This window comes from Limimaricola litoreus, from assembly GCF_024159025.1.
Classification (GTDB): domain Bacteria; phylum Pseudomonadota; class Alphaproteobacteria; order Rhodobacterales; family Rhodobacteraceae; genus Limimaricola; species Limimaricola litoreus.
The window spans coordinates 1-54,620 of the sequence record NZ_JAMYXC010000049.1; the positions used below are offsets into that span (position 1 = coordinate 1).

54 protein-coding genes, 2 tRNA genes, 6 pseudogenes and 1 riboswitch (1 of these 63 running past the window's edge) are annotated in these 54,620 nt (G+C 64.7%); of the genes and pseudogenes, 27 read left to right on the top strand and 35 right to left on the bottom strand.

What is annotated here, in order from left to right:
- Positions 1–248, bottom strand: a pseudogene (locus tag NHG85_RS03845) (ATP-binding protein); the annotation flags it as partial.
- A gap of 63 nt (positions 249–311) precedes the next feature.
- Here NHG85_RS03845 and NHG85_RS03850 point away from each other — a divergent pair.
- The 4 genes from NHG85_RS03850 (at position 312) to NHG85_RS19775 (ending at position 3,540) form a co-directional block, all read left to right on the top strand.
- Complete coding sequence (locus tag NHG85_RS03850) at positions 312–1,193, top strand: MBL fold metallo-hydrolase (RefSeq protein ID WP_253330000.1); 882 nt, start codon at positions 312–314, stop codon at positions 1,191–1,193.
- A 70-nt stretch (positions 1,194–1,263) separates the two neighbouring features.
- A tRNA-Asn gene (locus NHG85_RS03855) sits at positions 1,264–1,338 on the top strand.
- 117 nt (positions 1,339–1,455) lie between these two features.
- Positions 1,456–2,205, top strand: coding sequence for a hypothetical protein (locus NHG85_RS03860; RefSeq protein ID WP_253330002.1), 750 nt, complete (start codon positions 1,456–1,458; stop codon positions 2,203–2,205).
- A gap of 318 nt (positions 2,206–2,523) precedes the next feature.
- Complete coding sequence (locus NHG85_RS19775; RefSeq protein ID WP_253330004.1) at positions 2,524–3,540, top strand: site-specific integrase; 1,017 nt, start codon at positions 2,524–2,526, stop codon at positions 3,538–3,540.
- A 66-nt stretch (positions 3,541–3,606) separates the two neighbouring features.
- Here NHG85_RS19775 and NHG85_RS03870 read toward each other — a convergent pair whose 3' ends face one another.
- The 4 genes from NHG85_RS03870 to NHG85_RS03885 form a co-directional block, all read right to left on the bottom strand.
- Positions 3,607–3,966: a hypothetical protein gene (locus NHG85_RS03870; RefSeq protein WP_253330006.1), complete on the bottom strand. Its 360-nt coding sequence runs from the start codon at positions 3,964–3,966 to the stop codon at positions 3,607–3,609.
- 120 nt (positions 3,967–4,086) lie between these two features.
- Positions 4,087–4,446 (bottom strand): hypothetical protein, encoded by a 360-nt coding sequence (locus tag NHG85_RS03875; protein WP_253330007.1) that lies wholly within the window; start codon positions 4,444–4,446, stop codon positions 4,087–4,089.
- A gap of 108 nt (positions 4,447–4,554) precedes the next feature.
- Complete coding sequence (locus tag NHG85_RS03880; RefSeq protein WP_253330009.1) at positions 4,555–4,947, bottom strand: hypothetical protein; 393 nt, start codon at positions 4,945–4,947, stop codon at positions 4,555–4,557.
- A gap of 314 nt (positions 4,948–5,261) precedes the next feature.
- On the bottom strand, positions 5,262–6,167 hold the full coding sequence (locus NHG85_RS03885) for a hypothetical protein (protein WP_253330011.1): 906 nt from the start codon (positions 6,165–6,167) through the stop codon (positions 5,262–5,264).
- A 305-nt stretch (positions 6,168–6,472) separates the two neighbouring features.
- Here NHG85_RS03885 and NHG85_RS03890 point away from each other — a divergent pair.
- A pseudogene (locus NHG85_RS03890) lies at positions 6,473–6,592 on the top strand (IS5/IS1182 family transposase); the annotation flags it as partial.
- 22 nt (positions 6,593–6,614) lie between these two features.
- On the opposite strand, the gene NHG85_RS03895 reads toward NHG85_RS03890, so the two are convergent.
- Positions 6,615–7,819 (bottom strand): IS3 family transposase gene (locus NHG85_RS03895; protein ID WP_253330012.1). Its coding sequence is split into 2 segments (ribosomal slippage): positions 6,615–7,555 and positions 7,555–7,819, totalling 1,206 coding nucleotides; the frame shifts between segments, so codons are not numbered across the junction.
- A gap of 402 nt (positions 7,820–8,221) precedes the next feature.
- On the opposite strand from NHG85_RS03895, the gene NHG85_RS03900 reads away from it, so the two are divergent.
- Positions 8,222–8,794 carry a tyrosine-type recombinase/integrase gene (locus tag NHG85_RS03900; protein ID WP_253330135.1) on the top strand — a complete coding sequence of 191 codons (573 nt, stop codon included), beginning with the start codon at positions 8,222–8,224 and terminating at the stop codon, positions 8,792–8,794.
- Positions 8,795–8,891: 97 nt separating this feature from the next.
- On the opposite strand, the gene NHG85_RS03905 is transcribed toward NHG85_RS03900, so the two are convergent.
- Positions 8,892–9,692, bottom strand: a complete 801-nt coding sequence (locus NHG85_RS03905; protein WP_253330013.1) for a class I SAM-dependent methyltransferase — start codon at positions 9,690–9,692, stop codon at positions 8,892–8,894.
- Positions 9,693–9,814: 122 nt separating this feature from the next.
- On the opposite strand from NHG85_RS03905, the gene NHG85_RS03910 reads away from it, so the two are divergent.
- From NHG85_RS03910 to NHG85_RS03940, 7 genes are all read left to right on the top strand, one after another.
- A complete protein-coding gene (locus tag NHG85_RS03910; RefSeq protein WP_253330016.1) occupies positions 9,815–10,873 on the top strand; it encodes an AraC family transcriptional regulator in 1,059 nt (352 codons plus the stop codon).
- A 73-nt stretch (positions 10,874–10,946) separates the two neighbouring features.
- The gene (locus NHG85_RS03915; protein ID WP_370362966.1) at positions 10,947–11,507 is read left to right on the top strand and encodes a twin-arginine translocation pathway signal; all 561 of its coding nucleotides are present in this window, start codon (positions 10,947–10,949) and stop codon (positions 11,505–11,507) included.
- 446 nt (positions 11,508–11,953) lie between these two features.
- A complete protein-coding gene (locus tag NHG85_RS19780; RefSeq protein ID WP_370362967.1) occupies positions 11,954–12,115 on the top strand; it encodes a hypothetical protein in 162 nt (53 codons plus the stop codon).
- A 104-nt stretch (positions 12,116–12,219) separates the two neighbouring features.
- Positions 12,220–13,134 (top strand): YghX family hydrolase, encoded by a 915-nt coding sequence (gene yghX / locus NHG85_RS03925; protein WP_253330018.1) that lies wholly within the window; start codon positions 12,220–12,222, stop codon positions 13,132–13,134.
- A gap of 305 nt (positions 13,135–13,439) precedes the next feature.
- Positions 13,440–13,658: riboswitch (cobalamin riboswitch) on the top strand.
- Positions 13,659–14,042: 384 nt separating this feature from the next.
- The gene (locus tag NHG85_RS03930; RefSeq protein ID WP_253330020.1) at positions 14,043–14,837 is read left to right on the top strand and encodes an ABC transporter ATP-binding protein; all 795 of its coding nucleotides are present in this window, start codon (positions 14,043–14,045) and stop codon (positions 14,835–14,837) included.
- Positions 14,838–14,840: 3 nt separating this feature from the next.
- On the top strand, positions 14,841–15,788 hold the full coding sequence (locus NHG85_RS03935; protein WP_253330022.1) for an ABC transporter substrate-binding protein: 948 nt from the start codon (positions 14,841–14,843) through the stop codon (positions 15,786–15,788).
- Positions 15,785–16,840 carry a FecCD family ABC transporter permease gene (locus NHG85_RS03940; protein WP_253330023.1) on the top strand — a complete coding sequence of 352 codons (1,056 nt, stop codon included), beginning with the start codon at positions 15,785–15,787 and terminating at the stop codon, positions 16,838–16,840. The genes NHG85_RS03935 and NHG85_RS03940 overlap by 4 nt, the downstream gene beginning before the upstream one ends.
- Before the next feature lie 270 nt (positions 16,841–17,110).
- Here NHG85_RS03940 and NHG85_RS03945 read toward each other — a convergent pair whose 3' ends face one another.
- The 3 genes from NHG85_RS03945 to NHG85_RS03955 all read right to left on the bottom strand — a co-directional run bounded on the left by NHG85_RS03945 (position 17,111) and on the right by NHG85_RS03955 (position 20,136).
- On the bottom strand, positions 17,111–17,743 hold the full coding sequence (locus NHG85_RS03945) for a tyrosine-type recombinase/integrase (protein WP_253330139.1): 633 nt from the start codon (positions 17,741–17,743) through the stop codon (positions 17,111–17,113).
- 135 nt (positions 17,744–17,878) lie between these two features.
- Positions 17,879–18,760, bottom strand: a complete 882-nt coding sequence (locus NHG85_RS03950; RefSeq protein ID WP_253330025.1) for an alpha/beta fold hydrolase — start codon at positions 18,758–18,760, stop codon at positions 17,879–17,881.
- 488 nt (positions 18,761–19,248) lie between these two features.
- Positions 19,249–20,136 (bottom strand): LysR family transcriptional regulator, encoded by an 888-nt coding sequence (locus tag NHG85_RS03955; protein ID WP_253330027.1) that lies wholly within the window; start codon positions 20,134–20,136, stop codon positions 19,249–19,251.
- 100 nt (positions 20,137–20,236) lie between these two features.
- Here NHG85_RS03955 and NHG85_RS03960 point away from each other — a divergent pair.
- Positions 20,237–20,959, top strand: a pseudogene (locus NHG85_RS03960) (DUF4386 domain-containing protein).
- A gap of 24 nt (positions 20,960–20,983) precedes the next feature.
- Positions 20,984–21,694, top strand: coding sequence for an NAD(P)-dependent oxidoreductase (locus NHG85_RS03965; RefSeq protein WP_253330029.1), 711 nt, complete (start codon positions 20,984–20,986; stop codon positions 21,692–21,694).
- 8 nt (positions 21,695–21,702) lie between these two features.
- On the opposite strand, the gene NHG85_RS03970 is transcribed toward NHG85_RS03965, so the two are convergent.
- Positions 21,703–22,407, bottom strand: coding sequence for a helix-turn-helix transcriptional regulator (locus NHG85_RS03970; protein ID WP_253330031.1), 705 nt, complete (start codon positions 22,405–22,407; stop codon positions 21,703–21,705).
- Positions 22,408–22,471: 64 nt separating this feature from the next.
- On the opposite strand from NHG85_RS03970, the gene NHG85_RS03975 reads away from it, so the two are divergent.
- From NHG85_RS03975 to NHG85_RS04000, 6 genes are all read left to right on the top strand, one after another.
- Positions 22,472–23,080, top strand: coding sequence for a glutathione S-transferase family protein (locus NHG85_RS03975; protein ID WP_253330033.1), 609 nt, complete (start codon positions 22,472–22,474; stop codon positions 23,078–23,080).
- A 233-nt stretch (positions 23,081–23,313) separates the two neighbouring features.
- Complete coding sequence (locus NHG85_RS03980) at positions 23,314–24,366, top strand: AraC family transcriptional regulator (RefSeq protein WP_253330035.1); 1,053 nt, start codon at positions 23,314–23,316, stop codon at positions 24,364–24,366.
- A gap of 99 nt (positions 24,367–24,465) precedes the next feature.
- A complete protein-coding gene (locus NHG85_RS03985; RefSeq protein ID WP_253330037.1) occupies positions 24,466–24,831 on the top strand; it encodes a glycine zipper family protein in 366 nt (121 codons plus the stop codon).
- Positions 24,832–25,067: 236 nt separating this feature from the next.
- Complete coding sequence (locus NHG85_RS03990; protein ID WP_253330039.1) at positions 25,068–25,388, top strand: hypothetical protein; 321 nt, start codon at positions 25,068–25,070, stop codon at positions 25,386–25,388.
- 16 nt (positions 25,389–25,404) lie between these two features.
- Positions 25,405–25,539, top strand: coding sequence for an NAD-dependent epimerase/dehydratase family protein (locus NHG85_RS03995; RefSeq protein WP_253330041.1), 135 nt, complete (start codon positions 25,405–25,407; stop codon positions 25,537–25,539).
- A 9-nt stretch (positions 25,540–25,548) separates the two neighbouring features.
- Positions 25,549–26,481 carry an IS5 family transposase gene (locus tag NHG85_RS04000; protein WP_253330043.1) on the top strand — a complete coding sequence of 311 codons (933 nt, stop codon included), beginning with the start codon at positions 25,549–25,551 and terminating at the stop codon, positions 26,479–26,481.
- 137 nt (positions 26,482–26,618) lie between these two features.
- Here the strand turns inward: NHG85_RS04000 and NHG85_RS04005 are convergent, their stop codons facing one another.
- The 5 genes from NHG85_RS04005 to NHG85_RS04025 are packed head-to-tail and all read right to left on the bottom strand — an operon-like array spanning position 26,619 to position 31,296.
- Positions 26,619–27,170, bottom strand: coding sequence for a helix-turn-helix domain-containing protein (locus NHG85_RS04005; protein WP_253330045.1), 552 nt, complete (start codon positions 27,168–27,170; stop codon positions 26,619–26,621).
- Positions 27,116–28,447: a sigma-54-dependent transcriptional regulator family protein gene (locus NHG85_RS04010; RefSeq protein ID WP_253330047.1), complete on the bottom strand. Its 1,332-nt coding sequence runs from the start codon at positions 28,445–28,447 to the stop codon at positions 27,116–27,118. The genes NHG85_RS04005 and NHG85_RS04010 overlap by 55 nt, the downstream gene beginning before the upstream one ends.
- Before the next feature lie 49 nt (positions 28,448–28,496).
- Positions 28,497–29,297: an SDR family NAD(P)-dependent oxidoreductase gene (locus NHG85_RS04015; RefSeq protein WP_253330049.1), complete on the bottom strand. Its 801-nt coding sequence runs from the start codon at positions 29,295–29,297 to the stop codon at positions 28,497–28,499.
- Between the two features lie 10 nt (positions 29,298–29,307).
- On the bottom strand, positions 29,308–30,276 hold the full coding sequence (locus tag NHG85_RS04020) for an LLM class oxidoreductase (RefSeq protein WP_253330052.1): 969 nt from the start codon (positions 30,274–30,276) through the stop codon (positions 29,308–29,310).
- Positions 30,277–30,300: 24 nt separating this feature from the next.
- Positions 30,301–31,296, bottom strand: a complete 996-nt coding sequence (locus NHG85_RS04025) for a zinc-binding alcohol dehydrogenase family protein (RefSeq protein ID WP_253330054.1) — start codon at positions 31,294–31,296, stop codon at positions 30,301–30,303.
- A 111-nt stretch (positions 31,297–31,407) separates the two neighbouring features.
- Between NHG85_RS04025 and NHG85_RS04030 the strand changes: the two genes are divergently transcribed.
- The gene (locus NHG85_RS04030) at positions 31,408–32,313 is read left to right on the top strand and encodes a LysR family transcriptional regulator (RefSeq protein WP_253330056.1); all 906 of its coding nucleotides are present in this window, start codon (positions 31,408–31,410) and stop codon (positions 32,311–32,313) included.
- A 20-nt stretch (positions 32,314–32,333) separates the two neighbouring features.
- On the opposite strand, the gene NHG85_RS04035 is transcribed toward NHG85_RS04030, so the two are convergent.
- The 5 genes from NHG85_RS04035 to NHG85_RS04055 all read right to left on the bottom strand — a co-directional run bounded on the left by NHG85_RS04035 (position 32,334) and on the right by NHG85_RS04055 (position 39,207).
- On the bottom strand, positions 32,334–34,370 hold the full coding sequence (locus NHG85_RS04035; protein ID WP_253330058.1) for an NADH:flavin oxidoreductase: 2,037 nt from the start codon (positions 34,368–34,370) through the stop codon (positions 32,334–32,336).
- A 45-nt stretch (positions 34,371–34,415) separates the two neighbouring features.
- A complete protein-coding gene (locus tag NHG85_RS04040; protein WP_253330061.1) occupies positions 34,416–35,975 on the bottom strand; it encodes a trimethylamine methyltransferase family protein in 1,560 nt (519 codons plus the stop codon).
- A gap of 361 nt (positions 35,976–36,336) precedes the next feature.
- Positions 36,337–36,912: a zinc-binding dehydrogenase gene (locus NHG85_RS04045; protein ID WP_253330062.1), complete on the bottom strand. Its 576-nt coding sequence runs from the start codon at positions 36,910–36,912 to the stop codon at positions 36,337–36,339.
- Positions 36,913–37,172: 260 nt separating this feature from the next.
- Positions 37,173–38,294 carry an NAD(P)/FAD-dependent oxidoreductase gene (locus NHG85_RS04050; RefSeq protein WP_256500087.1) on the bottom strand — a complete coding sequence of 374 codons (1,122 nt, stop codon included), beginning with the start codon at positions 38,292–38,294 and terminating at the stop codon, positions 37,173–37,175.
- A gap of 31 nt (positions 38,295–38,325) precedes the next feature.
- On the bottom strand, positions 38,326–39,207 hold the full coding sequence (locus tag NHG85_RS04055) for a pirin family protein (RefSeq protein WP_253330064.1): 882 nt from the start codon (positions 39,205–39,207) through the stop codon (positions 38,326–38,328).
- Between the two features lie 105 nt (positions 39,208–39,312).
- Here NHG85_RS04055 and NHG85_RS04060 point away from each other — a divergent pair, with 105 nt between their 5' ends.
- Positions 39,313–40,197, top strand: a complete 885-nt coding sequence (locus NHG85_RS04060) for a LysR family transcriptional regulator (RefSeq protein ID WP_253330065.1) — start codon at positions 39,313–39,315, stop codon at positions 40,195–40,197.
- Positions 40,198–40,209: 12 nt separating this feature from the next.
- On the opposite strand, the gene NHG85_RS04065 is transcribed toward NHG85_RS04060, so the two are convergent.
- Positions 40,210–40,806, bottom strand: coding sequence for a TetR/AcrR family transcriptional regulator (locus NHG85_RS04065; RefSeq protein WP_253330066.1), 597 nt, complete (start codon positions 40,804–40,806; stop codon positions 40,210–40,212).
- Positions 40,807–40,921: 115 nt separating this feature from the next.
- On the opposite strand from NHG85_RS04065, the gene NHG85_RS04070 reads away from it, so the two are divergent.
- The gene (locus NHG85_RS04070) at positions 40,922–41,872 is read left to right on the top strand and encodes an SDR family oxidoreductase (RefSeq protein ID WP_253330068.1); all 951 of its coding nucleotides are present in this window, start codon (positions 40,922–40,924) and stop codon (positions 41,870–41,872) included.
- 104 nt (positions 41,873–41,976) lie between these two features.
- Positions 41,977–42,480 carry a hypothetical protein gene (locus NHG85_RS04075; RefSeq protein WP_253330069.1) on the top strand — a complete coding sequence of 168 codons (504 nt, stop codon included), beginning with the start codon at positions 41,977–41,979 and terminating at the stop codon, positions 42,478–42,480.
- Between the two features lie 515 nt (positions 42,481–42,995).
- On the opposite strand, the pseudogene NHG85_RS04080 reads toward NHG85_RS04075, so the two are convergent.
- Positions 42,996–44,225 (bottom strand): annotated as a pseudogene (locus tag NHG85_RS04080) (IS256 family transposase).
- 105 nt (positions 44,226–44,330) lie between these two features.
- On the opposite strand from NHG85_RS04080, the gene NHG85_RS04085 reads away from it, so the two are divergent.
- Positions 44,331–44,843, top strand: a complete 513-nt coding sequence (locus NHG85_RS04085; RefSeq protein WP_253330070.1) for a DUF6629 family protein — start codon at positions 44,331–44,333, stop codon at positions 44,841–44,843.
- Positions 44,844–45,255: 412 nt separating this feature from the next.
- A complete protein-coding gene (locus tag NHG85_RS04090; protein WP_253330071.1) occupies positions 45,256–46,224 on the top strand; it encodes an IS5 family transposase in 969 nt (322 codons plus the stop codon).
- Positions 46,225–46,273: 49 nt separating this feature from the next.
- Here the strand turns inward: NHG85_RS04090 and NHG85_RS04095 are convergent.
- The 12 genes and pseudogenes from NHG85_RS04095 to NHG85_RS04150 all read right to left on the bottom strand — a co-directional run.
- A pseudogene (locus NHG85_RS04095) lies at positions 46,274–46,514 on the bottom strand (transposase); the annotation flags it as partial.
- Between the two features lie 277 nt (positions 46,515–46,791).
- Positions 46,792–48,033, bottom strand: a complete 1,242-nt coding sequence (locus NHG85_RS04100) for a PQQ-dependent sugar dehydrogenase (RefSeq protein ID WP_253330072.1) — start codon at positions 48,031–48,033, stop codon at positions 46,792–46,794.
- A gap of 204 nt (positions 48,034–48,237) precedes the next feature.
- Complete coding sequence (locus tag NHG85_RS04105; RefSeq protein WP_253330073.1) at positions 48,238–48,705, bottom strand: c-type cytochrome; 468 nt, start codon at positions 48,703–48,705, stop codon at positions 48,238–48,240.
- A gap of 7 nt (positions 48,706–48,712) precedes the next feature.
- On the bottom strand, positions 48,713–48,907 hold the full coding sequence (locus tag NHG85_RS04110; protein WP_253330074.1) for a hypothetical protein: 195 nt from the start codon (positions 48,905–48,907) through the stop codon (positions 48,713–48,715).
- Positions 48,908–48,995: 88 nt separating this feature from the next.
- Positions 48,996–49,364, bottom strand: a pseudogene (locus tag NHG85_RS04115) (transposase); the annotation flags it as partial.
- A gap of 223 nt (positions 49,365–49,587) precedes the next feature.
- Positions 49,588–49,664, bottom strand: a tRNA-Arg gene (locus tag NHG85_RS04120).
- A 74-nt stretch (positions 49,665–49,738) separates the two neighbouring features.
- Positions 49,739–50,959, bottom strand: a complete 1,221-nt coding sequence (locus tag NHG85_RS04125) for a cysteine desulfurase (RefSeq protein WP_253330075.1) — start codon at positions 50,957–50,959, stop codon at positions 49,739–49,741.
- On the bottom strand, positions 50,952–51,545 hold the full coding sequence (locus NHG85_RS04130; protein WP_253330076.1) for a YIP1 family protein: 594 nt from the start codon (positions 51,543–51,545) through the stop codon (positions 50,952–50,954). The genes NHG85_RS04125 and NHG85_RS04130 overlap by 8 nt, the downstream gene beginning before the upstream one ends.
- Positions 51,546–51,549: 4 nt before the next feature.
- Positions 51,550–52,035, bottom strand: coding sequence for a hypothetical protein (locus tag NHG85_RS04135; RefSeq protein WP_253330078.1), 486 nt, complete (start codon positions 52,033–52,035; stop codon positions 51,550–51,552).
- A gap of 1 nt (position 52,036) precedes the next feature.
- The gene (gene sufD, locus NHG85_RS04140) at positions 52,037–53,320 is read right to left on the bottom strand and encodes a Fe-S cluster assembly protein SufD (protein ID WP_253330084.1); all 1,284 of its coding nucleotides are present in this window, start codon (positions 53,318–53,320) and stop codon (positions 52,037–52,039) included.
- Complete coding sequence (gene sufC / locus NHG85_RS04145) at positions 53,320–54,075, bottom strand: Fe-S cluster assembly ATPase SufC (protein ID WP_253330086.1); 756 nt, start codon at positions 54,073–54,075, stop codon at positions 53,320–53,322. The genes sufD and sufC overlap by 1 nt, the downstream gene beginning before the upstream one ends.
- A 17-nt stretch (positions 54,076–54,092) precedes the next feature.
- A protein-coding gene (locus tag NHG85_RS04150; RefSeq protein WP_253330088.1) for a hypothetical protein crosses the window boundary here: on the bottom strand, positions 54,093–54,620 show its 3' portion. Its footprint extends 66 nt past the window's final position; 528 of the gene's 594 nt are visible here — the last part of the coding sequence; the start codon falls outside the window, past its right edge; the stop codon is at positions 54,093–54,095.

Below are 54,620 nucleotides of genomic sequence, written 5' to 3' on the forward strand. Positions count from 1 at the left end.
GAGGCAAAGCGCGCCTCGAGCTCGAGCGGCTGCCCGAGCGCCCGCGCCCGCGCCTCGGCGGCGGCGCGATCGGGGGCCGCATCGACGGCCTGCGACAGGAAGCGCAGATCGATCAGCACGGATTTTGTCATCTGTCGCGTGACGCCTTCGAAATGGCGCTGTACGAAGCTGATCGAGATCACCAGCTGCAAGGTGACCACGGGCAGCAGCAGGATCAGCGCGGCCCGGCCCTGCAGGCCGCGCGGCATCCATCGTTTCAACCAATCAAACGCCATGGGGCAGGCTAGCCGCCCGGGCCGGAAAGGAAAAGCATGACCGACGCTCCGCTGGCAGAACTTGAACCGGGGCTGATGCGCCTGCGCGCGCCCAACCCCTCGCCGATGACCGGCCCGGGCACGAACAGCTATGTCGTGGGTCACGCGCGCCTCGCCATCATCGATCCGGGCCCCGACGATCCGGCGCATCTGCGGGCGCTCCTGTCGGTGATTGGCGGCCGGCCAGTCGAGGCGATCCTGGTCACCCACGCGCATCTCGATCATTCGGCCCTCGCCCCCGCTCTGGCGCGGGCCACGGGCGCGCCGGTCTGCGGATATGGCCCCGCCACCGCAGGGCGCAGCGCGGTAATGCGCCGGCTGGCCGATGCGGGAATCGGCGGCGGAGAGGGTCTCGATGACGCCTTCGCCCCCGACATGCGGCTGGGCGATGGCGCGCGCGTGACCCTCAGCCAGACACCGCTGACGGCGCTGCACCTGCCTGGCCACATGGCGGGGCACCTGTGCTTCGACTGGTGCGGCGCGGTGTTCTCGGGCGATCTCGTGATGGGCTGGTCGAGCACGCTGATCTCCCCGCCCGATGGCGATCTCGCCGCCTTCCGCCGCTCCTGCGACCGGCTGCGCGCCCACGCGCCCCGGCGGCTCTACCCCGGCCACGGTGACCCGATCGACGCGCCCGGCGAGAGGATCGACTGGCTGCTGGCCCACCGCGCCGCGCGCGAGGCGCAGATCCGCGCCGCGCTGCGGGACGGCCCGCTCAATCCTGCCGAGCTGACGCGGCGGCTCTATGCCGAATTGCCTGCCACGCTCCATCCTGCGGCCCGTCGCAACGTCCTCGCTCATCTCATTGATCTCATGGAGCGAAACCTTGTCACTCCGAGCGACGGCGACCTGGATGGCGCCCGCTTCACGCTGACGTGAGGGCAGGCAAAATTTTTGCGCCGCCCCCTCTGGACACTCCCGATCCGATAACTGTATATCGCCCACATGTTCCGGCGTAGCTCAGCGGTAGAGCAGTTGACTGTTAATCAATTGGTCGTAGGTTCGATCCCTACCGCCGGAGCCAACCTTCCCTAAAGCATTGAGAAGGTTGGCATATCTGCGATGAGAGTCGCAGACTGCCCCCATCGGCACGATTCCTGTCCCCCCGCCTGGCACAAACGCTGGCACAGGAGTCGAAGACATGCAGTCTCAGGTCTCGACACAGTCACACCTCGAATATCGGCCCTCGGGCTTCCATTGGCGTCGCCGCTGGCCGCGCCGGGTTCTGAAGACCTGCACCCCATCAAGAAAAGTGTCACTCGTCCTTTCCCTTCGTTCCCACGTCCTCCCCGACGCGAAGGCCCTCGCTCAGAAGCTCACGCTTTTGAGCGACATCGCCTTCGCCGGAGTGACGGAGAGAACGATGGCGATCGCGCCCGAAATCATGGAAAGGCTCCTCGTGGAGCTCTGTCGCTTTCTAATCGAAGCGGCTGATGCTGCGCGCGAGATGGCTCCAATGCGCACACCTGAAGTTGCGGCCTACGAGCTTGCCTGTGCGAATGCTGCCGTCGAGACGCTTCGACACGCGATCGCCATGCGCGACCGGGACGTTGCCCGCGATCCGCTTCGGGACGTCGCTGCGCGCCTTGGCATCACGCTCGATGAGGCTGATCCGGACTGGCAGCGACTGGCTTTCCGTGCGCTTCGCGTCATGCTCGACGCTCAGCAGGAGAACCTCCGTCGGGATCACGGTGCGTTCGAGGGGCCTTCCGCGCCCCTGCAAGCCGCGCGTTCCATAGTCGATGCGGCAGTGCCTGTTCCCACCCTGCCCGTCACGCACCGGGTGCCGACAATGAGCACGACGCCCTGCGATGCGGCCGCAGTGGCACCCACGATGAGGAATCAAATTACGATCTTGAAAGCTTCCCCCCCCCCCGTCTCGCAGTCCTAGGCGGAAACTGTATCGCAGCCCCGTGTTGCCGAAATCCCAGCAGCGACAGTAACGCCCTCGCCCGAAACCACGTGCACGCCGAGGTCCTGCCCCACCATTGAGAAGGGTTCAGAGGCCTATATTGAGGCGCGCAGCCAAGGCTACAGGACCTTCAAGGCTACCGAACAGGCGAATGAAAAGGCCGGAAAAAGCTGGGCACGGAACACCGGGCCGAACGTCCGTTCGACCGCCCGCCTTTTCTCCCGAATTCTTGGAGACAAACCCTTCGATCAGATCACCGATCAGGAACTGACGGCTGCGTGGGAGCTCGTCGCCCGCGTGCCGCATAACTACCAGGCCAAAACGAGCAAGAAGTCGCCGCAGGAAGCCGCCGACGACGCCGATGCAACCGAAAAGCATAACGCGGAAATCACTCGTGCTAAGCTGCAAAAGAAAGGGGCCAGCCCTGGCAAGATCGAATCCGAGATCCTGAAAGGGCGTATCAAGCGCCTGCGGACGGCGACGATCTATCGTCACATGCAGGGCTTCCAGCGCATGTGCGTCTTCCATGTAAAGAAGGGTCATCTCGCGAAGAACATCATGGAAGACCATATCTGGGAGAGTGCAGAGTGTGAGCGCCGGGAGATCCTTCAAGAAGATAACGAGCGCCTGACCTGGTGCGGCAAGCTCGACGGGCTGTTCCGCAGCCCGATCTTTCAGGACAAGCTCGAAGATGTGGGCGATCCGATGTATTGGGCTCCGCTAATCGCGGTCCATATGGGTTTGCGAAGCGAGGAGATTCTACAGCTCTACCTCAGCGACATCCAGGTGATCGACGACGTGCCCTGCATCGTGCTGAAGCAGGGCCCAGGCCAGAGCCTGAAGAGCAAGGCTTCGCGCCGCACTATCCCGATCCACGACAACCTGCTGAAGCTGGGCTTCATGCAGCTCGTTGCAATGCTCGAGCGTGCGGGCGAACCTCGCCTGTTCCCATGGCTCGAGCGGAGCGAAAATAAAAAGACCTACACGGAGACCTTCTCCAAGCGGTTCACAAGGTATCGTCAGGACCACAAGATCTACGATGCGCAGCGCGACTTTCATAGCTTCCGCACGACGTTCAACCACCTGCTGATCCAAGCTGAACGCCAGGACTCGCATCGGCGCGCGCTGATGGGGCACGTCGAGCACGACATCGGCATCACCAACTACAACCCGGGCGGCTTCTCGATGGCAACGCTCAGGGATTGCGTCAATTCCGTCGTGGTAAATATCTCGATGATCCGGTCGCCTTTCGCCTCCGTCGGCTCTGCACATATCACCGACCTTGCCGCGCATCGGGTCCTGTCCCATGCGTAGGAGTAACCCGCCCGCCGGGACCATGTGAGGGTTGTTGGCGCCCCAAAACGGGGCGCCAACACCTCTTCAGGCTGGCTCGAGGATGCCCAGGAGATCGGTCAGCCGGGCGCCGGCCCAGCGGATCGCGGCATGGGCGTCTCGCGGTCCAAGACCCGCGAACATCATGTGCTCGACGACCGCCAGAGGAATGCTGTCCAGGCCATTGAGAACCTGAATCAGTTCGTTACCCAGCCCTTCCAGGTCCTGCGTTTGTGCCGCAGCAAGCCGCGCCGCGTTGCGCACGGCATCGGCCGCTTCGAATTCACCGAGCGTCTCCAGTAGCTCGATGAGTGCTTCCTCCTCGCGCGCGAGGAAATCCCCGATCTCGGCAACTTTCGGGTTATTGGCATGCGCCTTGATGGCGATGTCGGAGGTAGTGTTTAGCATGGAGCACTCCTGTGTGCTGACAGCCGACGGCAATGGCCGTCCGTTGATCTGCTGTCGTCAAGATGGGCGGCATGACGCACGCCCCGGCCTGCTCATGGCGAGCCGATCGCCAGTTCCGGATCAGGAGGGAAACCGGCTCAGGATTTCAGATACCTGCCGGCCATACCAATTGACGGCACCGTGGAGGTTTTCCGCGGCTTGAGGGGGCCTGCCGGCTGTGTCGAGCGTTTCGCAAGACGTATTCGAAAGTCCGTCGAGCACCATGCTGAGAAGCGCCCCGATACGGTTTGCATCTCGGATGTTGCAGTTGCAGAGTTCGACAATCGCTGCCACGGCGGCAGCGGCCGAAGGCTGCCCGCAGAGTTCCAGGAGTTCGTAGAGCGCCGCACTCTCGATACTCATCATGCCAGAGAGTTCTCGGTATATCACTTCCGGATCGGCGGCGCCCCAGAGGTGAGCGGCATCAGCTGCGGTCTGCATCTCGGTGTCTCCCCTGACGGCAGTCCGCGACGTTGATCGCACATTGTCTTCTACCGTCGTCAATCGCTGCCGGCAGGAGCGGGCCGGCAGCGTGGGCGTGGCGCGGGATTACGCCGCTGCCCGGCGCGATGCAGGGCGGTGATCCGTAGTTGCCCTTTCGAGTGCATCACGCAATCCGTCCGTCAGCACGCAGATCTCTTCCACAATGGAATCGCACGGGTCGATTTCCGCGAAGCGCGCAGCTTCTTCCCGAGTCTCGTCGTGAACGTGCTCGAGCGAAAGTAGATCGAGCAGCGCCACGAAGTTGTTCTGGGTGCGCCGTGTGGGAACGATTTCAGGCGCAAGGCTATCGAGCGCATCGAGCGCCAGACGAGTTCCAGGGCGCCCGCCGAGACGCTCGGCAGCGTTGATCATGGCGTCCCGATGGGCATCGGCAAACTGCCGGAGGGGCGCGAAGAGATTAACGTTGGCGGATGTGTTGGGACTGATTTGGTCGAACATGATGTCCTCCAATTCGAGGGTCCGGCTCTCGGCCGGGTCAAGATCGTCCCGTGCTTCTTTCCTTTTCTATGCGCCTTTCAGGCCGCCTTACCGGTTCAGCTCTCACACTGAGGGGCTGAACCGAGAAGGTGGCCTTGGCGCGCTCGTCCAGACTGTTTTCGCTGCCTCACAAACTCGACCCTTGCACAAGCAAGCGAGACATCCCCGTCCCACTGCATGCAACAGCTGTGTCTACGCCTGGTCCGGGTCGAGCTTTCTCAGACTCTCCCACTTGGCGGCCTGCCTCATGGCCGCGAGCGCTTGGCGGCCAGCCTTTACAGCACGAGTTCGTCTATTTTTCTCATGATATTCCGAAGCCGTCCGCCCGCCGCCTCTCTGGCCGCAGAGGGCGAGAGCCATCTAGGTCCTATCGGTCTCGCTGTCGAAAGCCAGTTGATGCCACAGGGTGCGCACGATGTGCTCGCCGGTGCCGACATGCTCATACCAGCGTCCGATATCCATTCGGCTGTCAGAGCGGTCTTCCCTCCGTCGCGAGAGAAGAGCGGCGATCCCAACCGCGCATCGTAACCGCGCCAGAGGTTGCCACCGGGCGCCTCGAGCACAAGAAGCTCGTCGAGAAACTCCGACAGCTCAGGCCACAACTCGGAGCGCTCATAGTCGCCATTCGTCTTCTGGGTCACAAGGGCCATCGACCAGCCGGTCGCATCCCTTGTAATTTCGTGGCCGATGCGCAAACGCCAGAGATCGCTGATCCTGAGGGGGGCGGCAACTGCCAGTGCCAACGCTGCGGCATGCAGGGCAAGCAGATATCGCCGCGATGTGCCAGCCTTGTGCGCGCGGCTCTTGGCGAGAAGCTTCTCGGCGAGCGTCCAGACTTTACCAATATCGGTCGGATTGTTCAGCAGCCAGGTGTGCTTTCTCTTCCTCTTTAGCCGGCCGATGCGAGCATAGCGAGACGCTTGCTTGGTAAGCCGCTTGCGAAGGCACTTGTTTTCTTCCCGGTATGAGAGGAATTCGACGATCTTCCGCAGTTGCATGGACAACCCGGTCTCGGCCTGCCCTCGGCCCTCCTGCCGCTCGATCCACAGGCGGACGCTACCGGTATCCAGAGCCGGCTCACGGTTCTCGTCGCGGCAGACCTTGGCGATACAGCGCAGCACGTATTGGATGTCCTTGATTTGCGACGACGCCGGCGGGGAAGTGTCGCCAAGGTCAATCATGCCAGTGTCGATGTCTGTGCGTCGCCGATGCATTTCTGACAGAGTGGTCCGCCAATCTTGTGGGAGATCATGCGGCGGAACGGATAGCGTGCGCGCGATACTGCGCGTGCCCTTCGAGACCTTTGGCTTGTCGCGCAACCTTTTTTCGCGCTTCATCTCAGAGATTACCCGCACCAGGGGTCCGCACTGTTGAGGCGCGGCGTCCGAGAGGACATCCCGCAGCCTTTCGAGGCTCGAGAGGGGCATTGTTGCAGAACTCCCTGCCCGACGGTTTCCAGCGCGGATCGGCCGCATAGATGGGCGGCATGACGAAGCCCATGCCTGCCCGCCACCGCACGACGAACTGGTCCGCCTACAACGCGGCGCTGCGCAAGCGCGGCTCTCTGCTGATCTGGCTGGACCGGGAGATGACGTGGCCTGCCCCTATCGGGTGGTCCCGTTTCAGTCTTAGTGCATGACCGGCCTCGGAGCCACTCTTGGTGCGTTGGGCGGGGGTGATCCACCTTCGTTTGAGGGCCATTGAACGGCTGCTGGCACGGGTGGGCGGTATCCCAGAGACGAGTGGGGCCGCGCCGTATTGTAATGGACCCGCCATGCCTCGATCACGACGCGCGCCTCGGAGAGCGAGTAGAATATCTCGCCATCCAACAGCTCGTCGCGCAGCTTCGAATTGAAGCTCTCGCAGTAGCCGTTCTCCCATGGGCTGCCGGGCTCGATGAAAGCCGTTTTCGCACCGACGGCATCGATCCAGCCCCGGACGGCTTTGGCGATAAATTCCGGGCCATTATCTGATCGAACATGGCTTGGCACACCTCGCAGAATGAAGAGGTCGGTCAAGACGTCGATCACGGCGGTCGAGTTGAGCTTCCGGTCGATCCGGATCGCCAGGCATTCCCGGGTGAACTCGTCGACGACGTTGAGCATGCGGAACTTCCTTCCGTCATGGGTCCGGCTCTCGACGAAGTCGTAGGACCAGACACGGTTTGGCCGTTCTGGTCGCAAACGGATGCACGACCCGTCGCCGAGCCAAAGCCGACCTTTCTTCGGTTGCTTCTGCGGGACCTTCAGCCCCTCCCGCCGCCAGATCCGCTCGACCCGCTTCACGTTCACTGCCCATCCAGCCTCCCGGAGGAGCGCGGTGATGCGACGGTAGCCGTAGCGGCCAAACTGGCCGGCGAGCGCGATGATGTTCGCAGTCAGCGCATCTTCATCGGCCCGTCCGCGCGGCGTCTTCCGCTGTGTCGAGCGGTGCTGCCCAAGCACGCGACAGGCAAACCGCTCGCTCGCCATTGTCCTCGGACCGATAGCGGACCATGGCTCGCCACGGAGCTTTTGCCGGACGTGGTCGATACAGGCACGGCGGCGGGCGGGGCTCAGAAGTTTCCCGAGGCCGCCTCCTTCAGGATCAGCTTCTCAAGCGTCAGGTCGGAGACGGCTTTGCGCAGCCGCTCGTTCTCCTTCTCGAGCTCTTTCAAGCGCTTCACCTGGTTGGTCTTCAGGCCGCCGAACTCCTTGCGCCACCGGTAATACGTGAACTGCGTCACGCCGATGGTGCGCACGGCTTCAGACGCCGTCCGGCCTTGTGATACCAAGACGTCGACCTGCCGGAGCTTCACGACGATCTCTTCCGGCTTGTGCTTCTTATGGGGCATTCCTGCGTCCTCCAACTGGCTCGAAAGCCTACTTCAGGAAGGACCACTTTTCAGGGGGCAGGCCACGAAGCTTCTCGGCCGAGGACCAGCGCCGCCTGCGGCCGCCATCAGTGATGATCTCGTAGTCAGACATATGCACGTGCTTAGGCATTTGCCTAAGCCTCCATGGTTATGCCTGAGTGTCCGGACGAAATGGGGGCCAGTTCAATCGGTCATATTGGGCTCGAAGCGGACATGCGGCAGTGCGGCAGGCTCGGTTCGCCATGCACCGCAGATTTGCTATGCTCGACCGTCGGCATGGCGCCGAAGACGTGGTGGGCGCGGTGGATTGGAGGAACCGCCATGCCGACTACCTGCCTGCCAGCCATCCGCACCTGCCGTCCCGCTTAGAACAAGGGCCGCATCATCGGTCAGAAGCGGCCGCTCGAACCGAAACATGTATGGGCGATCCGGGTCCGCCTCGAAATCGCTCAGAGGGCCCGCGAGCTGGCGCTCTTCAATCTCGCCATCGACAGCAATTTGCGCGGATGCGACCTGGTAAAGTTGAAGGTCGCTGACGTCTATGCGGCCGGACAGGTCAAGGACCGCGCTTCGATCGTTCAAAGCAAAACCCGAAGACCGGTCAGTTTCGAGATCACCGAGGGGACGCGAAGAGCCATCACGACCTGGCTCGAGACTCCGCTGATGGTTGGATCGGAGCACCTTTGGCCGGGGCGCTTTCACGAACGCTGGCATATCTCGACAAGGCAATACGCCCGCCTCGTGCGGGACTGGGTGGCCTCGATCGGTCTCGAACCAAGCGCCTACGGCACCCACTCCATGCGGCGGACCAAGGTGGCACAGATACATCGCAAGACTGGCAACCTCCGCGCGGTGCAGCTCCTGCTCGGCCACACGAAGATGGATAGCACCGTGCGCTATCTCGGCGTCGAGCTCGATGATGCGCTCGCCATCGCGGAGGCGGTTGAGCTCTGAGAAACTGGGTCGGTTGGTAGCGGCCGGCCCAAACCGGCCATTCGCAAAACGTAGCGCGTGAGCACACGTTTGCTCCGAGCCCGCCCGAGCCAAGGCACTACCCCGGCGATTTCTGCGCCTTCACGATGAGCGCTGGCATGTCGAATTCGATCATTTCGCCATCGACAACAAAGGGCTTCATGGTGGTTCTGGCCTCGCGGAGGAGCCGATCGAACTGCTCGTCAGTCAACACACCGCCGAGCGTCCATACGCAGGCGCGCTCGGTCGACACCAAGCTATCGATCGACTTAAAGCGGACCTTTCCGGTTCGCCGGACAATATCCGCGTATCCAAGACCCGCTTCGTTACAGAGGTCATGCAACAAGTTGGCGTTGCCGAGGCGGAAGGGAGCGCGGAAGGCATCGCCGACCTCCCTGCCGAACAGCCGGTCGAGAAGCAGCGCAAAGGCACCGTAGCCGGGTGAATTCTCGACGGCGTCGCAGACAGCGACCGCCAGTCGGCCGCTCGGCTTCAGGACCCGCATCATCTCGACAAGCGCTTTCGGCTTGTTTTCGAAGAACATAAAGCCGAACTGGCTGACGACTGCATCGAAGCTGTTGTCCGCGAAGGGCAGCGCCTCGGCCATTCCTTCCCGCCACTCGATCTCCTTCGACTTGTGGCGCGCGACCACCAGCATGTCCGGGTTAGCATCCAACCCGTTGACCTGGCCTGACGAGCCGACAATCCCTGATACGGCCAGTGTCAGTGCCCCTGTGCCACAGGCCACGTCGAGAACCCGATCGCCCTCCTGCACACCGGCTTCGGCGGCAACCACTGGTCCCCATGGCGCGAAAAGGGCCGGCACGAATTGCTCATCGTAGACCTCAGCCGGATCGCGCGCTTTGCCCCGGACATCCATCGTCGCCTCCCTGCGTTGCTCGGTGAGGCAGAACGGCTGGCTCTGCCCCTCTGCTCAAGCTATCCTGAGCCATGGCGCAGACCCATCACCGGACATCCATATTCCTTGCCGGATCGTCCAGAATGCAGCTCGAACTGTCCGGAGATACGCGGCCGGGCACGACCGAGGTTCCATTTCTATGCCAGACCTCGGCCACCGATCCCCTGTCCGATGTCCTGAGGATGGTCAAACTCACCGGCGCGGTCTTCCACCTCGTGGAGGCGTCGTTTCCGTGGGGCGTGGCGGTGCCGCGAGCGCGCGATTACTCTTCCATCATCCTGCCGCGTGCGCAGCATCTAATCTCATATCACATCATTCTGAAAGGGTCGGGCTGGGTGGAGGTTCCGGAGATCGCCTCCACGCCGTTCGAAGCCGGCGACATCCTCGTTCTGTCCCATGGCGAGCCGTATTCGCTTCTCAGCGCACCAAGTCAGCGCCCGGAATACGACCAGGAGGCGACAGTCGCCTTCTTCCGCGATTGGATGGCCGGCAAGCTGCCGTTCGTCACCCGCGAGGGTGGAGGCAGGCCCGGAGGGGCTGAATACATTTGCGGTTTCCTTGGCTGTGACATGCTCCCCTTCAACCCACTGCTTGCCGCACTTCCCCGTCTGCTCCGGATAAGGCGCTCACGGACGACCAAGCAAGATCTGCTCGGAGGTCTGATCGACCTGACGCTGTCAGATGCCTGTCGACCCCAGATCGGGAGCGAATCCATTCGCCTCAGGTTGAGCGAGTTGATTTTCGTGGAGGTGGTCCGGCTATGCCTCGAAGCCTTGCCGGCGCACGAGACCGGCTGGCTGTCGGGTCTGAAGGACCCCTCGATCGGTAAGATTCTGACTTTGCTCCATGACGCTCCTGCGCGTCCTTGGACACTCAAGCAACTGGCCCGGGAGGCGGGCATGTCACGCTCGGCGCTTGCGGCACGTTTCTCGCACCTGATCGGTCAGTCACCAATGCAGTATCTCACGCTTTGGCGAATGCAGATTGCCACGCGCCTCTTGGCCGACAACTCCCTGAGAGTCGCCACTGTGGGAAAAGAGGTGGGATATGAATCCGAGGCGGCCTTCAGCCGGGCTTTCAAGAAGATCGTCGGCGCCTCTCCGGCGAAATGGCGTGACGAAGCCAATAGGGTCGCGGTCTGATGCCGACATCCTCTTTGCACGACCGAGAGCCAAGCTCACGTGGATGTTCTCGTCATACGCAATGGAAACGCTCATGACAGAACCATGGCGGACTCGTTTGCGGTATCGTGACAGCCAAGCATCGCTGAGGACGATCGACACGCCTTCATCCCAGTTCACGCGCCGCGGGCTGCTCGCCGTATCGGGTGCCATCTTCGCTTCGGGCCTCAATGGTCTCGTCCACCCGGGACATGCCGGAGGGCTCGCGCCGACGCCAACCATGCGCGGCGGGGCCAATAACTACCTGCCCGGCGCGCCGATCGTCGAGCGCATCGGCGGCGGTGGCGGCTTCTGGATGTCGGGCACCGTTCGCCGCGCGGGCGACGGGATGCCCTCGGCGCGGCGCCGCATCCAGATCTGGGCCCATACCACCGAGAGGCACGAACGCGACCCGCATAGCTATGGTGCCACTTCGACCGATGCCGAGGGCCGCTTCCGGCCGGAAATGCCGCAGATTGTCCCGGCGTTCGGCCAGCCGCATGGTCATCTCGCCTATGACGATGGCGTTGAGTTCAGGACCGTGTTCCTGCGCCCCGTCACGCGTAGCGCCCGCGACACGTCCTTATCTGTCGACTTCGTTCTCGAGTCCGCCTGACGCAGGTGTCACCTGCCAGAACCATATTGATCTGGGGCTGCCTTGCGCTCGCGGTGTCGGTGCCGATCCTGATCGCCGCGCGAAGCTCGCTGCTGCAATGGCGCCAGCCGATCTACATCATGGGGGGCTTCGCCGGGATCGTCGCATTTGCAGCCATGCTTCGCGAACCGCTGCTCGTGGGGGCTACCTCCCGGGACTACCAGCGCGACGAGGAAAACACGTCCACCGCGTGGTCGGCACCGTCGTCGTGCTGTCGGTCGTCGTCCACGTCGGGGGCCTTTGGATCACCAGCCCCCCCCCCCCCGACATGATCGACGCGCTCACCTTCTCGGCGCCGACCGCGTTTTCGGCCTTCGGCGTCATATCCATGTGGATGCTGTTCTCGGCCGCGGGCCTCGCGCCGGCGCATCGGGATCAGGTCCCGGCGCGCCGGTCATGCCGGCATTGTGAACCTGGCCGTTCTCTCCGGCGTTGCCCACGCGATGCTGATCGAGGGCACGATGGACATGTTGTCGAAGGCCACACTCTGCCTCCTCGTCCTGATCGCAACAGGGAAGATCATGGCCGATCTCAAGATCTGGTGGAGTTTTCGCAACCGCAACAGGTGATGCCGGTCGCATTGGCCGGGATGCGCAAGACAGTGACGGAATTCGTGCCCCCTGCGAAGGTCATACCGTGGTATTGAAGCCGGGTCCGGCAGGGAGATCAGCACATGGATGACCAGACCCCTCAGCGCCGCCTGACCGCGGCCGATTTCGATCAGGAATTGCTCGACCTCTACGACTACTACGCCCACGGCAAGATCTCGAAGCGCGAATTTCTCGACCGTGCCGGAAAGTGGGCCGTGGGCGGGCTGACCGCCATCGCGATCCTCGGCACGCTCGCGCCCGATTATGCGCTGGCCCAGCAGGTGGCCGAGGACGATCCCGACATCTCCGGCGAGGACATCACCTACCCGAGCCCGAACGGCACCGGCGAGATCACCGCCTACCTGATTCGGCCCACAAAGACCGACCCGAACCAGCCGCCCGCGGCAGTGCTGGTGGTCCACGAGAACCGCGGTCTCAATCCTTACATCCGCGACGTGGTCCGCCGTCTCGCCAAGGCCGGCTTCGTCGCGATGGGGCCGGACGGCCTCTCGTCTCTCGGTGGCTATCCCGGAAACGACGACGAGGGCCGCGAGATGCAGCGCAGCCTCGACGGCGAGGCGCTGCTCAACGACCTCTTCGCGGGCTTCGAATACCTCCAGTCGCTCGATGGCACCAACGGCAAGGTCGGTGCGACCGGCTTCTGCTACGGCGGGGGCGTCGTGAACAAGCTGGCTGTGGCCTATCCGGAGATGGCTGCGGGCGTGCCGTTCTACGGAGCCGCGCCCGACAGCGCGCAGGTCGCCAGGATCGAGGCGCCGGTGATGATCCAACTCGCCGCGCTCGACCAGCGGATCAACGCCATGTGGCCGGAGTATCAGAAGGCGCTGGAGGAGAACGACAAGCGCTACGAGGCTCACATCTACCCGGGTGTGAACCACGGGTTCCACAACGACACGACGCCGCGCTACGACGAGGCTGCCGCGAAGCTTGCAGAAGAGCGCATGGTAGCTTGGTTCCGGACCTATCTTGCCGGCTAAGCAGGACTCTATGCTTCGCGACCGACCCACAGCGGACCTGGGTGCTCCGCGCGGCGAACGGCAGCTTCGAGCCCAAACCGACCGGGTTATTGCTGGCTCCCTTCGCACCCGCAGCATCCTATAGAACAACATTACGGCCCATTCCGGACATTCGCTCTAACTCAACTGCCGCGAGATGCACTTTCCAAAACCCCCATCGGGCGTTCCGCGCTACGTGGTCGTCACAGAGTGACCTGTATGCGAGCACATGTGCCGCCATTGCCTCCGGTGCATAATCGGCGCTTGCCCTTGACGGAGGAAGCGTGCCATCCCTTTGCCGTGATGGTTCCCGTTGGCCCTTGAGGGCAACGCGGGATGAAAAGGGAATACGGTGAGGTGTAGCCAACAGGCGCCGAATCCATGACTGCCCCCGCAACTGTGAGCGGCGAGCGTTTCCGAAAAGACCACTGGGTTCCACAGCCCGGGAAGGTTCGGAAAAGCGTAGACCCGCAAGTCAGGAGACCTGCCATCGCTGATGTTACTCAACCCGGGCGGGGTGTCCCGGACAGGAGGCCATGATGGCTCGCCGGCAACTGCCGCACCGAAATCGCCGGTCCCTCTGTGCGCAAGCCCCGCGAATGCGCGGAGGGCTGCATGAACCGGACCAGATCGAACACCATCTGCCAAGCGGGCGCGACCTCACGAGCCAGCTGTAGCTGCGCCCGTAGACTGTCGAGGCAACTCGGACGCGCCGTCGACCTCGCTGCCGTGGCCGCCGGTCCCGACTTCGAGCTGACAGGAACGACGCGGCTCGACGGCTGCGGCCGGCGGGTCGTCTGGCGCGCACGGCGCGGCCGCGTGTCGCTCCGGATTGAACCCGAAGCGGTCGTCTCGATTCGCAAGGACCACGCTGCCATGCGGGTCTGGCAATGACCGCCGCGTCCATCTCTGCCAGCGATCTGAGCTGGGGGCCGCGTCATGGGCCGGCGATCCTCAAGGGCGTGAGTTTTGACCTGGCCGCCGGCCGGACACTGGGCATCGTCGGGGCCAACGGCGCCGGCAAATCGACGCTGCTGCGACTGCTCTACCGGTTTCACCGGCCCCATGGCGGCAAAGTTCATATCGGTGGCGGGGATCTGTGGCGCATGACGCCTCGGGCCGCAGCGCGCCGGGTCGCTGCCGTGCTTCAGGAGCAACCGACGGATTTCGCGCTGAGTGTGCGTGAGATCGCGGAACTGGGACGGGTGCCGCATCGCCGCGGCCTTTCGGGTTCCGGCACAAGGGAGGCCGAGATCGTCGAAGCGGCGCTGCACCGGCTCGACCTTGCCGGGCTGGCCGAGCGCCGTTTCGGCACGCTGTCTGGCGGAGAAAAGCAGCGCGTGATGGTGGCACGCGCGCTGGTGCAGGAACCGCAGGTGCTCATCCTCGACGAGCCCACCAACCATCTCGATATCCGCCACCAGCTCGAGGTGCTGGAGATGCTGCGCGGCCTCGACGTCACCATCGTCACCAGCCTGCACGACCTGAACCTTGCCTTCGATCTTTGCGACGAGGTGATGGTGCTGTCGCGCGGTCAGATGATCGCGCACGGGACGCCGGATGCCGCGCTCGACCCGGCGACCGTGGCTCACGCTTTTGCCGTTACCGCCCGCCGCGAACGCCTCGAACCCTCGGGGCGCACCCGCTTCACCTACTCGCTCACCGCCTCTGACCGGACCTACTGACCCATGACTTTCCGAATCCTTCCTGTCGCTTTTCTTCTTGCCGCCCCTGCCGCCGCTCAGGCTTTCCCCGTGACCGTGCAGAGCTGCGACCGTGAAATCACCTTCGAGGGCGCGCCGGAGCGCGCGGTGTCGAACGACGTCAACCTGACCGAGATGATGCTGGCGCTCGGACTGCGCGATCGCATGGTCGGCTACACCGGGGTCTCCGGATGGAAGACCCTCGACGAGAGGCTGCGCGCCGATGTCGAGACGCTGCCGGAGCTGTCGCCGCAATATCCTGGCCGCGAGGTGCTGCTGGGCGCCAATGCCGACTTCTACTTTGCCGGCTGGAACTACGGCATGAATGTCGGCGGCGAGGTGACGCCAGACACGCTCGCGCCTTTTGGCATTTCGGTCTACGAACTCACCGAAAGCTGCACGCATGTGATGGAGAAGCCCAAGGCGAGCTTCGAGGATCTCTATTCCGACATCCGCAATCTCGGGACGATCTTTGGGGTCGCGGAGCGGGCCGAAGCCCTGGTAGCCGACTGGCACGAGGATCTCGTTCGGCAGAAAGACGCTGCCGGGAACGGCGCCAGGCCACTTCGCGTCTTCGTCTATGACAGCGGCGAGGATACGCCGTTCACGGCCGGGCGCTTTGCCATGCCCACTGCACTCATCGAGGCCGCGGGCGGCGTCAACGTTATGGACGATTTAGAGAAGAGCTGGGCAACGGTCGGTTGGGAGGAGATGATCGCGCGCGATCCGGAGATGATCCTGATCGTCAATTACGGCGAGGTCACCGCCGCCCAGAAGCGCGAATTCCTGATGTCGAACCCGGCCTTCGCCGACGTCATCGCCGTGCGTGAGAACAATTTCGTTACGCTCGACTATGTCGCTGCCACGCCTGGTCCGCGCAACATTGAGGCGGTGGGCGTGCTGGCTCGGGCCTTCGCCGAGGCGGGGGAATGACGGACACCTCCCTGTCGATCGCCCGCCGGGCTCAAGCCCGGCGGGCGCGGATGTTTCCAGCCACACTCGGGCTTGCGGTTCTGGTGTTGGGCCTCTCCTTTACATTCGCCGTAGGTATCGGCGCGGTGCCCGTCGGGGCCCGGACGGTCTGGGGTGTCATCGCGAACCAGCTCATGCCGGGCCTGGTCGAGGTCACTTGGCCGGCCGGTCACAAGGCCATCGTCTGGGACTTGAGAATGCCGCGGGCGATCCTTGCCGGGCTTGTGGGTGCGGGGCTGGCGCTGGTAGGCGCGGTCTTACAGGCCGTCACGCGAAACGCGCTGGCGGACCCCCATCTGCTCGGCATCTCCTCCGGCGGGGCCTTCGGCGCGATCACCGCGCTGCTGCACACCGGGATGATCCTTGGCCTCGCCACCGTGCCGATCTTCGCCTTCGCCGGCGCCCTCGGTGCGATGGCGCTGGTGCTCGGCGTGGCACGGCTGGCGGACGCGGCCTCGGCAGAGCGGTTGGTGCTCGCCGGAGTCGCGGTGTCCTTCATCGTGATGGCCGGGGCGAACGCGATGATCTTCCTCGGCGATCCGCGCGCCTCGCACACTGCGCTGTTCTGGATGCTGGGCGGTCTCGGACTGGCGCAATGGTCGCATCTGGCCTATCCGGCCCTCGTGCTCGCGCTCTGCGGCCCGTGGCTCTGGCTCAGGGCACAGGATCTCGACGCCATGACGATCGGGGACGAAACCGCAGCGACCTTGGGTATCCCGGTGTCACGGTTCCGGCTTGAGGTGTTTATCGCGGGCGCCCTGCTGACCGGGGTCATGGTGGCGTTCCCCGGGGCGATCGGCTTCGTCGGACTGATGATCCCGCATGTCGCCCGTATGGTCGTGGGCGGCAGTCAGGCCCGCGTCCTGCCGTTTTCGGCTCTGCTCGGTGCGGTGTTTCTAATCTGGTGCGACCTGTTCGCCAGAACGGTGATGGCACCACAGGATATCCCGATCGGCGTAGTGACAGGCCTCATCGGCGGGCTCTTTTTCGTATGGCTGCTTTCCCGGCGGTAGGTCCTCATAGGATGGTCGCTCCTTCTTCCAAGCTGCCGTTTCCGGACTGTGCGGTGGATGGCAGCTTTGCTCTTCTTCTAACGGCTTTCGCGGAAGCAGCGCTGACTAAGCAGATGCAGCGAAGGTCCGGAAGGTCCCGCACTGCGGTTCTTCACCCAACGAAAATGCTGCGCGATACTCGAATGGCCGCAAAGCGAAAGCTGCGGCGCAGCGCTGGAATGACCGACGAGCGGCGGCTCTGGGCCGGCCGCTACCGACCGGCCCGACTCCTCATAGCTCCACAGCCTCCGCGATGGCGAGCGCATCTTCGAGCTCGACGCCGAGGTAGCGCACCGTGCTATCCATCTTAGTATGGCCGAGCAGGAGCTGCACCGCGCGAAGGTTGCCAGTCTTGCGATATATCTGCGCCACTTTGGTCCGACGCATCGAGTGGGTGCCGTAGGCGCTTGGCTCGAGACCAATCGCGTTCACCCAGTTCCGCACGAGGCGGGCGTATTGCCTTGTGGAGATATGCCTGCGTTCGTGAAAGCGCCCCGGCCAGAGATGCTCCGACCCGATCATCAGCGGAGCCTCGAGCCAAGTAGCGATGGCTTTTCGCGTCCCCTCAGTGATCTCGAAGCTGACCGGCCTCTGGGTTTTGCTCTGGACGATCGAAGCGCGGTGCTTGACCTGTCCGGCCGCATACACGTCAGCGACCTTCATTTTCACCAGGTCGCATCCTCGCAACTTGCTGTCGATCGCGAGATTGAGAAGCGCAAACTCGCGGGTCCGCTGAGCGATCTCGAGGCGGACCCGGATCGCCCATACATGCTTCGGTTCGAGCGGACGCTTCTGACCAACGATGCGGCCTTTGTTCCAAGCAGGACGGCAGGCGCGGATGGCTGGCAGGTTTGTAGTCGGCATGAAGGTTCCTCCGATCCCCCACGCCCGCCACGTCTTCAGCATCATGCCGACGGCCGAACATACCAAATCCGCCGAATCGCGATGCTGTCACAACGGGCCGAGCCTGCCGCACCACGGCATGTCCGCTTTGAGCCCTCAGCCGACGTTGCCAAGGAACTCCTGGATCGCGGCGTTCAGGGCTTCCGATGCGTTCTCGTGGACGAGGTGCGACGCATTTCCAATGACCTTTATACTGGCATCGGGCAGCCTTTCCTCAAGGTCTTCGATCAGCAGGCCAAACAAGCGCGGACTTTCACCTCTGCCAATCAGAAGGACAGGAACGCGAACGTCCGTGAATGAGGTGCCGATCAGATCCGGGAACCCCTGATGCAAGGCGAGGGCTCGATCAGGACCGCGGTTTTCCCAGACTTGAGAATAGCGCTCCCCCGACAGGGCCCCGAAGTATCGGTCGCCCAGAACGCCGCGCCCAAATCTTTCAACGGCCAACTTGTCGTCGCCGCGGCGGAACGCCTTTTCCGATGGCCCAGCGGCGCTTGCACCGAATTTCACGATGGCGAGCGCAAGCCGGGGCGCGGAAAACAGAAGGCCGATCAACTGCACGAGCTTTGGCGGAACGTTCACATGCATGGAGATGACGGGCGGCTCGATCAGGACAAGGCTGCGGAACAGCTCGGGCGCCTGCTTTGCCGCCAAGAGTGAAACAAGTCCGCCCCATGAATGTCCGACGACATGGGCCTGTTCCGCACCCATAACCCTGATCAAACCCACGAGATCATCCACATGCGTCTGGATGGGGTCACCGGCATCCGATGCTATCGGGGCGTTCGGCGCGTGGTAACGTCGGCTGTAGGCAATCGTGCGATAGCGGTCAGGAAAGAAGTCAAGCTGATCGGTCCATGTGCGTAGGTCCGAGGCACTGCCATGCACGAAAACGAGGGCATTTCCTTCGCCTCTTTCGAAGGTCGCAAGAACAGTGCCGTTTAAGGATACCGGCTTGGTTTTATCGAAATCCAGCATCGCTGCAAGCATAGCGCATATTGCGTCGGGCGTTAATGACCGCTTCGTCCGCGCACCGGACCTTGCCGTCGGCCTGAATGCTGCACCACCTCTCGAAAGTCCGCTTCTGGGATGCGCTGATCGGACGGTGAAGGTCCGGTTAGGGCCGAGAGCAGCCACGGTATGGAACGGCAGAAAGCCTCCATTCTTGACCTTCCTGATCTGGTAGCCTCGCTCTTTTGCCCTGCTCGAACATGATGCAAACCTCCAGCTGCTCATCGTCACTCTGTTGAGACCAGACGGATATTGCCCAGTCGAGATCGCGCTTGATTGCCCGGCTGATACGGTGTGATCGCAGAGTTTCTCGAATGACGCAGCTGTGTTCGCGGCAGTCTCAACCAAGCAAGCCGGAGCCATGGTCGCACCTCGGACGATGTGCCGCGTCTCGTCGTGGAAAGTTGTATCCTGACCTTCAGGGGCCCGCACACGACCGGGCGACGGGACGGTCTTCAGGTTGAGAACCCTTCCACCAGCGCGTCGAAGACAACCCGCAGCCGGCGGGACCGGGCGATGTCGCGATGGGCGACGATCCAGACCGGGAAATCGATCGCCGCGAAGCCCGGCACGGCACGCTCGACCAGCGGATCGGCATCGCCAATGCGGTCGTCGAGGATACCGATCCCCATGCCCTGCCGCACCATTTCCCACATCACCGTGAAGTTGCGGCAACGATAGGGAAAATTGCCCTCGTCGAGGCTGAAGCCCTTGGTGTTCAGCAGGCCCATGAGGCTGCCCGAGGCATCGATCTCGATGAACTCCGCCGCCGAGAAGCCCTGGGCCGCGCCCGGTCGTCCCAGCCGGTCGAGATAGCCCGGCGCCGCGTAGAGCCGGGCCTGCGCGTCGCGGACCCGCCGCCCGATCAGGTCGGGCTCGGTCGGCCGGACGTTGCGCACCGCGATGTCGGCCTCACGCCGCGACAAGTCCGACAGCGCGTTCGAGACGACCACCTCGATCCGGATGCGCGGCTCCTGCCGGTGCAGCCGGTCGAGGATCGGCGGCAGCAGGTAGCTGGCATAGGCATCCGAGGCCGAGATCGCCACGTCGCCCTCCAGTGCCTCGGTCTGGCCCCAAGCCGCCAGCGACAGCGCGCGGGCGCCTTCGCCCATGGCGCGCGCATGCTCCAGAAGGTCGTGGCCCGCGGGCGTCAGACGCAGCCCGCGCCCCGAGCGTTCGAACAGCGCGACGCCGAGCTCCGCCTCCAGCGCCTTGACCTGCCGGCCCAGCGTCGGCTGCGCCAGCTTCAGCGCGCGGGCAGCGGCGGAGAGCGAGCCTTCCTCGGCCGTCACGAGAAAGGCCCGGGCCCGGTTCCAGTCGAAGGTGACGCTGCGCCAATCCATACGGATTTGCATATCAGCTCGACAAGACCGGTCAATTCTCTGCGGGGCCAGGGGGACGTAGGATAGGAGCAGTCCGCAGCCATCGTCAGGAGGTGCTCTCATGCTCTCTTTTCACGATCCATCCTCTCGCGCCTATGCCCGCCTGACCGGGGCGCTTTACCTCGTAATCGCCTTTGCCGGGGGCTTTTCGATCCTCTACGTGCCGAGCGCGTTGAACGTCGCGGGCGATCCGGCGACGACCTTCGCCAACATCGCCGAGAGGCGCGGCCTGTTTCATGCGGGCCTCGTAGGCGACGTGGTGATGATGACCGCCGAGGTGTTCGTTTCGGTCCTGCTCTACTTCATGTTTCGCCCGGTGAACGCGACGCTGTCGCTTGCCGCGTCCTATGCGCGGCTGATGATGGTCGCCGTGATGGCGGCGATGCTGTTCTTTCATGCCGGATCGCTCGCGCTGGCCGATGGCCGGGTGCCGCTCGACAGTTTCAGCGCGGCGCAACGCATCGAGCTGGCTGGCCTCCTGCGCCATGTCCACGACGCGGGCGTCTGGATCTGACAGGTCTTCTTCTGCCTGCACCTGATCCTTCTGGGCACGCTGGTCCTGCGCTCGGGGCTCTATCCACGGGCCTTGGGTTTTGGCCTGATCGTCGGTGGCACGGGCTACCTCGTCGACAGCGTGCAGATGTTCGCCCTGCCCGACGCCGCGATGCTGGCGGCGGTGAAGATTGCGCTCTTGCTCGTCGTGACGCTGGCCGAGATCGGCTTCGCGCTCTGGCTGCTGTTGCGCGGCCCGCGCGCCCGCGCGCCGCACCCCATCCCGGCCTGACCCCATATCGCAAGGAGATCCCCCATGAAACGCATCTGCATCGTCGGCATTTCGGGCAAGCTCGGGCAATACATGACCGAACACGCGCTGGCGCGCGACTACGAAGTCACCGGCGTTTGTCGCCCCGAGAGCGTCGGCAAACTCTCCCGCTTCAAGGGCCGCATTACGGTCCATCCCGGCCGCACCGACGACCGCGCGGTGATCGAGCGGGCCACGCGCGACTGCGACGGCGTGCTGGTGGTTCTCGCGCCCTGGGGCGTGCAGGACTACGCCTCGCGCACCGCGCGCGCTGTGCTCGACCTCGCCCCGCCCGCCGCGCGGCTCGTGTTCTCCTGCGGCTGGCACATCAGCCGCGACGGCCGCGACCGCTATGGCTGGAAGATCCGCGCAATCGTCAGGTTCGGCACCCCGATCCTGAGGGCGCTGCGCCTCGTTGATCTCGACGATCAGGTCCGCGCGACCGACCTCGTCTTCGCTTCGGATCGCGACTGGACCGTCGTGCGTGGCTCGGATCTCGAGGAGGGCCCGAGCGAGGGCCTGCCGGTCTGGGCCCGCCATGTCGGCGACCCGATCCTCGCGAGCAACCTGACCCGGCGCACCGATTTCGCGCTGTTCATGGTGGCGGCGCTGACCGACCCGGCGCTGGTCCGCGAGGCGCCGGCCATCACCGGGCGCAACGGTCTCTCGATCCGCACAGCCGAGGCCGCCATCGGGCCCATGCCCGCCGCGCGCTGAACGTGTGCCTATGCCTTCGCGGCTCCTCCGGACTCGGTCCGTCGTGCCACATAGTCACGCAGCAGGGACACGCGCCGGGGCCTGAAGCTGCGACCGCTAAAGCAGGCGTCTTCGATCCCGGACGCATGGAAGATGCGCCAGTCCTGCCTGAGGCAGCACCAAACCAAGAGCTTCAGTGCGCCGTCCGAGTAGCTGATGCCGAGGGGCCAGACCTCGCGCTGCGTGACCCGACCCCCGAGGTCGCGATACCGGACGTCGAGCGCCAGCTCCTCCCAGCAGGCGCGGCGCAGAAGCGTCATGTCGACGGTGAAGTCCACAGACGCGGGTGGCGGATGGAAGCTGCGCAGGACGGTGTGCATGGCCTGTCTTGATTGCTCGTCCGCCAGCGTCGCGATGATCCGCGCGAGGGCCGTGCGGCCCGCCTCCTCCAGCACCGCGTCGCCGGTCCGGCGCAGCTCTCCGACGGCGAGAACGAGCGCCTCGATCTCCAGCCGCGAGAAGCTTTGCGGCGGCAGGGCGGGGTCCTCGGTCAGCCGGTAACCGACCCCGGCCTCGCCATCGATCAGCGCACCGCCGGCGCGCAGCGTGGCGATGTCGCGGTAGAGCTGTCGTCGCGAGACGTCCGTCTCCTGCGCCAGCCGCGCCGCAGTGACCGGCGCGGGCAGGCGTCGCAGCGCGTCCATCAGGCGCATGAGGCGATCGGTCCGGGCCATGCTGACGGAATCTGTCAGCACACCGAGCCTATAGCAAGACAGGACACAAACTCAGGAGCCAGTCATGCTGACCTTCTACCACGCCCCGCAGTCCCGCTCGACTTCCATCCTCGTTCTGATCGAGGAGATGGGTATCGCCGACCGCATCGACCTGCGCGAGGTCTCGGTCGTCAGGCCGGACGGCAGCGGCGGTCCGGACCCCCGCAATCCGCATCCCGAGGGAAAGGTGCCCTACCTGACCGACGGCGACGACCACGTGCACGAACGAGGCGCGATCATCACCTACCTGACGGACAGGTTCCCCGAGACGGGGCTCGGTCGGCCGGTCGGGCATCCGCAGCGCGGGGCCTTCCTGAGCTGGCTGTTCTACTACCAGGGCGTGATGGAGCCGGTTCTGGTGCTCGACTGGGCCAAGATCGAACATCCCATCCTACAGGCGACCTTCCGCTATCTCGATGCTGTCTTCGCCCGGCTGTCGGAGGCGCTGCACGGCCAGCCCTACCTTCTCGGCGAGGACTACTCGGCGGTCGACCTGCTGCTGTCGAGCCCGTTCCAGTGGCTGCCGGAGGCCAGGCCGGAGCAGCCTGCCCTTCGGGCCTGGATCGCGCGCTGCGCCGATCGCCCGGCGCTGAAGGCGGTCATGGCACGCGAGAGGACTGGAGTCCCGGTTTGAGTTGGGGTCGCAGATGCGGGCAGGTCGGTCAGGCGAATGCAGTCGTCGGCAGCACGTCTGGCCTCTTCGCAACGAGCTTGGGGTCGGGGCATGCGCAAGTGCACAGGTGTCTGGCGAAAGCCGGGTCGGAGCGACCGAAGCCGGCGGCGATCGGGGCAATCATGGGGCGCAGCAAGGGGGTTGTCCCTACGTCATGTATCGGGACAATCTGCCAGCGCCGGTTCAGTGGGGGCATGACCGGGCGCATCGAGATCCTGACCCGAGGAGACTGCCGCATGTCCGATCAGACCATGGCCGCCGGGTTCGCGGCCGCGTTCCTCGACTATGCGGTGGCCGAAGGCGTGCCTCGAGACAGCTTGCTGGCGGCGTCGAGGCTGACGGAGGACGATCTGGCGGATCAGGACACCCGCATCCCGGTCACCTCCTACCGGACCCTCATCGCGACCGGGATCGAGGCGACGGGCGACACCTCGCTGCTCCTGCGGCACGTGCTGGAGACCCGGCTGGAGATGATCTCGATCGTCGGCCAGATCGTGCATGCCTCCACCTCTTTTCCGCACAGTCTCGACCAGCTGAACCGCTATTCGCGCCTCATGGCCGACGTGCCGATCCCCGGGGGACGGGACCGGTTCGAACTGGCGCGGGACGCAGGCGCGGTCTGGCTGGTGGACCACCGCCCCAGCGATGGCAGCTGGATGGCCACGGAGGCGAGCTTCGCGCGGTTCATCTCCGAGTTCCGCCGCTCTGCCCCGGAACACCCTTTCGAGCAAGCGCTGGAGGTGACCTACGCCCCGCCGCCGCATGCCAACCGCTACCCGGAGCTCTTTCGGGTGCCGGTCACGTTCCGCGCGGCGCGCAATGCGCTTCGCATCAATCCGGTCTGGCTCGACGAGGCGTTCGACGGCGGCAAGGACTACGTCTTCGGCATCTTCACGCGCCATGCGGACGCGCTGCTCGACGAGCTTGCCACGCATGACACCATGCGCTCTGTCGTCGAGACACGGATGCTTGCGGGTCTGCACGAGGGCACGCTGTCGATGGATCTCATCGCGCGCGATCTCGGCATGAGCCGGCAGACGCTCTACCGCCGACTGAAGGACGAAGGCGCAACCTTCGCGCAGGTGCATGATGACCTGCGCCGCCGAATGGCGATGGATTACCTGAGCGCAGGCAAGGTTTCGGTCGGCGAGACGGCCTATCTTCTGGGCTTCTCGGAGGCCTCGGCCTTCGTGCGGGCGTTCCGGCGATGGACCGGCGCGAGCCCGACCGCGTGGCGCGGCGATTGATGCCGCAGGTCAAGCCGCTGATCCCCGCGGTCATGCCGTCGAGCGGCGCGGACATGTAATTTCTCTCTCGACACTCTTGGTGGTCGAAGGAGACATGACATGAAACCGATGCTGATCGCCCCGATCTGCATGACCGCCTTGCTGGCGGCCTGCGCCGACATGAGCGCGGATGTGGACCCGATCCTGGACGGCGCGCCGCGCGCGCAGTTCCAAAGCGATCTCGCCGCCTGCCGGCATCTTGCCCGAAGCCAGTCGCAGCTGGACCATGACACGATGGCCGCAGCCGTCATCGGCGCCGGGATCGGCGGCGTGCTGGGCAAGGTCGACGAAGAGGGCGACGCGCTCGGCGGGGCCGTCGTCGGCGCGCTGGCGGGTGCTGCGGCAAGCGCGTCCGAGGCAAGCGACACGCGTGAGGACATCGTCCTGAACTGTCTGCGCGGCCGCGGCCACGCGGTCGTAAACTGAGGGAGGAAGCCATGCATGATGTTCGCACCCGCATGGAGGGCCTGCACCACCTGCTGACCGGGGAGACGGGTCATCTGACAGGACGCCGCGCGTCTGCGCCCCGGCACCTGTGGGGCGATCTCGGCCTGTCCGAGGGGAGGCCGCGCAGCCCGCGACGGTCGCTTCCGGCGCGCCTGTTGCGGTGGTGAGGGTCCGGTCCCCTCGCCTTCGCCTATGCCGGGCTGACCGCACTGCCCATGCTGATGCATCTGGGCGTCGCCGCCGGTGCCCCACTCGGCCGCCTGACGGTCGGCGGGCGCTTTCCCGGCCGCCTGCCGCCGGCCTGGCGGGCGCTGGCGCTGGTCCAGGTCGCGCTGCTCGCAACCATGGCCGGGGCGGTGCTCGCCAGGGCCGGGATCGGCGCGGCGCCGCTGGCGCCCCTGTTCTGGCCCGCCCTCGCGCTCACGCTGCTATCGCTCGCCGCAAACGCCGCCAGCCCCTCGCGCCCGGAGCGCCTGCTCTGGACGCCGGTCCTCTTCCTCATGGCCGCCACCGCGCTTGGCGTCGGCCTGTCATGAACACCGGAGACGATCCATGAACGTTCTCGTTGCCGGCGCGACCGGCTATCTCGGGCGCTTTCTCTGCGCCGAATACGCGCGGCGTGGCCACCATGTGGCGTTGTTGCAGAACTCCCCGCCTGACGGTTTCCGGCGCGGATCGGCCGCATAGGTAGGCGGCATGACCAAGCCCCTGCCTGCCCGCTACCGCACGACGAACTGGTCCGCCTACAACGCGGCACTGCGAAAGCGCGGCTCCCTGCTGATCTGGCTGGACCGGGAGATGACGTGGCTTGCACCGCATGGGGGACGGCCGGGGCGTCCTCCGGTCTTCTCCGAGGGTGCGATACAATTTTGCCTCTCGATCAAGGTTCTGTTCAAGCTGCCGCTGAGGCAGACGGTTGGGATGGTGGCCAGCCTGTTGCGGATGGCGGGGCTGGACTGGCCGGTGCCGGACTACTCGACGCTCTGTCGCAGGCAGAAAAGCTTGTCTGTTCAGATCCCGTATCGCCGGGCCGGTGGCCCGCTGAACCTGCTGGTGGACAGCACCGGCATCAAGTTCCTCGGCGATGGCGAATGGCAGGCCCGCAAGCATGGGCCACAGGGCCGTCGTCAGTGGCGGAAGGTCCACCTGGCCATGGACACGACCACCTCCGACATCCGCGCCGTGGAGTTCACCCCCAGCCGCGACGGCGACAGCCCGGTCCTGCCGGATCTGCTCGACCAGATCCCCGACGACGAGCCGATCGGCACCGTGACCGCCGATGGTGCCTACGATACGCGTCGCTGCCACACCGCGATCATCGAGCGCCAGGCCACGGCGATCATTCCGATCCGCAAGAACGGACGACCTTGGAAAGAAGATGGACCGGCAGCCTTGGCCCGCAACGACATCCTCCGGACGACACGACACTTTGGTCGAGCCTTCTGGAAGCGGTGGACCGGCTACCATCTCCGCAGCCGCGTCGAAGCCAAGATGCGTTGCCTCAAGGCATTCGGAGAGCGCATCGCCGCAAGAGACCCCGACCGCCAGACCGCCGAAGTCCACATCCGCATCGCCCTCATGAACCGCTTCTCAGCTCTCGGCACCGCCGAGATCGTTCGCGTGACATGACCTCACTGGGGAAAGGGGCACCTACGCCTCACCCCTGAGTTCTGCAACAACGCCTCGTCGAAGGGAAAGACGATCTCACGTGACCGTCGCCGGGCCGCCTCGCGGCGGTGTCTTGACGGGCACCGCTGACCGGGGCGTCACGCCGGGCGCGCCAGCCCATGACGCCTTATTTTGCGGTTGATCGTTGCGCGGCTCATACCGAGACGGCGGGCGGCCTCGGTGACGTTCCAGCCGCTGGAGGTCAGCGCATCGCGGATCAGTGTCCCTTCGTCATAAGACAAAGCCCGAATGCGAGCATCCTGAACGGCAGGGACGTGCTCTGCCATCATGATCGACGTCGGGCGCAGATCGACAGGCGTGATCCGGTCCCCTGCCAGGGTCATCAATGCCCGTTCCAGCGCCGCCCGCAGCTCCCGCAGGTTGCCGGGGAACGTATGTGCCCGGATCAAAGCAACCGCCTCAACGCTGAACTCGATTTTCCTGTCGGTCATCCGCGTGGCGAGAACTTGGGCCAGCACCTCCGGTTGCTCGCGATCCCTGAGCGGCGGCAGCGATACCCGCGCCCGGGTGAGCAGGTAATAGAGATCGTCGCGAAACCGTCCATTCGCCACGGCGTCCATCAAGGGTCGTCGGCTCAGGGCCACCAGCTGCGGCTGCGGCTGGCCGATGCCAGGCGCCTCCTCTTCCATCTCGTCCAACTGCCTGCGCAGCTCGACTGCGTCTTGGGCGGCATCTCAACAATGTTGTCGAACACCACCGTCGCAGGAGCTTGCGCGGCTTCGGCCAGCAGGGACAGGACACGCGCCTGTGACAGCAGCGACTGCAAAGCTTCGATGCCCGTCTCAGCTCCGTTCAGCGTATCGCAATCCACCTTGAGCAAGGGCGCGTTGCCGACCAATGCCGCGATCAGTGCCGACTTGCCGGTGCCGGTTTCGCCATCGATCAGAAACGGGACCCCGGTGCGAAACAGCATTTCCGCCTCGGCGCAGCACGCCGCCATGACCTTGCAACCCGTCGCCAACTGCCGAAGCGACAGCGACAGCCTGCGCCGCTGCGGCGCGGTTGCGGGAGGGATGGGGCGACGGACCCGATTAGCCCTGCCGGGTAGCAAGGCTGAAAGGTTCAACATAGCACCCTTGGCTATCGGCATCGACAAGACGCGCTCCGGCACCGTGGCCAGCGCCTCGCTCTCGAGGTCGAACACGGCTTGGAACGGTTGGCCCTTCAGGCCACGAGGCGCGCAGTCGCCGACGATCCTGTCTACGGCCGTGGTTGCCCCGAGGATGATCCCGGCCTCGTCCACGGCGACCAACCCGCCGCCCGACAAAGGCCGGCCATGTGCCCCGGATGAGACCGCCACAAGCAGGCTATCCGCGAAGCGCTGCTCGAACAGCCGGCGCTGAATACGCTCGGCCGCCGTTTCAAGAAACTGGCGGGCGAGGTGATGATCAGTGGCGCTTCCACGATCGAAGGTGACAAGGTTGACCGACCCCACGAGCGCGCCCTCGGCATCGAAGATCGGCGCACCGGTGCAGGCGAAAGCCCTAAGTCTTGCGTAGAAATGGTCGGCACCGCCCACGGTATAGGCGCGCCCTGCGCGCAGGGCCATCGAGACCCCATTGGTCCCGGCGATCCGTTCGTCCCAGCAGGAGCCGAGCGCAATGCCGTTCCAATCCTCCGCATCCCGATCCCGGCCGGCGGTTTCGAGCCGCACGAGCACACCCTCGGCATCGGTGACGACGAGGCAGCGCTTTCCATCTCCGGCGACCGAAGCGAGCTGGCGGAAAAATCCCTGCCTGCCACCGGTGCGCTCGACGATCCGCTTCAGCCTCGGCGCGATCTCCGAGGCTTGCAGGAGCAGGATCGGCCGCGCGGCATCGCGGGTGAGCTTGTGCTGCCGCTCGCAGCGCTCCCAAGAGGCCGCGATCTCCTCCCGCCTGCGGAGGTCTGTGGTGCCTGCAGTCATGCCTCCTCCGCTGCGGATGTTAAGGCAGGCCGGCCGCGATCTCCAAAACCTATCTTCGGGTATGCCCCGCTTCGCCGGTGAGGTCGCGGATCGCCCCCATGACCGCGGCGACTTGGCTCTTGTCATCCGCCGCCGAGTGGGGCTGCGCGAAGCGCCCGCTGTCATTATCGAAATAGCGACCGGAAGCGCTGGCGAACTCGTCCGACAGCGCGGCCCGACCCAGGATGTCGGCCCCGATCGACAGGTCGTTGCCCGCCACGCCGAAGCCCTCCTTGACCATCTTCGAGGCCAGCAGGGAGCCGGGGTTCACGGCGATGAAAGCCGGGCCGTCCGGATGGGCGCGGGCCATCTCCTGCGTCCAGATCGTGATGGCCAGCTTGCTTTGGGCATAGGCGGCCATGTGATCGAGCGCGTGCCTGCCGCGCATCGCGTCTACATCCACGGGTGCCTGCGCCGCCGAGGACAGGTTCACCACCCGGCCATCCTCGGGGAGGATCGGAAGCAGGCGCTGCGTCAGCAGGTAGGGCGCGAGGGTGTTGACGACGAAGCGGGTGTCGAGCCCGTCAGGCGTCCGGGTGTGCGGGGTCTTGTAGACGCCGGCGTTGTTCATCAGCACGTCAAGACGTTCGTGGCGGCTTCGGATGTCCTCGGCCAGCGTCGCGACCTCGTCGAGACGGGACAGGTCGGCGCGGAACGTCTGCGGCGCACCGCCCACCTCCCGCGCGGCAGCTTCCAGCTTTTCGGCGCTGCGCCCGTGAAGCAGGACGGTGTGGCCTTGGGCGGCCAGCGTCTTGGCGGTCAGCAGGCCGATGCCGTCGGTCGCGCCGGTGATCAGGATCGTCTTGGCCATTGGGGCCTCCTCAGCTGTGGAACGCCGGCAGGATCTCGTCCGCCAGTCGCCGCATGGTGTCCTCGATATCCGCGCCATTGAACCGCAGGTTCAGGGCGACGTGGTTGATGCCTTGTTCGCGGATCTGCATCAGGTAGCGCCGCAGGTGGTCCGTGCCCGACCGGAAACCGAGATGGATCGGCTGCGGAGACGCGTCCGCTTGCGCGACGAGATCCACGTAGAGCGACTGCATCACCGGCTTGTCGGGCAGACCGGCTTCGACGATCCGGTGGCGATACTCGCCGACCACGCGGCCCTGCGTCGCTGCGTCGCGCGGATAGGTCATCCAGCCGTCGCCGTTCCGCGCGACCCAGTCGGGAGATTGCTGGCTGCCACCCGTGATCAAGAGCGGCAGGCGGCCGCTCGCGGGTTTGGGCAACATGTCGATCCTGCCTGATAGGATTCCGTGAGCGGTCCGGGCGCGCGGGTAATGCTTGGCCATCGCCCGAATGTAGTCCACGCTGTCGCGGAAGCGTTCGCCGCGATCCTCGAAGCCCATGTCCAGCGCGGGATACTCGTCGGGCCGGTCGCCCGAGGCGACACCGAGCAGAAGCCGCCCGCCCGAGAGCACATCTGCCGAAGCCGCGGCTTTGGCCACATGTGCCGGGTGGCGCAGCGGCAGGACGACACTGGCCACGCCGAGCGCGATGTCGCGCGTCGAGGCGGCCAGTGCCCCGAGGTAGACGAAGGGATCGAAAAGCTGGCCGGCATCGCCGAAGGAGGGCACATTGAACGGCACATCCCGCAGCCACAGCGCCGCGAAGCCGAGGCTATCGGCCAGTCGGGCGCGCTCGGCATGGCGCGCCATGTCGGGCACGGCGCCGTGCGGATAGGCTTCGAGCGGAACGACCAGCCCGATGCTCATCCGTCCCGGCTTGAAGACGGTGTTGTAGGCGCGGTTCAAACTCGGGAAGGTCGCGTGCCTGGTCTCGTCCAACATCTTCGATCTCCTTTTCGCACTACCTCAAAAGCCGTCCAGAACCTGCTTGCCGATCACCCGGCCGCTTTCCTGCCGCAGATGCGCGGCGCGCAGCGCCTCGACGCTCAGCCGTCCCGCCCGTTCCGTCACGGTGGACCGCAATCTGCTCGCGTCGATCATCTCCGACACGCGGTTCAGCAGGTCCCGCTGTGCGCCGATGTCTTCGGTTTGGAACATCGAGCGGGTGAACATGAACTCCCAATGGATGCTCAGCGCCTTGGGCTTTGCAGGCTTGATGTCCAGCGTCTCGGGGTCGTCGATCAGCGCGATCTGGCCGCGCGGTGCGATCAGCTCGATGATCGCGGGCCAGTGCTGATCCGTCGCGGTCAGCGCGGCGACATATGTGGGCGTCAGGCCCAGCTCGGCCACCTGCGCCGCGAGGTCGCCGCGATGATCCACCACGTGATCGGCGCCCATCTTGCGGACCCAGTCCTGCGTCTCGGGACGCGAGGCGGTCGCGATCACCATGAGACCCGTCAGCGCCTTGGCGAGCTGGATCAGGATCGACCCTACGCCACCGGCCCCGCCGAGGACGAGCAGGGTCCCGCCGGTGCCGCCGCCTTCGCTCAGGCGAAAGGACTCGAACAGCATCTCCCACGCCGTGATCGTGGTCAGCGGCAGGCCGGCGGCTTCGGCGAAACCGAGGCTGGCGGGTTTGCGCCCGACGATCCGTTCGTCGACCGCATGAAATGCGGCATTCGTGCCGGCGCGGATGACGTCGCCGGCGTAAAAAACCCCGTCACCGACCGCGTAGCCCGTGACCTCGTCGCCGACTTCAACCACGACCCCCGCCGCATCAAAGCCCAAGACGCGCGGGCCGCCTTCAGGCTGCACCGCCGCGCGTAGCTTGACGTCCACCGGGTTGACCGAGACGCCCTTGACCTCGACCAGCAGGTCGCGCGGGCGAACTTCGGGCCGGTCCGCGTCGAAAATCTCAAGAGTGTCCGCCGCGCCCGCTGCGCGATAGCCGATCGCCTTCATCTGTCATGTCCTTGATGACTTCATTCCGTTGTCCCCCAAGATATCTCTTGCGATTCCCCGTGAAACCGGCAGCTTCCGGATTTGATTATTCGGCCTCGGGATATAATCGCCATGGACACCGACAACCTGCGTCTCTTCGTGATGGCGGCCGAACGGCTCAATATCTCTGCCGCGGGGCGCGAGCTGGGCCTCGCCCCCGCGGTCGCAAGCGCGCGTCTCGCCAAGCTGGAGCAGGAGCTCGACGTGGAGCTTCTGCGGCGCACCACCCGCAAGGTGTCGCTGTCGCTGGAGGGGTCGGATTTCCTGCCCTATGCCCGCGAGATCCTCGCCCAAGCCGATGCGGCCCGGGCTGCCTTGGGAGGCACGGAAGCAGGTCCGAAGGGCACGCTACGCTTCGCAGCACCCAGCAGCTTCGCGCAGCTGCACATCATGCCACTGCTGCCCGAGTTCCACGAACTCTATCCCGATCTCACGCTCGACCTGCGCCTCTCCGATACGCGTTTCGACGCGATCGAGGGCAGCTTCGATCTGGCCCTGCGCAGCGGGCCGCTGAGCGACAGCAGTCTGAAGGGCCGCAAGCTCGCCGATGACACCCGGGTTCTGTGCGCCTCGCCGGCCTATCTCGAAACGCACGGCATCCCGACCACACCGGCGGATCTGGCGGACCACCAGCTCATCGCCTGGAGCAACCTCGAGCCACGGGAACTGGTGAACGCGGCCGGAGAGAAAGCCCTGCTCGACCCCGCCCGCATGAGCTGCCGAACCATCGTGGATGACGGCGATGCGCAGCGCGAGGCAACCCTTGCGGGCGCCGGGCTGTCGATGAACTCTCTGTGGAACGTCGCCCATGAACTGGCGGCGGGCCGGCTTATCCGGGTGCTGCCCGAGTGGAAAATGAACGACCGCTCCGTGCTCTGGCTGGTCTATCCGCGCACCAACGTGCTGACCCCGAAAACCCGGATCTTCATGGACTTCCTGATCGCCCGCCTGTCAGGTCAGGTGGTATGGAGCGAGTGAGCCGACACTCGGTGACCCGTTCAAAGCGGCAGGCACATCCTGAGGCCGTCATAGATCGCCGCGTGAATGTTGCGCGAGGCAACCGCATCGCCGATCCGCAGGAGAACGACTCCCTTGCAATCTCGTGGATAGGGATCGCGCCCCGCCAGCAGCGCCGCGTGATCGACTGACCCGTCATTGGTCGAATGCGGTCGCAGTTCGAAGTAAAGCGTGTCGAGCGGCGCGGTACCATGCTCGACCACGACGTGGTCGACGCGGCGCTCCTCGGACCAGCTCGGCGCGTGGCGCGATCCAAGCTGCGCCACCAGCGCATTGCCGTCGCGCCGCACGCCGGTCAGCATGGTGTGCAGGGTGATCCGCGTATCGGTGCACTGAAAGGCGCGCGCGTAGGGCACGTGGTTCATCCCGCCCATGTCGATGCCGAACATACGCTCGGGCGTGACGATCTCGACCTCGGCACCGCCCTCGGCCAGCAGTTTGGCTGCCGAGAGTGCCTGATGGCCACCATGGTCGTCATAGACGAGCACCTTGCCCTCGGGGCGCAGCTCGCCCGAGAGCACGTCCCACGAACTGTGGCACAGTTCGGCACCGCCCCCCGGCATCGGCGGGGTCTGCGGCAGCCCGCCCGTCGCGATCACCACGATGTCGGGGGCACGGGCGAGCACGTCTTCAGCCTCGGCATAGAGGTCGCACTCGATCCGCGTGCCAAGCCGCTCCAGCTCGGCCACGCGCCAGTCGACGATGCCGACCAGGTCGCGCCGGAGCGGGTTGCGCGTGGCGAGCAGCACCTGCCCGCCCGGCCGCGACGCGGCCTCCAGCACGGTGACGTCATGGCCACGCTCGGCCAGAACCCGCGCCGCTTCGAGCCCGGCGGGACCGGCGCCCACCACCACGGCGCGGCGTCGCGCGGCGGCCTTCGGAATGACATGCGGCATCCGCGCCTCGCGCCCCGTGGCGGCGTTGTGGATGCACAGCGCCTCGCCCGCCTCGTAGATCCGGTCGAGGCAATAGGTCGCGCCGGTGCAGGGCCGGATGCGCGCCTCTTCGCCGCGCATGATCTTGGCGACGATATGCGGATCCGCCATGTGGGCACGGGTCATGCCGACCATGTCGAGCTTGCCCTCGGCGATGGCATGACGCGCGGTGGCCACGTCCGATATCGCGGCGGCGTGAAACACCGGGACGCGCGTCGCCGCCCGCACCTCACCCGCAAAGTCGAGATGCGGGGCCGAGCGCATGCCCGTGATCGGGATCACCTCGTTGAGCGCGGCGTCGTGGTCGATGTGCCCGCGAATGAGATTGAGGAAGTCGATCTTGCCCGAATGCGCGAGGCGGCGGGCGATCTCGATGCCCTCCTCGCGGCTCAGGCCACCCTCCATGTTCTCGTCCGCCACCATGCGGATGCCGGTGATGAACTCCGGGCCGACCGCTTCTCGGACCGCGTCGATCACCGCCCACGTAAAGCGCAGCCGGTTGTCGAGGCTGCCGCCCCACTCGTCCTCGCGCCGGTTCCAGGCGGGAGACCAGAAGGCGTCCATCAAATGGCCGTAGCTTTCGATCTCGATCCCGTCGAGACCGGCCGCCTTCATCCGCTCTGCTGCCGCCGCCCAGTCGCGCACGACGCGGTCGATGTCCCAGTCCTCCATCGCCTTGGGGTGGCTGCGATGCGCCGGCTCTCGCAAGGCCGAGGGCGCGATGACCGGCAACCAGTCGCCACCCGCATAGCCGGTGCGCCGGCCGATATGGGTCAGCTGGATCATCACCGCGCAGCCATGTTCGTGGCAGGCCTCGACCATCTCCGACAGCGGCCGGACGATCTCGTCCTTGTAGGCGGTGAGGTTGCCGAAAGCGGGCGGGCTGTCAGGCGAGACCACCGCAGAGCCTGCGGTCATGGTGAGCGCGATGCCGCCTTTCGCCTTCTCGGTGTGATAGAGCCGGTAGCGTTCGCCCGGCAGGCCGTTCTCGGAATAGGCCGGCTCATGCGCAGTCGACATGACCCGGTTCTTCAGCGTCAGGTGCCTGAGCCGGAAGGGTTGCAAAAGGGGGTCGTCGCGCATCGGGTCACTCCGGTCGGGCAGTCGCATTGAACCGGCTCGCGGCGCTCAATGCCAGCATTCCGGCAGCTCGGCCTTTCGGCGGGCCACGTGATCCGAGATCGCCTCCGCGGTCCCGGGATCGATCGGCGGCGCCTCGTGCTCTGCCAACAGCCGCTTCCAGCGCGCGTTGGCGCGGGTCGCGGCGTCCAGCCCGCCATCCTCATCCCAGCTCTCCCAATTGTGGTTGTCGGCCAGATCCGAGTCCCAGAAGGCGGTCTCATAATGCCGCATGGTATGGGCACAGCCGAAGAAATGGCTGCCCGGCCCGACCTCTCGGAAAGCGTCGAGCGCCAGCGCCTCGTCGGAGGTGTCGATACCGCCGAGATAGCTGTGCAGCGCACCGAGAAAATCGCAGTCGAGCACGAATTTCTCGTAGCTCATCGACAGCAGCCCATCGAGAAACCCTGCCGCATGCAGCACGAAATTGGCACCGCAATTCGCCGCCGCCATCATCGAGACGATGCTCTCCTGCATCGCCTGCGCATCGGGCAGCTTGGAGGTGGTGAAGCTGCCCGAACAGCGCAGCGGCAGACCGGCGTGCCGGGCGAGCTGGCCGACGACCAGCGAGCCGAGCGCGGGCTCGGGCGTGCCGAAGGTGGGCGACCCGCTGCGCAGCGCCATCGAGGAAAGGAAGTTGCCATAGACCACCGGCGCACCGGGCCGCACCAGTTGCGCAAGCGCGCAGCCCGCCAGCGTCTCGGCATGGGCCTGCGCGATGGCCCCGGCATTTGTGACCGGTCCCATCGCGCCTCCCAAGATGAAGGGGACGCAGACTACCCCCTGCCCCGCGGCGGCATAGGCGCGTAACGCCCCAGTCATCGTGCCGTCCCATACGAGCGGCGAATTCACGTTGACGTTGCCCATAATCACGCAGTGGGTGTCGAGAAAACCGGGCGCGAAGGCCAGCCGCGCCAGTTCGACCGAATCCTCGGCCCGTTTCTCGGTGGTCACGGCGCCGAGAAACGGGCGATCCGAAAGCGTCAGATGCGCTGCGACCATGTCGAGATGACGATGGCTGACTGGAATGTCGGTCGGCTCGCAAACCACGCCGCCGGAGTGGTGCATCCATGGGCAGGACTGGGCAAGGCGCACGAAGTCGCGGAAATCGGCGATGGTGCCGTAGCGCCGCCCCCGGTCGAGATCCATCACGAAGGGCGAGCCGTAAGCCGGGGCGAAAACGACGCCGTCGCCGCCGATCTCCACGTCATTGGCCGGATTGCGGGCATGCTGGATGAAGCGCGAGGGCGCGGTCGAAAGCACTTCCGCGAGCAGCCCCTTGGGGAAGCGCACGCGCAGCCCGTCGATCTCTGCCCCGGCCCGACGCCAGAGCCGCAGCGCCTCCTCATCGTCGCGAAACTCGATGCCGATCTCGGCGAGAATGCGGTCAGAAGTGGCCTCGATGCGCGTGAGACCCTCCTCGTCCAGCACAGCGTGCACGGGGGTCTTGCGCCGGATGAAGGGCGGCCCGGCCACCACCGTGCGGAGCCTCATCTCGCGCCGCGCGGCGCGCCCGCCGCTGCGACGGCGCCTTAGGCGCTCGGAATCGGCTTCGACGGAATGAGTCATCCATACCTCCCTCGCTGCCCCTCCAGCCCATCGCATCGGTAGCCGACCTGTCCGCCGAGAAACCGACATGGTTTCGTCGTTTCCGGACTATCGGCGCGGGAAAATGCCGACCGGCGCGCCGAGCATGCCTGCGAAGACCGAGGGTGCCCCGGGCGCACCTGTCGATGTGCTGAGGCCCGCGCGAGGTCAAACGCGCGCCGCGCCGCGATCCGGGCGAACGGATGCGGATCAGGATGGAGGACCCGAGCCGGGGTTTGGGCCCCTACTCCGTCAAGGCCGAAGACGTCTCCGGGGGGCCTGCCGCCCCATGTCGCCGCGTCTTTCGACATGGGGCGACCCCGCGGATTGCCGCGGATTGCGATCAGCCCGCGACCTCGATCCCGATCTTGCCCATATGCGCCTTTTCGAGGAACGCCTCCAGCGCCGCGCGTAGCTCGCGAAGCTTGTAGCTCTCTGCCAGGACGGGCCGGATCTCGCCCCGCTCGATATAGCCTACCAGATCGGTGAAGACCTTCGGTGCCTGCCGGGTGCTTCCGATCAGCGTCAGGTCCTTGAGATAAAGCGTACGCAGGTCGAGCTCGACGATCGGCCCTGCGATCGCACCGGAGGTCACGTATCGGCCGCGCACCGCCAGCGCCTCGAGCAGCGCGGGCCAGCGCGGGCCGCCGACGAGGTCGAGCACGACGTCGAAGGCGATCTCGGGCAGCGCGTCATCGCGGTTCAGAGCGGCGTCTGCGCCCAAGGCCTTGAGGTCATCCGCCTTGGCCGGGCTCGTGACCGCCGTGACATGCGCACCGCGCCGCTTGGCGAGCTGCACCGCCGCCGAGCCGACTCCGCCGGAGGCACCGGTGATCAGCACCCGCTCGGCCCCGAGGCGCACGCGCTGGATCATGCCCTCGGCGGCCGTGAAGGCGCAGGGGAAGGAGGCAAGCTCCACATCCGAAAGCGGCCTGTCGATGTCTTCGAGCTCGCCGAGGACCAGGAGCGCTTCGCCTGGATGACCATCATCTATGACACCGCGCCTCTGAGGGCCGACTTCGAGGCCTCCCGGAAGCGAGTCTAAGCTCTACCATCGAAGCGGTCGTTCGTGTTGCGCGCAGCGAACGGCCGCTTCTTGGCCAAATTCATGGGGTCAGCTCACTGCCCTTGGCTGCGCCTCATAAGTCTGTCCGATCCCGCGGTTTAGCCTTCTCAAGCCTAGTTCAGAAGCTTGTTGTATTTCTTTACGAACAGGTCTTCGCCCTTCATCTTGCGCGTCAGGAGATCACCTGCCGTGAACAGGCCGAGAAAGGAATTGCCGCGCTTCGGGCCGAGCGGCACGAGGATCGGGGCCTTGGGGCCCCATGGCTTGTAGGGCTTCATCTCCTCTGGAGATTTGCCTGCCAGAAGTCCCTTCAGCATCGTCTTGAGCCACGGCATCTGGCGGCTCGTCGCGACGATGGTCATGCCGTCGCCCGCGTCGGCCAGGTCTCCGGCGGCAAAGACATTGGGCAGCGACGACGGGCGCAGCCACGGGTCCACCTTGATACGGTTCGCAGTGCTCTTTTGCGCGCCCGGCAGGCCGTCGATCAACTCGGAGCTGGCGCGCGAGCCCAAGGCGGGAAAGATTAGGTCGAAGTCCTGTTCCGCCCCGTCCGACAGCGTCAGGCGACCGGCGTAGGGTTCGGTCGTGCTTTGAAGGTTCTCGGCCCTTTTCCCGAGTATAAGGGTCACGCCTGCGTCGCGCAGCTTTTTGGCCAGTGCCGTGCCGAGCTTCTCCGGCATGGTGGGAAACAGCCGGGCGGTATCCGAGATCAGCGTGATCTCCTTGTTCGGCATGGCATGGGCGATCTCGCCCGCCAGCTCGGTGCCGACGGCCCCCGCTCCGACGATGCCGATCCTCCGTGCCGCCTTGAGCTGGTCGTAAATGCGCCGATTGGCCTGCCGCAATCCCTCGATGTCGGAGCCGACGGGCTCGAAGGGCTTGGCATTGGACGAGCCGGTAGCGACGACGATGTAGTCGGCTTCGACCCGCTGGCCGTCGTCCAGCGTCACGCCGTTCGCATCGATGCCGCTTGCGCGGGCGTGCAGGACGCGGCCGTTCTTCAGCAGGCGGTCATAGGGAATCAAGGCCCGGTCGAGCAGCGATGGATCGACGACGGCGCGGATCGTCGCGGGCGCATGAACGAAATGGCTGCGCGGTTCGATCAGGGTGACGTCGGCGGTGTCGTCGAGCGATTTGGCAAGCTCGGCACCGATATAGCCGCCGCCGACGATGGCGATGCGTTTGGACATGGGGATGTTTCCTTGTCTGGTGCCCGGGCGGCGGAGGATCCGCAACGCAGGACGCAGTTCTGGTCGGTGGGCGGCCTCAGGCGGTCTCGGAGGGATAGGTGATGCGCCCGAATTTGCCAGCGCGGAATTCGCGGAAGCCCTCGGTCAGCTCGGCTTCGGTGTTCATCACGAAGGGGCCGCGCATTGCTACCGGCTCGTTGATTGGCGCACCGCCGAACAACAGGAGGTCGAGCGGCTCGGCAGCCGGGTTGGTGATCTCGATCTGCGAGCCGTCTTTGCCCAGCACGAAGGTTCGTTGAGCAACAACCTGGGTTCCGCTCACGATGCCGCCTTGTCCGGGCAGGAAGCCCGCGACGGGCAAGCCATCGGGCAGTGTCACATGCGCCGAGCCTATGGGCTCGATGCGGACATGCCATATGAACTCATTCGCAAAGGTCGGGATTGGCGAGGCGGTCCCCTCGTATCCGCCCAGAAGCACCTTGAGATGAGCCTGGCCGCCCGGCAGCGGCACGACTGGCAGGTCCTCGGTCGGAACGGGCCTGTATTCGGCGGGCTCCGCCTTGTTGCGCGCGGGCAGGTTTATCCAGAACTGAAAGCTGTGCAGTCGGCCACCTTGGGTCCGCAGGTCTGCGGATATCATCTCGTCATGCACGATACCGTTGCCTGCCTTCATCCACTGCACGCCGCCCGCGGTGATGGTGCCATGCCCGCCGCTGCTGTCGGCATGGGTCAGCGCGCCTTCTAGGACATAGGAGAAGGTGGCGATGCCGCGGTGCGGATGCGCGAACGACCCGTCGGGATCGGGGATCTCGCCCGGTGCAATGTCCTTCGGCGGCATGTGGTCCAGTAACATGATCGGCCCCACGAACTGCATCGCATCGTCGGGGACGGCTCGGGCGATGGTAAAGGGCCCGATCTGGTCGGGCTGGACGTCGTGCTGTGATGTGACCTGTCTCATCGGGTAACTCCGGTTGCTGAACCAGAGGTAAGCGTCGAAGTGTTGAATTGAAATTTATGTATTCACCGCATCTATATCAGAATCTCTTATCAAGAGGAGGCGCGGATGAAGCTGGATCAACTGAAGGTGCTGCGCGCCGTGGTCGAAACCGGAACGGTCAAATCGGCAGCCGAGAGCCTCAATCGCACCCAGCCCGCCGTGAGCCAGGCCCTGAAGGCGTTGGAGTTTCAGACCGGGACCGAGCTTTTCGATCGCTCGGGCTACAGGCTCGAACTGACGGCGGTGGGTCGGCGGGTCTACCTGCAATCCCTGCGGGTTCTGGCCGAGGCCGAGGATCTGACCCAGCTCATCCGCCATTTCGAGAAAGGGCAGGAAGAAACCGTCACCATCGCCATCGACGCCGCGGCGGATCCGAACCTCATGACGCCCGTGTTGGCCGGGCTTCAAACCCGCTTTCCCGACACCCGTGTCATTCTGCGCGCGGAGGTTCTGTCCGGCGCGATCGAGGCCGTGCGGTCCGGGGCAGCGGCGCTCGCCATGGCCCCGGCGATCCCGGTCATGCTGGAGGAGGAAGGCTTCGACTACAGGCCCCTGAATGGATCAGTGATGCGCAACGTCGCCGCGCCGTCGCTCCTCGATGCCATGAACGCCCCCCGCACGCTGGCCGATCTTCGGCGGTTCCATCAGGTGATCGCGCGGGACAGCGGCCAGGCCTCTGGCCTGTTCGACCGCGAGCTTGGCGTCCAGAAAGGACAGAGGCGGTGGTATGTCAGCGACCTGCACATGAAGAAGCAACTGCTGGTGGCAGGGCTGGGCTGGGGCCGCCTGCCGGAGCATTTGATCGCCGAGGAGTTGGCGCAAGACCGACTGCGGGACATCGTCCTGCCCCATACCCATCTCAGCTTCGAGATCGAGGTCTTCGTCTTTCGCCAGCGCAGGTCGGCCATAGGGCCCGTGGCCACTCATCTGTGGGACGCGTTTGCTCATTGAGGCAGGACGCGGTCAGCCCTCTGAGCTGTAGTGAGCGAGGAACATGTCGACGCAGTCAGCGATGACAGCATCCGGATCGACCTCGGCCTTCGCGCCCATCAGGAACTGCGGCCAGACCAGAAAGTGCTTCACCATCGACAGCAGCTGGCCCGAGGCGAAGCCGGGCTCGGCCTTTCGCAGCGCGCCCGTCTGCATCGCCTCACCGATCAGCCCCGAGATCGGGCCGTCCTGCATCGCGGCCTTGGCAAAGAAAGCCTGCGCCAGCTCCTGATCGCGCAGCAGTTCCGACATGACCAGCCGGTTCAGGGCCAGATAGTGCTCGCCGGTCAGATGGCCGACGTAATCCCGCACCGCCGCGATCAGCTGATCGCGCAGCGGCGCGTCGGGCCGATAGCGCAGCTTCGGCACGGCCGCGATCTCTTCGAGAAGGATCTCGGTGATCGCGGCGAACAGCAGCTCCTTGCTTTCGAAATGCTTGTAGAGCGTGCGCTTGGACACCTCGGCCAGTTCCGCGATCCGGTTCACCCGTGCGGCTGGAAAGCCCTGCTCGCGGAACTCCTGAATTGCCGCCCCCAGAATATCTTTTCGTTTCTTCTCAGCCAGTTTCATCGATCCCGCCGTGCCGCAATTTTGTAAACACAGGGGTTTACACCGCCCGCCCTTGCCCCCTATGTAAACACCACGGTTTACAAACGCAAGCGCTGCGGCGCCGGAGGGCACCACGATGAAAGACACCCAATTCGGACCGAAGGGCTGGACGCCCCAACGCCTCGGCAATCTATCCGGCAAGACCTACGTCATCACCGGCGCCAACGCGGGCGCGGGCTTCCAGGCTGCGCGCATCCTTCTGGGCAAGGGCGCGGAAGTGGTGATGCTGAACCGCAGCGCCGAGAAATCCGCCGCCGCCGTGAAGGAGCTGAAACAGGAATTCGGCCCGACCGCGCCCGTGCGCTTTATCCGCATGGACCTCGCGGAGCAGGCCTCCGTCCGCAGGGCCGCCGAAGAGGTATTGAAGACCACCCCGCGCATCGACGCGCTGATCTGCAACGCCGCCATCGCGCAGGTGCCGACGCGCAAGCTGACCCCCGACGGTTTCGAAAGCCAGCTCGGCACCAACCACTACGGTCACTTCACCCTGTGCGGGATGCTGTTCGACCGCATCGAGGAAGCGAAGGGCCGGATCGTGGTCGTCGCCAGCCTCGGCTATAACATGGGGCTCAAGACGATCCGCTTCGACGACATGAACTGGAACGAGGGCTATGGCGCGAACACCGCCTATTCCCAGAGCAAGCTGGCGCAGATGATGTTCGCTTATGAGCTTCAGGACCGGGTCAAGGCGGCCGGCCGGAATGTCGAGGTCTATGTCTGCCACCCCGGCTCGTCCGCGACCTCGCTGATCTCGACCAGCGGCAGCCGGACGATGCGCCTCGTCTGGTGGCTGATGACCAAGACGCCGATGGTCCAGACCGCCGAGCAGGGCGCCTACCCGGAGGTGATGTGCGCCACCGAAGAGGGCCTGACCGAGCAGCGTGCGCTCTATGGCCCCACCGGGACCAGGGAGTTCGTCGGCCCTGTCGGCCGCGGCACGCTGAACGCCCATGCTCACGACAAGCCGGTCATGGTCAGGCTCTGGGAGCGGTCCGAGAGGGACACCGGGTTCAGCTGGAGCCTGTGAGGGCCTCATAGTCCTGCCGAGGCAGAGTAAGCCGGGCCCGGGTAGATCGGCCCGTCGCACCGCCCCTCCGATCCCGGACACTATAACTGATAAGGGCCGAAAACGTGGACATCGTGAAAACAGCAACTGACTGGACGAGAGCCGAAATACTCTCCGCCGCCTTCTTCATCCTGTTTGGCCTGTCTTTCCTCTTGGCGAGCTTGGGCTTCTGGCAACTTGGCAGGATCGACATGGCGAGGGCCTATGTCGTCCCCATGCTGGTGGCGGGCACGCTGATCCTGATCATCGGGCTCGGCCTGTTCTTTCCGAGCCAGGCACGGCTCACGAGCTTCCCGGCGGCCTACGCCACCGATGCCGCCGGCTTCATCGCGGAGGAGATCGCGCGTGCCGACAGAGTGCTGAACGAATACCGGATCGCGGTATTCAAGGTTATCCCGCTGGTCGTCGCCGTCTGCGCGCTGGCGATACCGTTCTTCGAGGCCCCGATCTGGCGGGCGAGCCTGATCACGACCGTTGCCATGATGGCGGTCATCCTGGTGGTCGATACCAATGCCAACGCACGGTTGGAAGGCTATCGTGAGCAACTTGCCTTGGCCGACAAGACCTAACTGTTCGCGATGTTACGCAGACGTCTACTGCACGTGCAGCAAAAGGCTGCTCTCCGCCGCCTCTCTACGGGGGCACTGCAAATGGCTCAGTCATGCCGCTCAACAGGGCTCAATTGCTCAACCGAATGCAACCCTTCTGCCCTCTTGTTGTATCTGTTCGTAACTCTGGCTCAGCCATGAAGACGGAACGGACCCGCATATCACCGGTCCAACCAGGTAGGAGGCTTTTGACTCAGCTCAAGGCGCAGGAAACAGCTCGGAGGCATGCTTGGATATTCCTTGCGTCCAGTGACATCAGAGGCTTCAGAAATGTGCTTCTCCGCGACAGCGAGTTTCGTTCTCGCAAGCGCGCTGGTGCCTGCCGGGATCTACACGATCGCAATCGCTCGATGTTCCGATAGAGCATGGCTGGCCTTCGCGGCGTTTCCGCTGGCCTTCGGCCTTCAGCAAGCCCTGAAAGGTCGGGAGTGTCCTGAACTTTGTGTATCCGGGCCGGTCCATGCGGTTTGGGATACTCAAGCGTCGAAGCGCTCGCCGAACATTATGGCGAACTGATTTCGGGCCGCAGACCATTCCCGAACATTTCGCCCGTCCTTCTCGAAGTTGCGGATGGCGAGGTAGATCAGCTTGGTTGCGGCCTCGTCCGTTGGGAAGGACCCACGCGTCTTGATCGATTTCCGGATCACGCGGTTCAGACTTTCGATGGCGTTGGTGGTGTAGATGATCTTGCGGATCGCCGGATCGAAGGCAAAGAACGGGATCACCTCCTGCCATGCCCGACGCCAGGCCGGCGCGATGGACGCGTATTTCCCGGCCCATTTTTCCTCGAAGGCATCAAGGTCGGCCTTGGCCAAATCGGCGGTCGGGGCGCTGTAAATTCGGCGCAGGTCGGCCGCCACGACCTTGCGGTCCTTCCAGGAGCAGAAGTTCAAGCTGTGGCGCACCAGATGCACGATGCAGGTCTGGACCATAGCCTCCGGGAAAGCGGCGGTGATGGCCTCGGGGAAGCCCTTTAGCCCGTCCACGACGGCGATCAGGATGTCCTGCGTGCCCCGGTTTTTCAGCTCGTTTATCACCGTTCTCGGCAATCCAAAGGCCCAGAACCTCGCGCTGGCCATCACGGGTGACGCCGAGGGCGACATACACCGCCTTGTTCTTCACTGTCCGGCTGTCGGCGTCACGGATCTTCACGCGCGGCGCGTCGAAGATCACGATCGGATACATCCGCTCCAGCGCCCGGCTCTGCCATTCCCGAACCTCGTCCAGAACGGTGTCGGTGACACGGCTGATCAAGTCGGGCGAAACCTGCAGGCCATAGAGATCGAGCAGATGGGCTTGGATGTCCCGGACCGTCAGCCCGGCTGCGTAGAGCCCGTCCGCCATGGGCCTCGGACCGATGGCGGCTTCCATGGCGAACTCTTGTCATCCATCCCGTCGATCCGGGTCTGGCCCTTCTTCACCAGTTCCGGCTCGAAGCTGCTGTCGCGGTCGCGGGGCACCGCCACCGGCATCTCGCCGTCCTGCCCCTTCAGCACCTTGGTCGAGACGCCATTCCGGCGATTGCTCTGACCCGGTGGAGCTTCCTTGCCCTCTTCATAGCCAAGATGCGCCGTCAGCTCGGCGCCGAGCATCCGCTCCATCAGCTTGATCTTCAGCTCTTTCATCAGCCCGGCCTCGCCGAGCAGGTCCTCAGGGCGCTCTACGCCCTTCAGAATTTCGTCCAGCAGTTCCTTGGAGATCATCATGCATGCTTCCTTTCAAAGAAGCATGGACCGGATCACTCATACACAGAAGATCTGACACTCTCGGAAGGTCTCGTTTGGCATGGGATTGCTGGCGACAGCAGCACGTTGACCAGCTTGGCGTCTCGCGGGTTTCTTTTCTTTTCGCATCTGTTCTGGCTGACATGGGTCCCGATTTCGACCGCAGCCATCGAACCGAACGCTACGCGCCGGTACGGCCAGGTGGCGCTGACCGGCATCGGCTTCCTATTTGGCCTGTCTGTCTTTATGCCATCGTTTCTTTTCGGCGACTGGCAGGCGGTCGATCTTGTCAACGGCTCGTTGGAGTACCCGACGAGGCTGATCTTCGACGGGATCGTGAACCGGACCGCGCTACGGATCTTCTACGCCGCGCTCGTCGTCGGGGCCCTTCTCCTGTCGAGCGATATCAGGATCAAAGCGTTCGGCGGCATGATCGCAGGCTCACTGATCGTGATTTACGCCTTCTATGCCTACGCCATCATTTCGGTTTGGTGCTTCTTTGCCGCCGTGCTGTCTGCGTACCTCATCCTCGTCATCCGCCAGAACGAGCGGCGCCTCCCGACCCGTGACGGACCGAACCGCGTCAACTTGCATCGGTAGCGTCTGGCGGGGTCACGCAGATTGACCGCGCCGCGCGTCGTCGCCCTGCCCGACCTCACCACTACATGCGCAAACCTCTCGCTTGCGCACTGGCACATGTTGCGGCACAGTCGCTGGCACATTGCGGAGTCGGACAGGAGACGATCCCGTAGAGCGCCTTAGATTCAGCAGCTTAGTTCTGCGACTCCGGCCCCTACCGCCGGAGCCAACTACTAGATAGCTGGTTGGAAACAAACGGAAAAGCGTTCCCTCGGGGGCGCTTTTCGTGTTTCGGACACAGGTCCTGACACTCCGCCTTACACACTCCGGACACACCGGAGTCACAAGGAGTCAGAGCCGGTGCCGCACGGCGCTGTTGCACATATCGGTGATGGGGATTCACTGGGCGCGTCCTGACGGTTAGCTCGGGGACATGCCGAAGCCTTCCCCGACCCGCTACCGCACGACGAACTGGTCAGACTATAATGCGGCGCTGCGCAAGCGCGTCTCGCTGTCGGTCTGGTTCGATCCCGAGATGATCTGGCACGCCGGCAAGACCGGCAAGCGCGGACGGCCCGAGACCTTCTCGGACGCTGCGGTTCAGATATGCCTCACCCTGAAAGTGCTCTTCGGTCTTCCGCTTCGCCAGACGGTCGGGCTGGTCGAGAGCCTGATCCAGATGGCGGGGCTGGATTGGCCGGTTCCGGGCTATTCGACGCTGTGTCGGCGGCAGGCGCGGATCGCTGTGCGGGTCCCGTACCGCGCCTCAGGGCAGCCGCTGAACCTGTTGATCGACAATAAGGCATCGTCCGCCGTCGGTCCGAGGTCGATGCCGAATGGCATCAAGTTCCGCGGGGACGGCGAGTGGCAGGTCCGCAAGCATGGCCCATCACGCCGACGGCAATGGCGGAAGGTTCATATTGCCGTGGACGCGGGCACCGGGGATGCGCGCGCGCTCGAGTTCACCTCGAGCCGCCAGGGCGACAGCCCGTTGCTGCCAGCCCTGCTGGCGCAGATCCTGCCGGAGGAGGCGATCGGCATGGTCACCGCTGGCGGTGCCTACGATACGCGACGATGCCATGACGCGATCATCGACCGAGGCGCGGATGCCGTCATACCGATCCGGCGCAACGGGCATGCCTGGAAAGAAGACTGTCCCGCCGCCATCGCGCGAAACGAGATCCTGCGGACGACCCGGCATCTGGGGCGTACGCTTTGGAAGACACGGACCGGCTATCACGTCCGAACTCGCGTCGAGGCCCAGATGAACTGCCTGAAGCTCTTCGGCGAGAGGATCATGTCACGAGACCCCGACCGCCAGACCGCCGAAATCCAGATCCGCATCGCCCTCATGAACCGCTTCTCGGCCCTCGGCAGGGCCGAGATCGAAGCAGTCCGCTGAAGAATCGCGGGAAAGGGTGCAGTCATGCTCGGGGCTGATTTGCGCAACATCGCCCCTCGGCATCCTCGATCCGGGCGCGCGGCACCCGCAGGGTTTCGGTGCCGAAGGTGCCGGTGAGCTGCCGCTCGCGGTGCCCGTGCCGGTAACCTTTCGCCTGACCCTCCCCGCGACCATAGCATAAACGGCCGAGAAAGTCGGCCAGCTCCTCCTCGCAGGCGATCCTCGATCGGGTCGTAGCCGTCGTCGTTCGCCAGTAGCGAAAGGCGCGAGCTTTGAGTAATCTGGTTCATGGCGTGATCTCCTTGGCGGTTGTCGCCGCCGGTTGGGTGGTTGCAAGTCACCCGGAGATTACGCCGCCCTCAAATTTCCACCAACTCCGCGACACGACCGGGGGGCAGGTCAAGTCCAATTCAGGCAGCCAGTTCATTATTATTGTGACACTGTTCGTCACAGCAGAAGGCGCGCGACGGTTCGCCCTATTCCGAATGGTGCCACCGGTCGGGATCCGACATGAAACGTGCCGCCCTATTCGGCGGCACGTCACGCATCGCCCTCGGCGCGCTTCGATCAGTTCGGTGTGAGTTTGTGGATCATGCCTTCGTCCACGGCGGTATAGAGACTGCCATCTGGCCCTTGGACCACCGAACGGAAGCGGCCGGCATCCATTGGCAGGGTCATTTCCGTGACGTCGACCACGGACATATCCTCGTCGAGTTCGATCACGTCGATCCTCTGCCCGATCGGAGTTCCACCGAAACCAATGCCCATGATACCGACCACCATGGCCCCGTCCCAGTCGCCCCACTGCTCGCCAGTCAGGAAAGCGGCTGAAGAGGTGCCCTGCGACCAGCCGTTATTGTCCCAGATCGGCGGCATGGCATCGGGGTAGGTCTCAAGGTCAGTCATTGGCATGAAGGCGGCGCGCTCGAAACGGTTCATGCCCTCGCCCTGGTTCGGCATGTAGCCGCAATAGCCGTCCGGGCAGTCACCTCGGCCGGCCATGTTGTCGCGCGGGTCCCAGCCAGCGTTGCCGCCATTCTCGAGCACGGTGATCTCGTCGGAGTGCCACGGGCCGTGCTCGGCGACGATCGGCGTATTGGTCCCGGGATGGAACGCAATGCCCTGCACGTTACGATGGCCGTAGGTATAGGTGCGCGGGTCGAAGCCCTCGGGCGGGCTGTTGTCAGGATGCGCGTTGCCATCGGTGTCAATGCGAAGCACCTTCGATCCCATGAGCGTCGGGCTCTGCGGGATCTCCTCGTTGTGGTTGTCGCCGGTGGTCAGCCAGAGGCTGCCGTCGGCGTCGAAGCGCACGCGCCCGCCATTATGCGCGCCAGGGCCGCCGAACGGATGGTCGCTGGCCTCCATCTTGTAGGGCACGTCGTCCACGATATCGGTGCGGCCCGAGACGCCGGAGAAGTCCTCGGCCACCTCGAAGCGCATCAGCCGATTGGTGTGCGGGTCCGACATGTTCGAGGTCGAGTAGACGTAGAGCCGGCGGTTGTCGGCGAAGGCGGGGTCGACCGCGACGCCCATCATCCCGGCCTGACCCTCGCAGAACAAATCATCGGCGGTGGCCGGGTATCCCTCCGAGCCGGGCATCCCGAGCAGCGGCGTGACCGAGCCGTCGGGCATCATTACTGACAGGCCCTTGCATTTCTCGGTGTAGAACATCGTGCCGTCCTCGAGGAACGCCATGTCCCACGGGTTCTCGAGACCCTCGAGCACGACCTCATGCTGAAGGCTGCTGGTGTTGGTTCCGACTTCAGCCACGGCGGCGCTGCCGACGGCAAGTGCACTTGCGGCCATTGTCAGGAGCCAGGTCGCTGAGCTTGAATGTAGTGATCTTTCCATGCTTTTTCCTCCCAGAGCAGTCTTGACGAACCGCTCCCTAAACCGGCCCATCAAGGTTTCAGTAATTGATTTTCTTGAACAGCGGCGAGTATGGCGCCTTTTGATAATTACTACTCCATGCAGAATCACTCGCCTGATGGGGCAACTCGAGTTCAGCTATTAGAGGGTTTCCGAAATATAAAGCGCGAGTCTTGCAATGTCTTCGTCAGTAAGGTCAGCGGCCATCGGTGCCATCAGTGCCGTGTTGGGCCCCACCTTTTCTCCCTCTCGGTATGCTGTCAGGCGCTCTACGAGATAGGTAGCTTCATGGCCGGTGAGCTTTGGGAAGCTGGCCATACCTTGGGCTTTCGGTCCGTGGCAATTCTTGCAGGTGTCTTGATAGAGCTCTTCACCTATCGCGATGTCGCCAATGATCTCTTGGTTTTCCGCCGGTCTATCCGTGGAGCTTTCCACCTCATCCGTATCATTGCCTTCACCAGCGGGATCTTGGTTATTGCCAGCTTCCAAAGCAGAATCAGCTGTCTCTTTCGCATAATTTCCCGTGTCTGAACTGCCACTTTCTGCCAAGCTGGACGTGCCGATTAGCACCATTATCCCGACAAGACTGACCTTAGCTTTGCTTTGCATATGAATCTCAATAAATTAGAGACTCGCAAAACAGCACGTTCTGCAAGTCATGCATGAGGGCGGAGCCTGAGTGAGCCTCCGGCTCGCTGATTTCAGGATTGATTTTCCACGTAATACCCAAAGGCAAGCAAGAGAAATTTTTAGTTGCCGACAAGGCGGCTCGGCCTAAGTTAAAGCGGAATCCATCAAGATAATGCTGCATTGCAGCATTATTGTTTTGACCGTTCCGAGGCGCTGATGCAGAATTCAGGCTTGAGGCGCAGCTGCCCCTTTTCCCAATAACGTCGCCCCACGCGAACGATCTCGGCGGTGCCGAAGGCTGAGAACCGGTTCATGAGGGCGATGCGGATGTGGACCTTGGCGGTCTGGCGGTCGGGATCACTTGCAGCGATGCGCTCCCCGAACGCATTCAGGCAGTGTATCTTTGCTTCGAAGCAACTGCGAAGGTGGTAGCCGGTCCACGACTTCCAGAAGAATCGACCGAAGTATCGCGTCGCCCGACGGATGTCGTTGCGGGCCGCAGCTGCCGGTCCATCCTCTTTTCAGGGTCGTCCGTTCTTGCGGATCGGAATGATCGCCGTGGCCCGGCGCTCGATGATCGCGGTGTGACAGCGGCGCGTATCGTAGGCACCACCAGCGGTCACAAAGCCGATCGGCTCCGCTGCGTGAACCGTCAGGCGGGGAGTTCTGCAACAATGCCGGTCACGTGTGCCGCAGTTGGCGGGTTTGGAGCATGGTTGCAGGGCGACTTCGCATGTGACCGCTACGGCGAGCCTGTACCGGCTTTGTACCGAAAACCAACCGTAATAGAGGCGTAAGCAGCCGCACGGACGCATCTCGATGCGCAGCACGTTCAAAAGAAGCTTTAATCTAAAGGGAAAATGGCGCACCCGAGAGGATTCGAACCTCTGGCCTCTGCCTTCGGAGGGCAGCGCTCTATCCAGCTGAGCTACGGGTGCCGATGAAGGCTCGATAGGCGAAGATGCGGGCGGACGCAACGGCTTTTCGCGCCCGCCCCCGCGTCAATTCCGGCTCAAGCGAAGAGCTCGTGGCACAGCTCCAGCGCCTCGACCAGGCGGTCGACCTCGGCTTCGGTGTTGTAAAGGCCAAAGGAGGCGCGGCAGGTCGCGCCGAGGCCCATGTGCTGCATCAAAGGCATGGCGCAATGCGTGCCCGCGCGCACCGCGATGCCCTTCTTGTCGAGCACGGTGGAGATGTCATGCGCATGCGCCCCGCCGTCGAGGGTCAGCGAAAAGATTGCGCCCTTGCTCTCGGACTGACCCTGAATGTTGAGCCAGTTCAGCCCCTTGAACCGATCGATCGCATGATTGCGCAGGCGGCGCTCATGGGCTGCGATGTTCTCCATGCCGAGATCCATCATCCAGTCGAGCGCCACGCCCATGCCGATGGTCGAGACGATCGAGGGTGTGCCCGCCTCGAACTTCATCGGCGCGACGTTGTAGCTCACCGTGTCGCGCGTGACCTGGTCGATCATGTCGCCGCCGCCCATGAAGGGACGCATTTCCTCCATGCGTTCGCGCCGGACATAGATCGCGCCCGCGCCCGAGGGACCGTAGAGCTTGTGCCCGGTGATGGCGTAGAAGTCGCAGCCGATGTCGGTGACATCGACCGGCTGGTGCACCGCCGCCTGGCTGCCGTCGACGAGCACCGGCACACCCTTCTCGCGCGCGCCTTCGCAGATCGCCTTCACGTCGACGACCGTGCCCAGAACGTTCGACATGTGGGTGACGGCAACAAGCTTGGTCTTGGGCCCGATCGCGTCGATCACCGCCTGCGGGTCGAGATCGCCTTTGGCGTCCACATCGACCCATTTGATCACCACGCCCTGGCGTTCGCGCAGAAAGTGCCACGGCACGATGTTGGCGTGGTGCTCCATGATCGACAGCACGATCTCGTCGCCCGGCTCCATGCGCGGCATGGCCCAGCCGTAAGCCACCATGTTGATGCCCTCGGTGGTGCCGGTATTGAGGATGATCTCCTCTTGGCTCGGCGCATTCAGGAACTTGCGCACCACGTCGCGCGTGCCCTCGTAGCGCTCGGTCGAGATGGTGGAGAGCGTGTGCAGCCCGCGATGGACGTTGGAGTATTCCTCGGCATAGCCGCGGGTGATCGCGTCGATCACCACCTGCGGCTTTTGCGCCGAGGCGCCGTTGTCGAGATAGACAAGCGGCGCCTTGCCGATCTTGCGCGACAGGATCGGGAACTGCGCCCGGATCTCTTCGACGTCATACATTGGAAAATCCTCCCTGGACGGTCAGCCCGGTGAGCGCCAGGATGAGCGCGAGCCCGGTCCCGATGGCGATGAAGGCGAGAACGAGCGTGACGATGGCCCGGCCCAGCCCGGCAAACCCGTGCAGGGTCTGGATGAAGCGGGCAAGGCACCAGAAGAGCCAAACGAGACCGGCCAGCCCGACCAGCCCCGCAAGCGGCGGCAGGACGAGGATCAGCACGCCCTGCACCAGCCGCAGCGCCATCGCCAGCACCTCGAGCCAGACCACCAGCGCCAAGGCGGGCGCGAAACGCCCGCCTCCGCCGAGCAGACGGCCCGCGGCGGTCACCCCGCCCGCGAGCAGCACCAGCGAGACGCCGAGCAGCCCGGCATAGACGAAGGGCGTCAGGCCGAAGCCCATGTCGGGGCTCGCGGCGATCATCGGCATCGCGCCTTGCAGGAGCGCCGTGAGAACGACGCTGACGCAGGTGACGAGCACCAGCGCCTGCCAGGTGGCGGCCGCGCCGGGATAGGTGGCGAGCAGCCGGGCCGCCGCCTCGCCGGGCGCACGCAGGCTGAGCCGCAACAGATCGGTGATGTAAGTCCACATGGGTTCAGCTCCGGCGCGCGACGACGGCGCGCAGACCCTGCGCCCAAAAAAGAAAAAAGGCCGCGATCCAGATTCCGCCGACGAGGTTCGTGGCAGGCCCCGGCCCGTTCAGCCCGGCCTGCAGCCCGTAAAGCAGCCCAGCGGGCGTCGAGGCAAGCAGGGCCCAGAACAGCGCGAGCCGCGCGTCGAAGGCGGTGACGCCGCGCCGCACCAGCCTGAGCAGCAGCCAACTCAGCCCCGCGAGCGCATAAAAGAACAGCGGCCAGACGAAGATCCAGGCCAGAAGGTCGTAGGTCATGAGACGGGTCAGATCGGCCCCCGTCTCATGTGCGACCCGCACCAGCCGCGGCCATTGCGCGACGAAGATCAGGCCGCAGGCGGCGAAGAGCCAGATCAATGCCCGGTCTTCCCGCCTGCCCTGCTCCGCCAGCTCGGCCACGACCCGGCGCGGACCGCGCCAGGTCCTCACGATGTCCGAGGACACCGCCATCTCAGCGGCGCCGTTCCAGCCAGCTCGCGAGCTGCTCGCGCAGCGTCTCGGCCAGACCTTCGTCCTCGATCTCGGCCAGCGCCTCGGCGACGAAGGCCAGGACCAGCAGGTCCTGCGCCTTGTCCTCGGGGATGCCGCGCGACTTGAGATAGAACAGCGCCGTCTCGTCGATCGCGCCCGAGGTCGAACCGTGACTGCACTGCACGTCGTCGGCGTAGATCTCCAGCTCCGGCTTGGCGAGGAAATTGGCATCCTCGTCCAGAAGCAGCGACTGGCTGATCTGGTAGCCATCGGTCTTCTGCGCGTCGGGCTCGACCAGGATCTTGCCCTGAAACACGCCGGTTGCGCCGTTGCGCAGCACTTTCTTGAAGACCTGCCGACTTTCGCAGTTCACCGCGTCATGGGTGACAAAGACCGTGTCGTCGTGGTGAAAATCGCGCCCGTCGCCGAGCGCGGCACCGGCCACATGCGCCACCGCATCGTCGCCCTTGAGCGTGATGATCACCTCGTTGCGGGTCATCATGCCGTTGAGCGAGAGCGTGAAGCTCTTGAAGGTGCTTTCCTGCCCGAGCCGCGCAAAGACATGCGTGGCGGCGCGGCGCTCGTGGTCGCGGCCCTGCATGCGCACGTGGTGGAACGCGCCGTTGTCGGCGATGTCCACTTCCATGCCGGTGTTGAGCCGCGAGGCCCCGACACCGCTTTCAAGAAGCGTCAGCTCGGCCCCGTCCTCGACCCGCACCATGTGGCGCAGCACCGCTTCGGCCGTCTCCTCCGAGCGACGATACTCGACATGCACGGGCTTGGAGACCTTACCCGTCGCGCGCAGCACGAGGCCGTCCTCGGCAAAGGCGGTGTTGAAGATCGCCAGCGGCCGGTCGACGCGGTTCTGCCCCGCCGTCTCAAGAACGCCCAGCAAGCCCTTGACCCAATGGATGTCCTTGGTCACGGCATCGGCGAAACGCTCGATCTCCAGCCCGTCCTGTTCGAGCGCGTCTGAGGCCTCGGCATCGAACACGCCGTCGATGAAGACGACGCGCAGGACATCGGTCTCTTCAAAACCCGGCGCGTCGAGCGCGATCTCGGCGCGCGGCGTCTCTTGCGTCAGGAACTCGGCGGGGTTGGTAAAACGCCAGTATTCGTCGCGCCGATACGGCAGGCCCATGCCCTGCAGCCGGTTGAGCGCGTCATGCCGCGCCTCGCGCGCCCAGGCCGCGCCGCCCTCGGGGATCGAAAGCCCCGAAAGACGCGCCTCGGTGGCGTCGGATTTCGCTTGTGCGAGCGCCATTACTGCACCTCGTCCATCAGCTCGGCATAGCCGTTCTTCTCGACCTCAAGCGCCAGCTCCGGCCCGCCCGACTTGATGATCCGGCCATTGGCCATGATGTGCACCACGTCCGGCGTGATGTGGTCGAGCAGGCGCTGGTAGTGCGTGATGACGAGGAAGGAGCGCCCCTCGCTGCGCAGCGCGTTCACCCCGTCGGAGACGAGCTTCATCGCGTCGACGTCGAGGCCGGAGTCGGTCTCGTCGAGAATGCACATCTTGGGCTCGAGCACCGCCATCTGCAGGATTTCGTTGCGCTTCTTCTCACCGCCCGAGAAGCCCACGTTGACCGGGCGCTTGAGCATCTCGGCGTCGATCTTCAGGTCCTTGGCCTTCTCGCGCACGATCTTGAGGAATTCGGCCGCCGAAGCCTCGTCCTCGCCGCGCGCCTTGCGCTGCGCGTTGTAGGCGGTGCGCAGGAAGGTCATGTTGCCGACGCCGGGGATCTCGACCGGGTACTGGAACGCGAGGAAGAGGCCCTCGGCGGCGCGCTCCTCGGGATCCATGTCAAGCAGGTCGACGCCGTCGAGCGTGGCCGAACCCTCGGTCACCTCGTAGCCGTCGCGGCCCGACAGCACATAGGAGAGCGTCGACTTGCCCGAGCCGTTCGGCCCCATGATCGCATGCACCTGGCCCGCGCCGACCTCGAGGTCGACGCCCTTCAGGATCTGCTTGTCTTCTTCTTCGAGTTTGACCTTCAGGTCTTTGATCGTCAGCATCTAGTTCTCCTTCCGCATCACTTCCTGCGGGTGAATGTCTCTAGGATCCACGTCAGATCGGCTGGCGGGATCGGTGTGGGGTCGAGGGCGAACTCGGCCATGCGGCCATGCATCGCCACCGGGGCGCCGTAGCGTTCGACCTCGTGATAGATCGGACGCCCGGCATAATCGTCGAAGAACAACCGCACCGGACGGGTGATCCGGAACAGCGTGGTCAGAAAGCAGGCCGCGCGAAACCGGCCATCGACCAGCACCACGTCCGGATGGACGAAATCGTCCCGGTCCCAGACGGTGGTCGGGTAGCGGTGGAACCGCCGCCATGTCGCCGCCTCGTCCGCCGGCTGGCCCCACTTGCCCGTGGGGCCGATGTCGCCGTGGTGCAGATGCACGCGGGCCTCGGGCGGACAGGCTTCGAACCAGCGGCGCAGCTGCGCGATGTAGCCGCGGTCGCTTTCGACCGCAAAGACGGTCCGGCCCGGCAGCAGCGCCGCCATCGCGGTCGAACCGCCCGAGCCGTACTCCAGGATCGTGGTCGCGCCCTCGTA

What these genes read in the sequence shown, in the direction of transcription:
- NHG85_RS04000 (WP_253330043.1), top strand. Translation starts at nt 25,549, where the DNA reads ATGACCAAGCCCCTGCCTGCCCGCTACCGCACGACGAACTGGTCCGCC.
- NHG85_RS04070 (WP_253330068.1), top strand. Translation starts at nt 40,922, where the DNA reads ATGAAAGACACCCAATTCGGACCGAAGGGCTGGACGCCCCAACGCCTC.
- NHG85_RS03995 (WP_253330041.1), top strand. Translation starts at nt 25,405, where the DNA reads ATGAACGTTCTCGTTGCCGGCGCGACCGGCTATCTCGGGCGCTTTCTC.
- NHG85_RS03975 (WP_253330033.1), top strand. Translation starts at nt 22,472, where the DNA reads ATGCTGACCTTCTACCACGCCCCGCAGTCCCGCTCGACTTCCATCCTC.
- NHG85_RS04100 (WP_253330072.1), bottom strand. Translation starts at nt 48,033, where the DNA reads ATGGCCGCAAGTGCACTTGCCGTCGGCAGCGCCGCCGTGGCTGAAGTC.
- NHG85_RS03980 (WP_253330035.1), top strand. Translation starts at nt 23,314, where the DNA reads ATGACCGGGCGCATCGAGATCCTGACCCGAGGAGACTGCCGCATGTCC.
- NHG85_RS04020 (WP_253330052.1), bottom strand. Translation starts at nt 30,276, where the DNA reads ATGTTGGACGAGACCAGGCACGCGACCTTCCCGAGTTTGAACCGCGCC.
- NHG85_RS04010 (WP_253330047.1), bottom strand. Translation starts at nt 28,447, where the DNA reads ATGACTGCAGGCACCACAGACCTCCGCAGGCGGGAGGAGATCGCGGCC.
- NHG85_RS03850 (WP_253330000.1), top strand. Translation starts at nt 312, where the DNA reads ATGACCGACGCTCCGCTGGCAGAACTTGAACCGGGGCTGATGCGCCTG.
- NHG85_RS03945 (WP_253330139.1), bottom strand. Translation starts at nt 17,743, where the DNA reads ATGCCGACTACAAACCTGCCAGCCATCCGCGCCTGCCGTCCTGCTTGG.
- NHG85_RS04030 (WP_253330056.1), top strand. Translation starts at nt 31,408, where the DNA reads ATGGACACCGACAACCTGCGTCTCTTCGTGATGGCGGCCGAACGGCTC.
- NHG85_RS03940 (WP_253330023.1), top strand. Translation starts at nt 15,785, where the DNA reads ATGACGGACACCTCCCTGTCGATCGCCCGCCGGGCTCAAGCCCGGCGG.
- NHG85_RS03905 (WP_253330013.1), bottom strand. Translation starts at nt 9,692, where the DNA reads ATGGATGTCCGGGGCAAAGCGCGCGATCCGGCTGAGGTCTACGATGAG.
- NHG85_RS03950 (WP_253330025.1), bottom strand. Translation starts at nt 18,760, where the DNA reads ATGCTGGATTTCGATAAAACCAAGCCGGTATCCTTAAACGGCACTGTT.
- NHG85_RS04135 (WP_253330078.1), bottom strand. Translation starts at nt 52,035, where the DNA reads ATGGCGGTGTCCTCGGACATCGTGAGGACCTGGCGCGGTCCGCGCCGG.
- NHG85_RS03915 (WP_370362966.1), top strand. Translation starts at nt 10,947, where the DNA reads ATGACAGAACCATGGCGGACTCGTTTGCGGTATCGTGACAGCCAAGCA.
- NHG85_RS04090 (WP_253330071.1), top strand. Translation starts at nt 45,256, where the DNA reads ATGCCGAAGCCTTCCCCGACCCGCTACCGCACGACGAACTGGTCAGAC.
- NHG85_RS04025 (WP_253330054.1), bottom strand. Translation starts at nt 31,296, where the DNA reads ATGAAGGCGATCGGCTATCGCGCAGCGGGCGCGGCGGACACTCTTGAG.
- NHG85_RS04125 (WP_253330075.1), bottom strand. Translation starts at nt 50,959, where the DNA reads ATGTATGACGTCGAAGAGATCCGGGCGCAGTTCCCGATCCTGTCGCGC.
- NHG85_RS04055 (WP_253330064.1), bottom strand. Translation starts at nt 39,207, where the DNA reads ATGAGACAGGTCACATCACAGCACGACGTCCAGCCCGACCAGATCGGG.
- NHG85_RS03970 (WP_253330031.1), bottom strand. Translation starts at nt 22,407, where the DNA reads ATGGCCCGGACCGATCGCCTCATGCGCCTGATGGACGCGCTGCGACGC.
- NHG85_RS03870 (WP_253330006.1), bottom strand. Translation starts at nt 3,966, where the DNA reads ATGCTAAACACTACCTCCGACATCGCCATCAAGGCGCATGCCAATAAC.
- NHG85_RS03990 (WP_253330039.1), top strand. Translation starts at nt 25,068, where the DNA reads ATGCTGATGCATCTGGGCGTCGCCGCCGGTGCCCCACTCGGCCGCCTG.
- NHG85_RS03910 (WP_253330016.1), top strand. Translation starts at nt 9,815, where the DNA reads ATGCAGCTCGAACTGTCCGGAGATACGCGGCCGGGCACGACCGAGGTT.
- NHG85_RS03860 (WP_253330002.1), top strand. Translation starts at nt 1,456, where the DNA reads ATGCAGTCTCAGGTCTCGACACAGTCACACCTCGAATATCGGCCCTCG.
- NHG85_RS04005 (WP_253330045.1), bottom strand. Translation starts at nt 27,170, where the DNA reads ATGGAAGAGGAGGCGCCTGGCATCGGCCAGCCGCAGCCGCAGCTGGTG.
- NHG85_RS04015 (WP_253330049.1), bottom strand. Translation starts at nt 29,297, where the DNA reads ATGGCCAAGACGATCCTGATCACCGGCGCGACCGACGGCATCGGCCTG.
- NHG85_RS03985 (WP_253330037.1), top strand. Translation starts at nt 24,466, where the DNA reads ATGAAACCGATGCTGATCGCCCCGATCTGCATGACCGCCTTGCTGGCG.
- NHG85_RS04065 (WP_253330066.1), bottom strand. Translation starts at nt 40,806, where the DNA reads ATGAAACTGGCTGAGAAGAAACGAAAAGATATTCTGGGGGCGGCAATT.
- NHG85_RS03965 (WP_253330029.1), top strand. Translation starts at nt 20,984, where the DNA reads ATGAAACGCATCTGCATCGTCGGCATTTCGGGCAAGCTCGGGCAATAC.
- NHG85_RS03935 (WP_253330022.1), top strand. Translation starts at nt 14,841, where the DNA reads ATGACTTTCCGAATCCTTCCTGTCGCTTTTCTTCTTGCCGCCCCTGCC.
- yghX (WP_253330018.1), top strand. Translation starts at nt 12,220, where the DNA reads ATGGATGACCAGACCCCTCAGCGCCGCCTGACCGCGGCCGATTTCGAT.
- NHG85_RS04060 (WP_253330065.1), top strand. Translation starts at nt 39,313, where the DNA reads ATGAAGCTGGATCAACTGAAGGTGCTGCGCGCCGTGGTCGAAACCGGA.
- NHG85_RS03955 (WP_253330027.1), bottom strand. Translation starts at nt 20,136, where the DNA reads ATGGATTGGCGCAGCGTCACCTTCGACTGGAACCGGGCCCGGGCCTTT.
- NHG85_RS03930 (WP_253330020.1), top strand. Translation starts at nt 14,043, where the DNA reads ATGACCGCCGCGTCCATCTCTGCCAGCGATCTGAGCTGGGGGCCGCGT.
- sufC (WP_253330086.1), bottom strand. Translation starts at nt 54,075, where the DNA reads ATGCTGACGATCAAAGACCTGAAGGTCAAACTCGAAGAAGAAGACAAG.
- NHG85_RS04130 (WP_253330076.1), bottom strand. Translation starts at nt 51,545, where the DNA reads ATGTGGACTTACATCACCGATCTGTTGCGGCTCAGCCTGCGTGCGCCC.
- NHG85_RS04040 (WP_253330061.1), bottom strand. Translation starts at nt 35,975, where the DNA reads ATGACTCATTCCGTCGAAGCCGATTCCGAGCGCCTAAGGCGCCGTCGC.
- sufD (WP_253330084.1), bottom strand. Translation starts at nt 53,320, where the DNA reads ATGGCGCTCGCACAAGCGAAATCCGACGCCACCGAGGCGCGTCTTTCG.
- NHG85_RS03875 (WP_253330007.1), bottom strand. Translation starts at nt 4,446, where the DNA reads ATGCAGACCGCAGCTGATGCCGCTCACCTCTGGGGCGCCGCCGATCCG.
- NHG85_RS04110 (WP_253330074.1), bottom strand. Translation starts at nt 48,907, where the DNA reads ATGCAGCATTATCTTGATGGATTCCGCTTTAACTTAGGCCGAGCCGCC.
- NHG85_RS03885 (WP_253330011.1), bottom strand. Translation starts at nt 6,167, where the DNA reads ATGATTGACCTTGGCGACACTTCCCCGCCGGCGTCGTCGCAAATCAAG.
- NHG85_RS03880 (WP_253330009.1), bottom strand. Translation starts at nt 4,947, where the DNA reads ATGTTCGACCAAATCAGTCCCAACACATCCGCCAACGTTAATCTCTTC.
- NHG85_RS04035 (WP_253330058.1), bottom strand. Translation starts at nt 34,370, where the DNA reads ATGCGCGACGACCCCCTTTTGCAACCCTTCCGGCTCAGGCACCTGACG.
- NHG85_RS04105 (WP_253330073.1), bottom strand. Translation starts at nt 48,705, where the DNA reads ATGCAAAGCAAAGCTAAGGTCAGTCTTGTCGGGATAATGGTGCTAATC.